The sequence below is a fragment of the Burkholderia sp. BCC1644 genome, assembly GCF_902833225.1.
Lineage (GTDB): Bacteria > Pseudomonadota > Gammaproteobacteria > Burkholderiales > Burkholderiaceae > Burkholderia.
Map to the genome: position 1 here is coordinate 1 of NZ_CADFEI010000001.1, position 55,356 is coordinate 55,356.

Sequence of the window (55,356 nt, forward strand, 5' to 3'; positions counted from 1 at the left end):
CTCGGCGCATCGCGCGCGGCAGTCGACGCCGGCTACGTGCCGAACGACTACCAGGTCGGCCAGACCGGCAAGATCGTCGCACCGCAGCTGTACATCGCGGTCGGCATCTCGGGTGCGATCCAGCACTTGGCCGGCATGAAGGATTCGAAGGTGATCGTCGCGATCAACAAGGATCCGGAAGCACCGATCTTCAGCGTGGCCGACTACGGCCTCGTCGGCGATCTGTTCTCGACGATCCCCGAACTCTGCGCCGAGCTGGGCTGACGACGAACGACGGCCGCCCATGCCATTGCGCCGCTTATCCACCCGACCGCATCCGAGTGCGAACGATGACCCTGACGTCGAGCGACGTGCTGCTGTTCCTGACGGGCCTGCTGACGCTGTTCTGTCCGCCCGTCGCGATCCCGATGTACGCGGCGGTCACCGGGCATTTCCCGGACGCGACGCAGCGACAGATCGCATTCAGGCTCTTCGCATGGATCGCGACGCTGATGATCGGTGCCGTGTGGAGCGGGCAGTTCCTGCTGCGCATGCTCGGCCTGACGCTCGGCGCACTGACGTTGACCGGCGGTCTCGTGCTGTGCCTGTGGTCGATCCCGATGATGCGCGGGACGGCGAACGACGAGCGCAGCGGCGGCGATACGCGGCTCGAGTACGCGCAATGGCGCAACTACATCGCGGTGCCGCTGATCTTCCCGCTGTCGATCGGCAGCGCGGTGATGTCGCTCGTGATCACGACCGCGACGCGCTTCCATACGCCGGCCGACCTGCTGGCATTGAGCGCCGCCTGCGTGCTGCATGCCGGCGTGATCGGGCTCACGTATGCGTGCTCGGCGTCGTGGTGCCGCCGGCTCGGCGAGATCGGCAGGACGCTGGTCGAGCGGCTGTCCGGCATCGTGCTGACCGCGATCGCGTTCCAGATGCTCGCGCAGGGCGTGCGCGAACTGCTGCCGGGGCTCGCGCATTGACGGCAGCGGCCGGCGGTCGATCTTCAAACCTGTCCTGAAGGATGTAAACCATATGAAAACAGTAGGCATGTACCTCGTCGACCTGCTTGCCGCCTACGGCGTCGACACGGTGTTCGGCATTCCCGGCGTGCATACGATCGAGCTGTACCGCGGCCTGGCCGGCAGCGCGCTGCGTCATGTGAGCGCGCGCCACGAGCAGGGCCTCGGTTTCATGGCGGACGGCTATGCGCGCGCGACCGGCAAGCCCGGCGTGTGTTTCGTGATCACCGGGCCCGGCATGACGAACATCGCGACGTCGATGGCGCAGGCGTATGCGGATTCGATTCCGATGCTGGTGATCTCGAGCGTCAATGCCTCCGGCGACCTCGGTTCGGGCAACGGCCATCTGCACGAATTGCCGGACCAGCATGCGTTCGCCGAGAACGTCGCCGCGTTCAGCTACACGGTGCCGCGCGCCGACGCGCTGCCGCAGGCGATCGCGCGGGCATTCGCGGTGTTTTCGGGCGGACGCCCGCGTCCCGTGCACATCCAGATTCCGCTCGACGTGCTCGCGGCGCCTGCCGATGCATTGCCGCCCGTGCCGGCCGCACCGCCGCGCATCGCGCCGGGGCCCGCGTCGGCCCAGGGCATCGACGCATTCCGTGCAAAGGCGGCCGCCGCGCGCGCGCCGCTGATCCTCGCGGGCGGCGGTGCGCTCGACGCGGCCGACGACGTGCGCTGGCTCGCGGAAACGCTCGACGCACCGGTCGTGATGACGATCAACGGGCGCGGCGTGCTGCCGCCCGCGCATTCGCTCGGCATCGCGTGGTCGGCGTCGAGCGACGCGGTGCGCGCGCTGATGCGCGACAGCGACCTGATCATCGCGCTCGGCACCGAGCTGGGGCCGACCGACTACGATCTGTACGCGACCCGCAGCTTCGCGATGCCCGCGCCGCTCGTGCGGATCGACATCGATCCGCAGCAGCTGTGCCGCAACGCGGTGCCCGCGTTGCCGCTGCTTGGCGACGTCGGCGAAACCGTGCGCGCATTCCGGCGCATCTGGCCCGCCGACGCGCATCCGCGCAGGGACGGCGTCGGCAGCGAACGCGCGGCGACGTGCCGCGCGGCGGCACGACAGGAGCTGAACGACGAGATGCGGCGCGACCTCGCGCTGCTCGACAGCGTGCGCGACGCGTTGCCCGACGCGGCGATCGTCGGCGATTCGACGCGCATCGTCTACGCGGGCAACGTCGGTTTCGCGGCGCCGCGCCCGCGTAGCTGGTTCAACGCATCGGTGGGATTCGGCTCGCTCGGCTATGGGCTGCCGGCCGCCGTCGGTGCGAGCCTCGGCGACGCGTCGCGGCCGGTCGTCTGCGTGGCCGGTGACGGTGGGCTCCAGTACACGCTCGCGGAGCTCGGCACCGCGGTGCAGCATCGCGCGCGCGTGATCGTCGTGCTGCTGAACAACGGCGGGTACGGGGAGATCAAGCGCGCGATGGTCGACGTCGGCGTCGAGCCGGTCGGCGTGGATCTGCACACGCCGGATTTCGTCGCGATCGCGCGTGCGTACGGATGGGGGGCGCAGCGGGTCGAAGAGGGCACCTCGCTGGCCGGTGCGCTGAGCGAAGCGGCCGCCCACGACGCGCCGTACCTGATCGAAGTCCGCACGGCCTGAAAACGCGAACGGCCTCGTGTTGTACGAGGCCGTCGTTGCTGCCGCCGGTGACCCGGCGGCGCGTGCGCGCGTGATGCGTTACGCCCGCTTGCGGGCCGTCTTCGTCGGCGGGAGGAACGTATCGACGACGCGCAGGCAGCTCGTCAGCGCGTCTTCCGCGGTGAACGACGTCGGGTCGCGCGCCAGCTCCAGCCAGAAGCCGTCGATCACGGCCGTCAGCGTCAGCGCGGCGAGATCGCTGTCGACGGTGCCGCCGCGCACTTCCGCGATCTGGTCGAACAGCTTCTTCAACGCCTGGCGGTAGCCGCTGTACAGCTCCTTGTGCGCCTTGCGGATCACCGGGTCGCTGTGCGCGACGCTCCAGAAGCCGAGCCACACCTTCACGTTCTTCGGCGCGAACACCGGCGCGGCGAAACAGACCTTGATGATCGCATCGAGCTTTTCCTCGGGGCCCGTCGCGTTCGCGGCCGCCGCGCGCGACACGTCGAGCAGGTCGGTCGCGAGCCGCTTGTAGGTCTGCGCCATCAGTTCGTCTTTCGACTGGAAATGATGATTGATCAGCCCGCGCGAAACCTTCGCTTCCGCGCAGATGCGGTCGATCGTGGTCTCGGAATAGCTGTAGCGCGCGATGCAGCGCATCGTCGCGTCGATGATCGATTGCTGACGCACCGCGGGTGTTTCTCGGATGCCGCGGCTGCGTGTCTGAACCGGTGCCGTGCCAGGAGTCTTTTTCACGTGGTGACCTTACGGAATCGTTATGGTGCCGATTATAGGGGAGTGCCGGACGATTGTTCAATTGCGGTGATGGAAGCGTCGCGAAACCCGCGAAAACCCTTGCTCCGGATTATTTTGAAACTGTTGAACCATTGTTCAACAGAGCCTATACTCGACTCCGCATGAGGTTGGTCGGCCATTCAACAAGACGCTGCGATCCCGTGTGGGACAAGCGTGAGAATTCGACACAGGAGACAACATGTTGGCGCGGGTGGAGAGCGTGAAAGCGGACGTCGAGGAGCGTGTGCAGGTGGAGGATCTGCACAAGCGGTTCGGCGACCTGGAGGTGTTGAAGGGCGTGTCGCTGAGCGCGCGCGAAGGCGAGGTGATCTCGCTGATCGGCGCGAGCGGATCGGGCAAGAGCACGCTGCTACGCTGCATCAACCTGCTCGAGACGCCGACCCGGGGGCGCATCGTCGTCGACGGCGAGGAGATCGGGCTGAAAGTCGACCGCAAGGGGCGCACCGTGCCGACCGATGCGCGTCAGGTCGAGCGGGTCCGCACACGGCTCGGCATGGTGTTCCAGAGCTTCAACCTGTGGGCGCACCGCACGGTGCTCGAGAATGTGATCGAGATGCCCGTGCATGTACTGCGCGAACCGCGCGCCGAAGCGATCGCGCGCGCCGAGCAACTGCTCGAACGCGTCGGCCTGGCCGACAAGCGCAACGTCTATCCGGCCTTCCTGTCCGGTGGCCAGCAGCAGCGCGTCGCGATCGCGCGCGCGCTGGCGATGCGGCCGAAAGTCATGCTGTTCGACGAACCGACTTCCGCGCTCGACCCCGAGCGCGTCGGCGAAGTGCTGAAGGTGATCCGCGATCTCGCGTGCGAAGGCCGCACGATGATTCTCGTCACGCACGAGATGGCGTTCGCGCGCGACGTGTCGAGCAAGGTGCTGTTCCTGCACCAGGGGCGCGTCGAGGAGAGCGGCACGCCGGCGGAAATCTTCGACGCGCCGCAGAGCGAACGCTGCCGTCAATTCGTCAACGCGCACCGGCAGCATCACTGAATCACGGGAGCCGCCCGCGAGCGCGCGGGCCGGCTCGCCTGATCCCTATCTTTCCTGCAAGGAGTCCGACCATGAAACGTGTCGTACGCAGTCTGCTGTGTCTGTTCAGTCTCGTCGTCGCGGTGCTCGCGCCGCTTGGTTCCGCGCATGCGTCGTCGGGCGTGCTGCGCTTCGGTGTCGCCGCCGAACCGTATCCGCCGTTCCTGATGAAGAGTCCGACCGGGCAGTGGAGCGGCTTCGAGGCCGACCTGATCCGCGCACTGTGCGACCAGATGAAGGCGAAATGCGAGATCAAGGAAGTCGCGTGGGACGGCATCATCCCGGCGCTGCTCAGCGACAAGATCGACGTGATCTTCAACTCGATGTCGATCACGCCTGAACGCCAGAAGGTGATCGCCTTCTCGCGGCCGTACTACGAGACGCCGGGCACCTTCGTCGGCGCGAAGAACGCGAAGCTTGCGCTGACGCCCGACGGGCTGAAGGGCAAGGTGATCGGCGTGCAGGGTTCCACCGCGAACGCCGAGTTCATCAAGACGGCGTATGGCAAGAGCGCGACGGTGCGCCTGTACAACACGCAGGACGACTGTAACGCGGATCTCGTCGCGGGCCGGATCGACACGATGTATCTCGACCAGCTCGGCATCCTCGATTTCCTGAAGTCGAAGGACGGTTCGACGTTCGAGCTGAAGGGCCCCGGCAGCGTGAAGATGGATCCGGCAATCTTCGGCTACGGCGTCGGCGCGGGAATGCGCAAGGCCGATGCGCCGCTGAAGCAGCAGATGGACCAGGCGCTCGAACAGCTGCATGCGTCGGGCAAGTACGCGCAGATCGCGAAGAAGTATTTCCCGATCGACCTCTGGCCGCACTGATCACGCCGCTACCGGCACACGGACACACTGGCGCACGCACGGACGAGGAGGCGGCATGGACGGTTGGGGATGGGTGAGCTACCTGGGCATGGACCCGGACGGCTGGGGCGTCGCACTGCTGCAAGGCGCGACCGTGACGCTCGAGATTTCGCTCGGCGCGTTCGTCGTCGGCATCGTGCTCGGGTTGCTGGGCGCGGCCGCGAAGCTGTCCGGCGTGCGCGTGCTCGAGCGGATCGCACAGGGTTACACGACGCTGTGCCGCGCGGTGCCCGAACTGCTGCTGATCCTGCTGCTCTATTACGCCGGCACCGACGCGATCAACCTGCTGATGACGGCGATCGGCGTCGGGCCGGTCGCGGTCAACGGTTTCGCGGCGGCGGTGATCGTGCTCGGCATCGTGCAGGGCGCGTACGCGGCGGAGATCATCCGCGGCGCGATCCTCGCGATCCCGTACGGGCAGATCGAGGCCGGCCGCGCGTTCGGCGCGCCGCCGGGGCTCGTGTTCCGGCGCGTGACGCTGCCGGCGATGGCGCCCTACGCGCTGGCGGGCTTCGCGAACCTGTGGCTGATCCTCGTGAAGGACAGCGCGCTGATCAGCGTGGTCGGCTACAGCGAGCTGCTCTACACCGCGAAGCAGGCGGCCGGCTCGACGCGCGAGTACATGCACTACTACCTGATGGTGGCGGCCGTGTATTTCGCGATCACGTCGCTGTCCGGTGTGCTGTTCCGCGAAATCGAGCGCCGCTTCGGCCGCTGGATGCCGGCATCGTGAGCCGCGCCGCAATTTCCCATCGAACCGGATCAACGTCATGGATCTGAGCGTACTGTCTTCCTACGGGTCGCTGCTGTTGCTCGGCGTGCTGACCACCGTCAAGCTGCTCGTCATCTCGGCCGTATTCGGCTTCGGGCTGGCGATTGCCGTCGCGTTCGCGCGACTGTCGCCGAATCCGGTCATCGCGCGCGTGAGCAAGGGTTTCACCGAGGTGATACGCGGCACGCCGCTGCTCGTGCAGATCTACCTGATTTACTACGGCGTCGGTTCGCTGTTCTCGGGGTGGCCCGCGCTGCGCGACAGCGTGTTCTGGCCGTTCCTGCGCGACGGCTTCTGGTATGTCGCGTTCGCGCTCGTGATCAGCGTCGGTGCGTATGTCGGCGAGGTGCTGCGTGCAGGCCTGCGCGGCGTGCCGAAGGGCGAGATCGAGGCCGCGCGCGCGATGGGGATGCGTCCGTCGATGATCGCGCGCCGCGTATGGCTGCCGCGCGCGATCCAGATCCTGCTGCCGACGCTGGCCGGCGAGACCGTGATGCTGCTGAAATCGACGGCGCTCGCATCGACGGTCGCGGTGATGGACGTGCTCGGCGCCGCGAACTACATCCGCGCGCAGACGCTGCGGACCTACGAGCCGCTGCTGGCGATCGCGGTGATCTATGTCGCGCTCGCGTTCGTGATCGAGCGCGCGTTCGGCCGCCTCGAGCGGCGTGTGCCCGTGCGCATGCCGCGCTGATTGAACCCGTTGACGGCGCGGCAGCCGGACACAAGCCGCGCGATGGAGGACGCATGAACTATTCGAAGCTGGTCGATCGCCTGCAGGGCAAGCGCACGAGCGCATGGGACATTCACTACGCGGCGCAGCAGGCGGTCGCCGCCGGCGAGCCGGCGATCATCCTGAGCGTCGGCGATCCCGATTTCGCGACGCCCGACGTGATCGTCGAGCGTGCGGTCGCCGCGCTGCGCGGCGGCGATACACACTACAGCGAAGTGCGCGGCCGCGCCGAACTGCGCGCGGCGATCGCGCGCGAGCACACGAAAGCGTCGGGGCAGGCAGTCGGCGCCGAGCATGTGATCGTGACGGCCGGCGCGCAGAACGCGCTGTTCGCGATGGCGATGTGCCTGTGCGAGGCCGGCGACGAAGTGCTTGTGCCGGAGCCGATGTACCTCACCTACGAGGCGAGCGTACGTGCGTCGGGCGCGACGCTCGTACCGGTGCCCGTCGATGCATCGCGTGGCTTTCATCTCGACTTCGACGCGCTCGAAGCGGCCGTGACGCCGCGCACGAAAGCGATCTTCTTCGCGACGCCATGCAACCCGACCGGCGTCGTGATGCCGCGCGCCGACCTCGAACGGATCGCACGGCTCGCGTGCGAGCGCGATCTGTGGGTCGTGTCCGACGAGGTGTATGCGGCGCTGACGTTCGAGCGCGACATGGTCAGCATCGCGTCGCTGCCGGGGATGGCCGAGCGCACGGTGACGATCGGCAGTCTGTCGAAATCGCATGCGATGCCGGGCTGGCGGGTCGGCTGGGCGATCGGCCCGACCGAGCTGATCGAGCATGCGGAGCGGCTCGCGCTGTGCATGCTGTACGGGCTGCCGGGTTTCATCCAGCAGGCGGCCGTCACCGCGCTCGACAACCGCGCCGCGATCGTCGCGGACATGCGCGAACTCTACCGGCGCCGCCGCGATCTTGCCTACGCGCGCCTGCGCGACGTGCCGGGGTTGCGCTGCCTGCTGCCGGAGGCCGGGATGTTCATGATGGTCGATGTGCGCGGCACCGGGCTGGACGCGCATGCGTTCACGTGGGGGCTGTTCCGCGCGAAACAGGTCGCGCTGCTCGACGCGAGTGCGTTCGGCGACACCGCGTCGGGCTTCGTGCGCTTCGGCTTCGTCGTCGACGACGCGCGGCTGGGCGACGCGTGCGAGCGCATTGCCGCGTTCGTCGCAAGCCTCGACGCCGGTTCGCGTGCGTCGTCGTGAATCGTCTTGAATGACACGCCGGTCCTGAAGGAGAAAAGGCGATGATCGAAACGCTGACCTGGCAGGTGCCGGGCGACAATGGGCAGCCGCTTGCGATCCGCGCGTGGCGGCTGTCGGCCGGCGACGGGCCGCGCGTGCACCTGCAGGCCGGCGTGCATGCGGACGAGATCGCGGGCATGCTCGTGCTGCACCGGCTGCTGCCGCAACTGTCCGCGGCGCACGATCGCGGCGCGCTGCGCGGCACGGTGACGGTCGTGCCGCAGGCCAACCCGCTCGGGCTCGCACAGTTCCGGCAGGGGCGGCTGCTGGGCCGCTTCCACGAAACGACGCACCGCAATTTCAACCGGCATTTCCACGAATCGGCGGCCACGCGCCGGCCCGCGACGACGTTCGCCGCGTGGCAGCGCACGCTGCTGGCCGCCGCGTGCGACGCCGATATCGTGCTCGACTTCCATACCGATTCCGAGGCGCTGCCGTACGTGTACCTGCATCGCGACCTGTGGCCGGCCGGACGCGACCTCGTCGCGGCGCTCGGCGCCGATGTCGCGATCCTGTGGGACGAGGACGAAGACGGCGCATTCGAAGGCGCCGTGGCCGCACACTGGATGCGCGACGGCGGGCTGCGCGACCGGCTCGTCGCGACCGTCGAGCTGCGCGGGCAGTCCGACGTGTCGGATGCATTCGCCGAGCGCGACGCCGACGGCGTGCTCGCGTTCCTGCGCGGCCGCGGCGTGATCGCGGAATCGCCCGGCGTGCCCGACTGGCATGGCGAGGCCGTACCGATCGCGCACATGGAAACGATCATCGCGCCGGCATCGGGCGTGCTCGTCTACGAACGCGAACTCGGTGCAACGGTCGAGGCCGGCGAGCGCGTCGCACGAATCGTCGCGCATCCTGGCGTGCCTGGCAGCGAGCATGTGCTGGTGGCGCCGCAGGCCGGGCGCATCGTCACGCGCAACCGGGAGCGGCTGGTCGCGCAGGGCGACGTCACGTTGAAGCTGACGGGTTCGCGGCCGTCGGCCGGCTGGTCGGGCGGCGCGCTCGATCCATGAACGGTGCGCGGGCCGGCCACGCATGCCGCCACGCCACGGCCCGCTAGGGAAAACCATAGTGCCCGGAAGGCTGCCCGCGAAAGATCGAGTAAGCGCGCAGTCAGCTTCGCTGTTCAGAATCGCCTGACTCATACAAGAGCAAACCAGGAGACAGGCGATGCATGATGGGTTGGTCAAAAAAATCGAAGCGCATCCGAAGTACGCGCTGCTCAAGCGGCGGCGCAACACGCTCGGCATCTGCCTGACCGTGCTGATGCTGATCGTGTACTACGGCTACATCGCATTGATCGCATTCGACAAGTCGTTTCTCGCGAAGCCCGTGAGCACCGGCGTGACGAGTGTCGGCGTGCCGATCGGCATGGCGGTGATCGTGTTCACCGTCGTCATCACCGGCATCTACGTGCGCCGCGCGAACAACGAATACGATCAACTGACGCAGGACATCCTGCAGGACGTCGCCCAATGAAGAAGACACTTTCGACGATGCTGGTCGCGCTGCTGGCCGCGAGCGCGTGCGGCGTGGCCGTCGCGGGCGGCGGCGATGTCGGGCAGACCGCCAAGCAGGCGACCAACACCACGGCCATCGTCCTGTTCGCGCTGTTCGTGGCAGGGACGTTGTGGATCACCAAGTGGGCGGCATCCCGCACGCGTTCCGCCGCGGATTTCTACACGGCCGGCGGCGGTATTACCGGGTTTCAGAACGGGCTGGCGATCTCGGGCGACTACATGTCGGCGGCATCCTTCCTCGGCATTTCCGCCGCGGTGATGACCTCGGGGTACGACGGCCTGATCTACTCGATCGGCTTCCTGGTCGGCTGGCCGATCATCACGTTCCTGATGGCCGAGCGGCTGCGCAACCTGGGCAAGTTCACCTTCGCCGACGTCGCGGGCTACCGCTTCGAGCAGGGGCCGATCCGCAGTTTCGCCGCGGTCGGCACGCTGGTGGTGGTGGCGTTCTACCTGATCGCGCAGATGGTCGGCGCGGGGCAGCTCATCAAGCTGCTGTTCGGTCTCGACTACTGGGTGGCCGTCGTCATCGTCGGTGCGCTGATGATGGTCTACGTGCTGTTCGGCGGCATGACGGCCACCACCTGGGTGCAAATCATCAAGGCGTGCATGTTGCTTGCGGGCGTGACGTTCATGGCGATCATGGTGCTCGCGCAGTACGGCTTCAGCCCGGAGGCGCTGTTCTCCCATGCCGTGGAGGTCAAGACCGCGATTGCCGCGAACGCGGGCAAGTCGTCGGACGACGCCACGCGTATCGGGCTGTCGGTCATGTCGCCGGGCGGGTTCATCAAGGATCCGATCTCGGCCATCTCGTTCGGCATGGCGCTGATGTTCGGCACCGCCGGCCTGCCGCACATCCTGATGCGCTTCTTCACGGTGCCGGATGCAAAGGAAGCGCGTAAATCCGTGTTCTGGGCCACCACCTGGATCGGCTATTTCTATGTGCTGATCTTCATCATCGGTTTCGGCGCGATCACGCTCGTGCTGACCAATCCGGAACTGTCCGACGTGGCCAAGGGCGTGATCAAGGGCGGTGCGGGCACGGCCAACATGGCCGCGGTGCTGGTGGCCAAGACGGTGGGCGGCGACGTGTTCTACGGCTTCATCTCGGCCGTGGCCTTCGCGACGATTCTGGCGGTGGTGGCCGGGCTCACGCTGTCCGGCGCGTCCGCGGTGTCGCACGATCTTTATGCCACCGTCTTCAAGAACGGCAAGGCCGACAGTGCCGACGAACTGAAGGTGTCGCGCATCACGACGCTGGTGCTCGGCGTGATCGCCGTGCTGCTGGGCATCGCGTTCGAGAAGCAGAACGTCGCGTTCATGGTGTCGCTGGCCTTTGCCGTCGCGGCGTCGGCCAATTTCCCGGTGCTGTTCCTGTCGATGATGTGGAAGGGCTGCACCACGCGCGGCGCGGTCATCGGCGGGTTCCTGGGGCTGGTCTCGTCGGTGGGGCTGACCATCGTGTCGCCGTCGGTGTGGGAGGCGACGCTCGGTTATCCGAAGGGTTCGGCATGGTTCCCGTACACGTCGCCCGCGCTGTTCTCGATGACCATCGGCTTCGTGGGCGTGTGGCTGTTCTCGGTGCTCGACTCGAGCGCGCGTGCGAACGCGGAGAAGGGTGCGTTCGCCGCGCAGCAGGTGCGTTCTGAAACGGGGCTGGGGGCGACCCGCGCCAGCAGCCACTGATCGGCCGCCGGCCACGCCCGCCCCGGGGCCGACGATGCAGCGCATCGCATCGTCGGCCGCGAGGCGGGCGGTATCGTTTCATCCGTCCGTCGAATGACTCGCCAGCAATAAAAAATCGCGAATTCGACTGGATTCGCTGATAATGCGCAAACGTTTTACAAAAGCCCGATTGCAGTTGAATCGCGGATCAAATAAATAAAATAAAAATATCCGAATACCGGATTTTCCGGCCGCGCAGCAGCGCCGCACGAAGCCTTGAGGCAGAAGGTTAACGGCAGATCCCGGCAATACTTTAGGGTTCTTTCGCCACAATTATTCATTGCATTTTTATCAATGAACGATTGATTTCCGGTCATCGGAGCGTCATACACCATCCCCGATAATTCGGCGCTCACATTCTTTCAATAGACCAAAGGGCGATCGAAGCCGGATCGCTGCGGGGAGCTGTACTCATGACCATCCGTCATCGCATTACGCTGCTAGTCGTCCTGACGTTCTTCGCGCTGTCCGCGATCGGCATCTATGCCGTGTACCAGACCCGCAAGAGCGCGTCCGAGGTGCGTCAGGTCACCCAGGGCATCGTGCCGAGCGCGCTCGCGTCGGCCGATCTCGTTGCCGATGTAAAGAACATCCAGATCGCGACGATGACGCTCGTCTACGCGCCCGACGCGAACACCGCCGCGCAGGCGCGCGACGAACTGAAGGCAAAGCAGGCCGCGCTGCGCGCCGCACTCGACGTGCAGGCGAAATCGGCGGTCGGCCGCGCGCAGGAAGGCCTCGTCACGCAGGCGAAGGACAGCGTCGCGAACTATTTCGCGGCGATCGACGACACCGTGAAGATGAAGGCGGACGGCAAGGCCGAGATGGCGCAGGCCTACCTGTTCGCGAACGTCGCGCAATATCGCGACGAACTCGAAAGCATCGTGGACACGCTGCGCGTCGAGAAGAACCGCCAGAAGGACGATGCGATCAGTGCGCTGAACGGGATGCTCGCGACGACGGCGACCGCGATCGCGGGTGTCGCCGGCACGGTGATCGTGCTGCTGACCGCGCTCGGCTTCGTGCTGTATCGCCAGATCACGCGCCCGCTGATCGGGATGCAGACGGCGATGAGCGAGATCGCGACGAGCCAGGATTTCACGCGCCGCGTGCCGGTGGGCAGGATGGACGAAATCGGCCATTCGATCGTCGCGTTCAACGGGATGATCGAGAAGATCCAGGAGAACGCCGCGCAACTGAAGCAGAAGACGGCCGACATCCAGGCGATGCTGCAGAACATGCAGCAGGGGATCCTGACCGTCGTCGAAGGCGGCGTCGTGCATGCCGAGTATTCGGCGTACCTCGAAACCATCTTCGAGACGAACGACATCGCCGGCCGCGACCTGATGGCGCTCGTGTTCGACGATTCGGCGATCGGCGCCGACGCGCGGTCGCAGGTCGACGCGGCGGTGCACGCGTGCCTCGGCGAAGACAGCATGAACTTCGAATTCAACGAGCACCTGCTCGTCAATGAAGTCGCGAAGCGGATGCCGGACGGCCGCGAGAAGTGGCTCGACCTGAGCTGGTCGGCGATCACCGACGAGACCGACACGGTCGTGCGCCTGATGCTGTGCGTGCGCGACGTGACCGAGATCCGCGAGCTGACCGCGCAGGCCGGCGAGCAGCAGCGCCGCCTCGAGATGATCGGCGAGATCCTGTCGATCAGCCAGGACAAGTTCCACGACTTCGTGCACAGCGCGAAGGGCTTCCTCAGCGAGAACGAGCGGATGATCCGCCAGCACGAGCGCGCCGATCATTCGATCGTCGCGGCGCTGTTCCGCAACATGCACACGATCAAGGGCAATGCGCGCACGTACAGCCTCCAGCACCTGACGAACATCGTCCACGAAGCCGAGCAGGCGTACGACTCGCTGCGCCGCGCGGACGGCGGCCCCGAGTGGAACCGCGACGCGCTGATGGACGATCTGGCGCGCGTGCGCGACGCCGTCGAACACTACGCGACGATCAACGCGGTCACGCTCGGCCGCAACGGTGATCCGGCGCAGGGCGGCGACGATTTCCTGATGGTCGAACGCGCGCATATCAGCGAAAGCCTGCGCGTGCTCGACGGCGCCGATCCGGCGAACGGTTCCGACTGGCACGCGGCACGCGATGCCGTGCGCCGCATGCTGAGCCAGCTCGGTACGCAGGGCATCGGCGATGCGCTCGGCGGCGTGATCGAGTCGCTGCCGTCGCTCGCGGCCGAACTCGGCAAGCCGGCGCCCGTCGTGCATATCGACAGCCACGGCCATCGCGTGCGCAGCGAGATCGCCGCGACGCTGAAGAACGTGTTCATGCACCTGCTGCGCAATTCGATCGACCACGGCATCGAATCGTCCGACGAGCGGCGTGCGGCCGGCAAGGCGGCGTCCGGCACGATCGACATCGCGGTCGGCGTGGGCGGCGGCGAGCTGTGGTTCGTGCTCGGCGACGACGGCCGTGGCCTCGCGCTCGACCGGATTCGCGGCATTGCGCGCGAGCGCGGCTGGATCGACGCCGGCAACGAAGCGGCGCTGTCCGACGAGGATGTCGCCGAGCTGATCTTCCGGCCGGGATTCTCGACCGCGCAAACGGTGACGGAAGTGTCGGGGCGCGGCGTCGGCATGGACGCGGTGCGCAACTTCCTGAAGCGCGACGGCGGTGACATCGCGCTGCGCTTCACCGACGATCGCGCCGGCGCACCGTATCGTGCGTTCGAGACGATCGTGTCGCTGCCGGCGCGCTTCGCGGCGGACGGCGCCGCGCACGAGCAGCGTGCGCCCATCGCGGATATCGGCGCAGCGGAGTGACGAAGTGATCGTGCAGGCGTGGATGATTCAGGTAGCCGCTGCATTGGCGGGCGGTGTGGTCGTCGCGGTGGTGGCGGCGGTCGTGTTTCGCGTGACGCGCGGGCGGCTCGTCGCGGCAATGGCGCACGACGTGGACACGTTGCGCGGTGCGCTCGACGCCGCCGACGCACGCGCGGAAGAAGCGGCGTCCGCGCACGCGGAGGCGGCCGACGCATGGGCGCAACGCGAGGCGCAGCTCGAGGATGCGCTGGCGAGCGAGGCGACCGCGGCGGGCACGCAGCGTGACGCACTGCAGGCGCTGTCGGCGGATCGCGTCGCGCTCGCGCAGCACGCGCAGAAGATCGCCGACGAAGCCGCGCGCCTGCGCGGGCTTGCCGGCACGTTCGAGCGCTGGCACGAGCAGATGATCTCGCTGACCACGCAGAACCAGGACATGCGCACGAAGAACCAGGAGCTGTCGGCGATCGTCGCGCACGTGTCGATCGTGTCGCTGAACGCGTCGATCGAGGCCGCGCGCGCGGGGTCGGCCGGACGCGGCTTCTCGATCGTCGCGAGCGAGGTGCGCGGGTTGGCCGCGCGCTCGCAGCAATTGTCGAACAGCTATCGCGACAGCCTGAACCGCAACGATCTCGTGACGGCCGCGACGTTCCAGGACATCCAGGCCGGCGGCAAGATGATCACGGCCGCGCTCGCGACCGTCGAGACGCTGGCCGGGCAACTGCACGCGCGCATCGAAGGAGAGGCGGCGTGATCAGCGCGCAGGCCAGGGCCGGCTTCGAGCGGATCTTCTTCGATGCGGCGCGCACGCGGCTCGCGTCCGGCGGCGCGTGCGACATCCGGCCGTCCGCCGGCCACGAACACGACGGGCATGATCGCGCGCAGGCGAGGTCGCGGTCGCAGCCGAAGGTGCCCGAGCATGTCGCGGTGCTGACGATCTCGGCACTGCATTTCCGCCTGCTGCTCGCGCTGCGCTTCAGCGACGACGACGCGACGCGTCGCCATTTCGCCGGCGCGAGCGCGGGTACGAGCAGCCAGCGGCCGCTGCCCGAAGCATTCATGGAAGTCGCGAACCTGTGTTGCGGCGCGATCAACCAGGCGCTGACCGCGCCGTTCCCCGATCTCGGGATGTCGACGCCGTACCTGCTGAGCGGCGCGAGCATCGACTACCTGCCCGCGCTCGCACCCGACCACGTGGCCGCGTACGACCTGACGCTCGACGGCGACGTGCGGGTCGGCGCGACGCTGTGCGTGTGCGCGAACGCGCCGGTCGATTTCCATCTGCCGGAAACTGCTGCCGTGGATACCGGCGGCGAGCTCGAACTGTTCTGACCGACCCTGACCGACCATTAGGAATCCGCGAGATGACCGAAGACCAACCCGTCAGCAAGGTGCTCGTCCTCGACGACAGCCGTGCACACGCCGATGCGATCAAGCGCTTCTGCGACGAGCACAACCTGGTCGGCCTGACCGTGCGGCGCAGCCGGCTGCTGAAGGTGCTGCGCTCGAACATCGACCTCGGCGCGATCCTGCTGGCCGAGGATTACGGCGGTTCGCCGGCCGAGAGCGCGATCATCGCAACCCAGATCGATGCGCTGCGCCCCGAGCTGCCGATCATCCTGCGCCGCGAATCGCTCGCGTCGCGCGACGGGCTGCCCGATGCACTCGCGCGCGTGGCATGCGCGGCCTACGTCGCGGACGACATGACGCCGCTCAAGCGCGCGATCGACGAATACCTGTTCGGCCGCGATTACCCGAACGCGCTCGTGCGCGGCATCTCGGAGATCACCGAGGCGCGCCTCGACAGCCTGTTCCCGGGCCTGACGATCGAGCACGAAACGCCGTGCATCGTCCGCGACCAGATCATCTTCGGCGAAGTGTTCAGCCTGATCGCGCTCGAAAGCGCGTGGTGCCGCGGCTACATGCTGCTGCAGACGAGCGAGCAGCCGCTGCTCGACATGATCGGCGGCACGCGCGACGACGGCCGCGCGCCGGATTTCCGCGACGTGAACAGCGTGCTCGGCGAACTGACGAACCTCGTGTGGGGCGCGTTCAAGAACCGCTATCTCGGCGACGCCGAGGCACTGGCGCGCCATCCGGTGCAGGTGCCGCTCGTCGTCAATCACAAGCAGAAGTTCATCTCGTTCGGCGGCGACTGTCCGCAGCTCTGCTTCAAGTACCGGATGACCGATCCGGCATCGGGCCGCTCCGTCTGTCTCGACCAGCGCTTCGTGTTCAGCCTCAGCTGGTCGCCGGAGGATTTCCGCGAATCGGTGCAGGACGTCGGGCCGATGGTCGAATCGGGTGAACTCGAACTGTTTTGAATGTTGAAGTCGCAACAAGGAAAGGGGAATACAGCATGGCAAAGATTCTGGTGGTCGACGATTCGGGCACGGTGCGCGACGAGGTCGCGGGTTTCCTGCGCAATCACGGGCTCGACGTCGCGACGGCCGTCGACGGCAAGGACGGGCTCGCGAAGCTCAAGGCGACGCCCGGCGTGCGCCTCGTGATCAGCGACGTGAACATGCCGAACATGGACGGCCTGACGATGGTCGAGAAGATCCGCGGCGAACTGGCGAACACGTCGGTCAACGTCGTGATGCTGACGACCGAAAGCAGCCCGGCGATGAAGGAGCGCGGCAAGGCGGCCGGCGTGAAGGGCTGGATCGTGAAGCCGTTCAAGGGCGACGCGGTGCTCGACGCGCTGAAGAAGCTCGCAGGCTGACGCGCATCGGGCCGCCGCGGGCCCGCCAGCTTCGCCGTCAAGGCTGCGGTTCGGGTTGCGCGGCCGCCGCGTTGCCCGCCGCAACCGGCGCGGGCGTCTGCCACTGCACGACGATCATCCCCGCGAAGATCAGCGCGACGCCCGCGATGCGGCCGGGTGTCGCGAGCCGCTGCGCGAGCCCCATCAACCCGTAGTGGTCGATCAGCAGCGACGCGAGCACCTGCCCGGCGACGACGCAGACGATGAAGGTCGTCGCGCCGAGCCGCGGCGTCAGGATCAGTGCGAGCGTGATGTAGATCACGCCCGCGAGGCCGCCGAGCCACATCCACAGCGGGCGCTGCAGCGCGTCGCCGATCAGCGGCGCGTTCGCACGCGTCGCCAGCAGCACCGGCAGCACCGCGAGCAGGCTGACCGTCAGCGACGCGACGCTGGCCCATAGCGGGTGGCCGAGCGCGCGCCCGAGCGCGGCATTGCTGCCGCCTTGCAGCGGCACGAGCGCGCCGGCGACGAACGCCGCGACGGCGAGCGGAAGGGTGGCGAAGGAAAGCGGAGTCGTCATCTTGGTCGGTCTTGAAAGGGTGTCGAAAAGATTGTCATCCATTAAGATGGCGAATGGAAATTCGTCTTTCGGATGCTTCATATTCGTGCCATGAATAATCTCGCCCGCATTGACCTGAACCTGCTCGTCACGCTGCATGTGTTGCTGAGCGAACATCACATCTCGCGCGCGGCGCTCCGGCTGCACCGGAGCCAACCGGCCGTGAGCCATGCGCTCGCGCGGCTGCGCGAGATCTTCGGCGATCCGCTGCTCGTGCGGCGCGCGGGCCGGCTCGAGCTGACCGCGCGCGCGAACGAACTGGTCGAGCCGCTGAACGACGTCCTCGGGCGGCTCGGCGCGCTGATCGAGCCGCCGGCTTTCGATCCATCGGCGGCCACACGGGTCTTTCGGATCGCGATGTCCGACTACGGTGCGCGGATCGTGCTGCCCGCGCTCGTGAAGACGCTGCGCGCCGACGCGCCGGGCATCGAGTTGATCGTGTCGCAGGCCACGCGCGAGGCGATGCGGATGCAACTGATGGACGGCGAGGTCGATCTCGCGCTCGGCGTGCTGCCTGCATTGCAGCGCGACCTGCATGCCCAGCCGCTGTTCGTCGAGTCGTTCGCGTGCGTGGCCGACGCGAGCCGCCTGCCGCGCCGCGGCGAACTCGCGCTCGACGCGTGGCTCGCGCGGCCGCACGCACTCGTCGCGATGCGCGACGGGATGGACAACGAGGTCGATCGCGCGCTCGCGCGGCTGCGGCACGAGCGGCACATCGCGGTGATCCTGCCGTTCTGGGGTGTCGCGAACGACCTGATCGCGGGCACCGATCTCGTGCTGACCGTCGCGCGCCGCAATCTCGATCGCGTGCGCGACGACGCGCGGCTGCGCGTGTTCGACCCGCCGTTCCCGATCGATTCGTTCGAGTTCGCGCAACACTGGCATGAACGCCGGCACGGCGACGCCGCACACATCTGGCTGCGCCAGACGATCGCGCGCGTCGCAAGCGGCGGGTAGTGGCGGGTAGCGGCGGGTAGCGGCGTCGCATGGCCGGCGGCGCTCGCAATTTACAGCGCACGATGATGTCCGTATCCTGCCGGATGCCGAGGGCGGCGTGCCTGCGCGTCATACGCAGCACGCCCGGCATCCACAACAATCAGGAACGGGATACCTTCCAATGAAAATCAAGATCGATCGGGCGACGCTCGTGCGCGGCGCATGCGTGACGCTGGCGGCTGCGCTGATGGGCGGATGTGCAGACACCGGACAGCAGAATGCACCGCAGGCTGCCGCCGGCAGCGGTTCGTCCTATACGTGCAACCCTACGCAGGTCGACGGGCAGGCAACGGCCGGAAAGGGCGTCAACGGGTGCTATTTCGTGCTGCACGATCCCGCGACGAAACAGGCGCTGCCGAACACGCACTATGCGTTTGCGCTTTACACGAGCGCGGCCCAGGACAGCCGGGAGCTCGAAGTCGAAGGCACGACCGACGCACAGGGGCGCACGGTCTACATGCGTTCCGCCGCGCCGATCGATGCGGCGCGCATGATACTCGTGCGCATGATCGGCGATGGCCCGACCGGGCGTATCCCGGTGCTGGTCCGGCCGACCGACGGCAAGCGCATTCCGTTCGCGCAATACAAGATCACGGGCTGCAACGGCCCGTACGAAGGCATGACCGACGAAACGGGGCGCGGCGTGATGTACCGCTGCAAGGCGCAATCGAAGATCGACGTGTCGTTCTATCAGTCGCGTCCGTGAGGCGAGCGAGATGGCGTCCGAATCCGGCCGCACCGCGGCGCAGCGCATGGAGACGCTGTTCGCGAAAGGCGTCCTCTTTACCTTGGTCGGCGCGGGCTTGCTGACCGGTGTCGCGCTGTATGCGCAGTCGACGCGCGAATTTCTGCGGACGTCGGTCGTCGTGCCGGGCCGCGTCGTCAAGCTGAACGCAGGCCCGCATCACCCGGAGATCGCGTTCACGACGCTCGCGGGCGAGCACGTCGAGTATCCGCAGGGCGGTGAGGTCAGCGAGCAGGACGGCGCGACGGTCGAGGTCCGCTACGCGCCCGACGCGCCCGCGATGACCGCTCGGCTGAATACGTTCGGCGCGATCTGGGGCGACGTGCTGACCTTCGGTGTGATGGGTGCGGTGTTTTTCGGCGCGGGCGCCGGGCACCTGTGGTCGGGCGTGCGCATGTGGCGCAGCGCGCGCCAGCCGGCCGCGCGCTGACGCGGCGGCCCGCTATAGGGCGGCGGGCCCGGCGGTCGCGAATTCGTCGACCACGGCTTCGATCACGGCCTGCACGCGCGCGGTCTTGTAGAGATCGGCGTGGGCGACGAGCCACACGTCGAAATGATTGCAGCGCCGCGCCATCAGACGCACCAGTTCCGGTTCGGCATCGGCGCGAAAGCACGGCAGCTCCGCAATGCCGAGCCCCGCCAGCGCGGCTTCCACCAGCATCATCGTCGACGATGTCTGGAACATCACGCGGCCGCGCGAAGTCGGTTCGCCGCACAGCGCGTCCCACATCGTCGGCACCACCGGCTGCTGGTACATCACCAGATCGTGTCCGTCGAACGCGCTACCCGCGACCGGTTCGCCGCGCTCGGCCAGGTAGCGGCGCGATGCGTAGATGCCCGTTTCGAGATGCCCGAGCCGCCTGACGATCAGGTCCGGCGATTCCGGCCGCAACGTGCGGATCGCGAGGTCGGCTTCGCGGCGCGTGAGGTTGGCGATTTCCGCCGACGTCACGCACACGACGTCGATGCCCGCATGCCTGCGCCGCAGGCGGGCGATCGCCGGCACCACGAAGCGCTTGCCGAGCGAGTCGGTCGTGGCGATGCGCACGGACCCGGCCAATTGCTCGTCGAGCCCCATCACGCGGCGCTCGATCGTGAGCGACGCCCGTTCCATCGTTTCGGCCGGCTCGAGCAGCGCTTCGCCGGCGGTCGTCAGCACATAGAGGGCCGGCGTGCGCAGAAACAGGCGGGCCGAGAGCTCGTCCTCGAGCGCGGCGATCCGGCGTCCCACCGTCGCCTGATCGACATTCAGCTGCGCCGCGGCGCCGCGCAGCGTGCCGGTGCGCGCCAGGGCGAGGAAGAAGCGGGCGTTGTCCCAGTTCATGCGGATCGATTGTGTCATCGGGCAAGCGGCGGCGGACGGGCAGGGGGATGCAGATCTGCATCAGGCAAATGCGAAATTATCACTTTTCTGCATCGCGCACCGTTCCTAGACTCCCGGCATCTGCCTGGAGGTGTCATGTCCGATTGCAATCCCGTTCCCGTTTCCGTTCCCCTGACGGCCGCGAGCCGCCCGACGGCGCGTGAGCAGCGCTTCACGCTGGCGCTGGTCGCGATCGGCATGTTCATGGCGGTCCTCGATTCGACGATCGTCAACGTGGCGCTGCCCGCGATGCGCACGAGCCTCGGCGCGACGGTCGCCGAACTCGCGTGGATCGTCGACGCCTATACGCTCAGCTTCGCCGCGCTGATCCTCGCGGGCGGCGCGCTGTCCGACCGGTTCGGCGCGAAGCATGTGTATCTCGCGGGGCTGGCGCTGTTCGTCGCCGCATCGGCGGCGTGCGGCGTCGCGTCGTCCGTGGCGATCCTCGTGGCCGCGCGCTTCGTGCAGGGCATGGGCGCCGCGCTCTTTTTGCCCGCGTCGCTCGCGGTCGTGCGCAGCACCTTCGACGTGCCGGCCGAGCGGGCACGGGCGATCGCGGTCTGGGCCGGCATCGCGTCGGTTGCGGTCGCGGTGGGGCCGGTGCTGGGCGGCATCCTCGTCGACGATTTCGGCTGGCGCAGCGCGTTCCTGATCAATGTGCCGACCGGCGCGGTCGCTTTTGCCGGGGCGGCCGTGCTCGTCGCGGCGTCGACCGCGCGGCATGCGCACCCGTTCGACTGGGCCGGCCAGGGTGTCGGTGCGGCGGCGCTCGGCGCGCTGTGTTTTGCGGTGATCGAATTGCCGACGCGCGGGCCGGGGGCGGCGGAAGTCCGCTGCGCGCTGCTGGCCGCCGCGTGCGCGGCAGCCGTGCTGGTCGTGGTCGAGCGGCGTGCGCGTCATCCGATGGTGCCGCTGGCGTGGTTTCGCAATCGCGTCTTCGTCGCGATGAACCTGATGGGCAGCCTCGTCTACGTCGGCTACTTCGGGTTGCTGTTCGTGCTGAGCCTGTACCTGCACGGGCGCTTCGGCATGAGTGCGCGGCAGACCGGGATGACGCTGTTGCCGTTCGCGCTGAGCCTGTCGCTCGGCAACCTGCTGTCGGGAAAGCTGCATGACCGGGTGCGCCCGGTCACGCTGATGGCAAACGGTCTCGGGATGGCGGCGCTGGCCATTCCGGCGATCGCCGTCGCGCTCACGCTGCGTGCGCCGTGGCCGGTGGTCTGGGCGGCCATGGCCGCGTTCGGCACCGGCACCGCGTTGTCGGTGGCGCCGATGATCGCGACCGTGCTCGAACAGGTGCCCGCGGATGCGGCCGGCGTGGCATCCGGTTTCCTCAATGCGGCGAGACAGGCCGGAAGCCTGTTCGGCGTGGCCATCGCCGGCGCCGCGACGATACTGTTGCCGGATCTGACCGACGCGCTGTGGGCGGTCGCGGCGCTCGGATGCGTCGCCTATGCGAGCGCCGCTTTTGCCGCACGGACGGCATGACGCAACGCGCGTGACTGGACGCGACACGGAATGTGGAGGACCATTTCTTCGACCGGCCGCGAACGCGCGTCTGTGCCGGCCGCGCGTTTGTGCCGAAACGAATCCTGCCGCATTCGACGAGCGAAACACCATGGAACCCGATCAAGAGACTGCCGAGCCGATCCTGCTGCGTGAAGATCACGACGGCGTCGTCACGCTGCGGTTGAATCGCCCGCAGCAATTCAATGCGTTGTCCGAGGCGATGCTCGCGAGCCTGCACGATGCGTTCGATACGCTGGCGGCCGATCCGCACGTGCGCTGCGTGGTGCTGGCCGCCGAGGGCAAGGCATTCTGCGCGGGCCACGACCTGCGGCAGATGCGCGGCAAGCCCGACCTCGGCTACTACCGCACGCTGTTCGCGCAGTGCAGCCGCGTGATGCTCGCGATGCGCGCATTGCCGGTGCCGGTGATCGCGCGCGTGCAAGGCATCGCGACGGCGGCCGGCTGCCAGCTCGTTGCCGCATCCGACCTCGCGATCGCCGCCGATACCGCACGCTTCGCGGTATCGGGCATCAACGTCGGGCTGTTCTGCTCGACGCCGGCCGTTGCGCTGAGCCGCAACGTCACCGTGAAGCGCGCGTTCGACATGCTCGTGACCGGGCGCTTCGTCGATGCGGCGACGGCTGCCGCGTGGGGGCTCGTCAACGAGGCCGTGCCCGAGGACGCGCTCGACGCGGCCATCGCGCGCAAGGTGGCGGAGATCGTCGCGAAGAGCCCGGCCGCGGTGCGGTACGGCAAGCAGATGTTCTATCGCCAGCGCGAGTTGCCGCTCGATGAAGCCTATGCGTATGCGGGCGACGTGATGGCGCGCAACATGATGGAAGAGGATGCCGGCGAGGGGATCGACGCGTTCCTCGAAAAGCGGAAGCCGACATGGCGTTCGTAACGCGTTCCCGGTGAATTACGCACCGGCACGCCCGAATGCCGGAACGCCGGAATGCCGGAATGCCGGAATGCCGGAATGCCGGAATGCCGGAATGCCGGAATGCCGGAATGCCGAAACGCCGAAACGCCGAAACGCCGAAACGCCGGCACGCAAACGGGCCGCCCGAGGCGGCCCGCAGTCAACGCGGCAGGTGCATCGACGCCGATCAGCGCCCGTAGCTCCCCGTGCGCAGCGCCGGCTGCACGGTCGACGCACCGGGCGGCACGATCACGACCGGCACGCGGGGCGCGAGCGCGCACATCAGCTCGTAGCCGATCGTGCCGCTGGCTTCCGCGACATCGTCCACCTTCACCTGGTCACCCCACAGCTCGACGCTCGACCCGATGCCCGCGTTCGGGCACGGCGTCAGGTCGACGGTCAGCATGTCCATCGACACGCGGCCGACGATGCGCGTCATCACGCCGTCCACCGCGATCGGCGTGCCGGTCGGCGCGTGGCGCGGATAGCCGTCCGCGTAACCGCACGCGACGACGCCGATCCGCATCGGCTGGTCGGCCGTGAAGCGGCGGCCGTAGCCGACGGTTTCTTCCGGCGACAGCGTCTGCACGCCGATGAGCTTGCTCGTCAGCGTCATCGCGGCCATCAGCGGCGTGTCGGCAATATGCCGTGACGCGCCCGTCGGCGATGCGCCGTACAGGATCGTGCCGGGCCGCACCCAGTCGCGGTGCGCGCGCGGATGCCACAGCACGGCCGCCGAATTCGACACCGAGCGCTCGCCCGGAATGCCGGCCGTGGTCGCGTCGAACTGGTCGAGCTGCCAGTCGACTTCGCCTTCGTCGGCGTTCGCGAAATGCATCATCAGCGTGATCTTGCCGATCGACGGTGCGCTCGCCGCTCGCTCCCACGCCGCACGGAAAACGCCGGGGCGATAGCCGAGCCGGTTCATCCCGGAGTTCATCTTGAGCTGGATGTCGATCGGCTGTTGCGGCTTCGCGGCGATCAGCAGGTCGAGCTGCTCGTCGCAGTGCACGGTCACCGTCAGCCGGTGGCGATCGGCCAGTTCGACGTCGGCCGGCTCGAAGATGCCCTCGAGCAACAGCACGGGCTTGTCCCAGCCGAGTTCGCGCACGCGCACGGCTTCGTCGAGATCGAGCAGCCCGATGCCGTCGGCGGCCGCGAGGCCCGGGTAGATGCGCTCGATGCCGTGGCCGTACGCGTTGGCCTTGATCACGGCCCACACGCGCGATTGCGCGGCGGTGCGGCGGATGAAGTCGAGGTTGTGGCGGATGGCGTCAGGGCGGATGTGGGCGACGATGGGACGGGGCATGGGATGGCTCGGGTCGGATGTCGTTCGGCGCGCGGCGGCGCGGATTGAAACGGCGGTCTGGCGCGATAGTGCGTCAGGGTAGTGTTGAGCGCTATCTTATTGGTGTTCGACCAGTTTTAATTAACGTATTTGTCGACGATTTGGTGGAAATTTTGGCGGTCACGCTGATCGGTCGCGGCCGCCCGCACCCGGTGCGGCCGAGTCTCCCGTCTAGAAAACCGGTGCGCGAACAGCGTGCTGCAATGCTAAGCTCTCGGCGATCTTGTCATTGATCAATGTAATCATAACGGAGGAGACTTTGATGACGACGTCCCAGCTGTGCCTGTTCATCGTGGCGGTGTTGCCGTTCCCGATGACGTTCCTGGCCAAGGCCCGCAAGGGCTACGACAATCGCGCGCCGCGCGATTACCTGGCGAAGCTCGAAGGCTGGCGCGCCCGGGCCCAGGCTGTGCATCAGAATTCATGGGAAGCGCTTGCGCTGTTCACGGCCGCGCTGGTGGTGGCATGGCACAACGGCGCGAACGTGCATCGCGTCGATCAGCTTGCGATGGCGTTCGTCGCGATCCGCATCGTCTATGCGCTGATGTACCTGCTGAACTGGGCGTCGTTGCGTTCGCTGGTGTGGTTTGGCGGGATGGCGTGCGTCGTCGCGCTGTTCTTCGCTACGCCGTAAGCAGCCGGCAAGCGATGCGAGGCCGGCTTCACGTGCCGGCCCGTCAGGCGCCGCCCGCGCCCCGTGCGTGACTGTCGTTGGATGCGGGCGCAACCATCTTCGCGACGAACGGCGGCGCTTCCGCTTCGCTGCGCAGGAACGCGATCAACGGGTCGAGCAGCCGGTGCCGCGTCGACGGATGGCGGCGCAGCACGAAACACCACGACGCATCGCGTGCGAGGCCCGGCACCAGCGGCACCAGGCGCCCGCTGCGCAGTTCGGGTTCGATCAGCGGCACGCGGCCGAGCGCGATGCCCGCACCGCCGACCGCCGCGCCGATCACCTGGCTGAAGCTGCTGTATCGGACGATCTTCGTTTCGAAATCGCCCGGCAAACCGAATTCCGACGTCCAGTTGCGCCAGTCGATCTCGGGGCTGTCCTCGTGCATTTCCTGCAGCAGCCGCGAGCGGCACACATGCCCCGATGCGTACGGAAACAGTTCGGGGCTGCAGACCGGAAACACGGTTTCCCGCAGCAGCACGTCGTCGTCGGCTCGCAGCCGGTGCGCGGGCACGTGCACGATCGCCAGATCGACGCCGCTTCGCGCGAAATCCGGTTCTTCGTCGAGGACGACGGCATGCAGCGGTGTTTCGGGATGAAGCGACGAGAATTCCGCGAGACGGCGCGCGAGCCACATCGACGAAAACGGCGCGTTGGCAGACACGGTCAGCCGTTGCGCGGTGCCGCGAATCTCGGCACACGCGTCGGTGAGACGCGACAGCGCATCGCTGACGGCCGGCAGCAGGCGCGCGCCGGCCGGCGTGAGGCCGATGCCGCCGAGCCCCGTGCTGCGTTCGAGCAGCCGCGCACCCAGCGATTCCTCGAGCGAGCGGATCTGGTGACTGACCGCGCTGGTCGACACGTTCAGCTCGACCGCTGCGCGCGCGAACCCGCCGAGGCGGACGGCCGCTTCGAAAGCACGCAGTGCGCTGAGGGGAGGAAGGTGCGACATGGCGGGTATTGTAGTTGACTCAACACCCGTTGAAAAATCATCTTTTGCCGCGCGTGGACGGCGCGGGTAGCCTCGATCCGGTCAAGAAAAAAGCAACGAATTACTGACTGGAGGGCAACATGTATTTCGACCGACGACTATGGGCAATGATGGCGGGACTGCGCTGGCGCGTAGCCGCGGCCGTCGCGCTCGGGCTGCTCGCGATGGGTGTCGGCATCCTGCGTTTCGTATTTCTCGGGCGCGTGCTGGCGCTGGTTTTTTCCGGGGCGCCGGTACGCAGCATCGGCGAGGCCGTCGTTGCAACGGCGGCCTGCGTGCTGTTGCGCGCGTGGCTCGACCATCGCCGCACGGTGCTCGCGCAGCATACGGCCGGACGCGTACAGGCCACGCTGCGCGCGCGGCTGTTCGACCGGATCGCCGCGCTCGGCCCCGCGTGGTTCAGCGGCGAACGCACGGGCGGCGTGATGCTGGCCGTCGTCGACGGCGTCGAGCAGCTGCAAACCTTCTTCGGCGTCTACCTGCCGCAGCTCGTGATCGCCGCGTGCGCGCCGGTCATGATCTTCGCGGTGCTCGCATGGTGGGACGTGCCGACGGCCGCGATCCTGCTGGTCGCGGCGCTCGTGACGCTCGCGTTGCCGCAGCTCGTGCATCGTGCCGACAAGCGTGCGGCGCTCGCGCGCTCGGCCGCGTTCAAGGCGTTCGGCGAGGAGTTTCTCGACGCGGTGCAGGGCCTGCCGACGCTGAAGGCGTTCGGGCAGAGCACGGCATTCGGCGCGAAGCTGGCCGCGAAGGCGCGTGCGCTGTCCGACAGCACGTTCTGGGTGCTCGCGCTCGGCCTGCTGACGCGGTTCTTCACCGATCTCGGCACGGGCCTGGGCGCGGCCGCAGCGATCGCGGTGGGCGCATGGCGCGTGCGGCACGGCGACATGAGTCTCGAGGCATTGCTGATCGTGCTGATGGCCGGCAGCGAAATCTTCCGGCCGCTGCGCGACCTGCGTTCCGTGTTGCACCAGGGGATGATCGGCCAGTCGGCCGCGAACGCGATCCATGCGCTGCTCGACGCGGGCAGCCAGGCACCGGCCGCCGACGCGCCGCGCGTGACGGGCTTGCGGCCGGAGATCGCGTTCGACGACGTCAGCTTCGCGTATCCGGGGCGCCGCGCGGATGCGCATGCGGCGCTGAGCTTCACGGTGCGCGAAGGCGAGACGGTCGCCATCGTCGGGCCGAGCGGCGCGGGCAAGTCCACGATCGTGCGCCTGTTGCTGCGCCAGCACGATGCACAGGGCGGTGCAGTGCGGATCGGCGGCCACGACGTGCGCACGCTCGACGCCGGCCAGGTGCGCGAAATGATCGCGGTGGTCGCGCAGGACGCGACACTGTTCGATGGCAGCGTGGCCGACAACCTGCGGCTCGGCCGTCCCGATGCAAGCGATGCCGACATGATCGCGGCCGCGCGCGCCGCCAACGCGCACGATTTCATTTCGGCGCTGCCCGACGGCTACGCGACGCGCATCGGCGAACGCGGGCTCATGCTGTCCGGCGGCCAGCGCCAGCGCATCGCGATTGCCCGCGCGCTGCTGCGCGATGCGCCGATCCTGCTGCTCGACGAGGCGCTGTCGTCGGTCGACGCGGAAAATGAAGCACTGATCCAGCAGGCGCTCGACCGGCTCACGCGCGGCCGGACGACGCTCGTGCTCGCGCACCGGTTGTCCAGCGTGATCGGCGCAGACCGCATTCTCGTGCTCGACCAGGGGCAGGTGGTCGACGAAGGCACGCACGCGGCGCTGATCGCGCGCGACGGCCCGTATCGCCGGCTGATGGGGCCGCAACTGGAGGCGGTCGCCGAATCCATCGGCGCGGCGGCGACGGCAGGCGCCACGGCGCGTGCGTCGTCGGGTCCGCAGGTGCGGCCGCTGAACGACGACGCGGCGACGATCGGCTGGCCGGAAACATTGCAGACGCTGCTGCGCTTCGTGCAGCCGTGGAAGGGCAAGGTGGCGCTGACCGTGCTGTTCGGGATCGGCCGCGTGCTCGCGTTCATCGGCGTCGGCGTGATCGGCGCACGGGTGGTCGGTGCGGTGTCGTCCGGCCACGTGAGCACCACGCTCGTCGTCGCGCTGCTCGTGATCGCGCCGGTGGCGGCCGTGCTGCACTGGCTCGAATCGTGGCTCGCGCACGACATGGCGTACCGGCTGCTCGCGGAAATGCGCATCGCGCTGTTCGCGACGCTCGAACGCCTCGCGCCGGCCGGACTGCTGCGCCGCCGTTCCGGCGATCTCGTGTCGCTCGCGACGCAGGACGTCGAGACCGTCGAATATTTCTATGCGCACACACTCGCGCCCGCGTTCGTCGCGGTGTTGGTGCCGGCCGGCGTGCTGGTGCTGCTCGCGTCGATTGCGTGGCCGCTCGCGCTCGTGCTGCTGCCGTTCCTGCTGTGGGCCGGGCTGGCGCCCGTGCTCGCGCGGCGCGACGTCGACCGGCTCGGCACCGGCGCGCGCGAAGCGCTCGGCCAGCTCGGCGCGCACCTGACCGAAACGATCCAGGGGCTCGCGGAACTGACCGCGTTCCAGGCGATCGTGCGCCGCCGGGAAGCGTTCCTGGCCGAGGTCGATGCGTATCGCCGGCAGCGCGCGAAGCTGCTCGACGACCTGTCGACGCAAAGCGCCGCGCTGGAAGTCGCGAGCGGCCTCGGCGGGCTGGCCGTCGCGGCGCTTGGTGCGCTGCTGTGCGCGCGCGGCTGGTTTCCGCACGAGTCGTTGCCGCTACTGGTGCTGGTCGCCGTGGCCGCGTTCATGCCGGTGGCCGAAATCGGCCAGGTTGCGCGCCAGCTGGCGGACACGATCGCGTCGACGCGCCGCTTGCGCGCGCTGGAGAAGGAGCCCGTGACCGTGACGGACGGCACGCACGCGATGCCCGGCAATCCGGCCGTGCGTTTCGAGGCGGCGTCGTTCACCTATCCGGGCCGCGGCGTACCCGCGATCGATCGCGTGAGCTTCGAGGTGCCGCCGGGCAGCACGGTCGCGCTGGTCGGCGCGTCGGGCGCCGGCAAGTCGACGGTCGCGAGCCTGCTGCTGCGCTTCTGGGATCCGCAGCAGGGCCGCGTGACGCTCGGCGGCGTCGACCTGCGCGACCTGCGGCTCGACGACCTGCGGCAGCACATCGCGCTGGTTGCGCAGGATACCTACCTGTTCAACGACACACTGGAGACGAACATCCGGCTCGCCGCGAACGACGCGTCCGGCGCGGACGTGCAGCGCGCGATCGACCATGCGGCGCTCGGCGATTTCGTTGCGCGGCTGCCGGACGGGCTCGCGACGCGCGTCGGCGAGCGCGGCGTGCAGCTGTCGGGCGGCCAGCGCCAGCGCGTCGCGATCGCGCGTGCATTCCTGAAGGATGCGCCCGTGCTGATCCTCGACGAGGCGACGTCCCATCTGGACACGATCAGCGAGCAGCAGATCCGCGCGGCGCTGGAAGACCTGATGACGCAGCGCACGTCGATCATCATCGCGCACCGGTTGTCGACCGTGCGCAATGCCGACCTGATCCTCGTGATGGAGCAGGGCAGCGTGATCGAAGCGGGAAGCCACGTGGACCTGCTGGCGCGGCAGGGCGCGTACGCGCGGCTCGTGTCGCATCAGGCGAGCGGGGTGGCCGCGTGATCGACGCGGCATCGGCGCGTCGCCGTCCGGCAATGTCCCGGGAATCCCGCAACCCACGTTGAGCTGCGCCGGCGGTTGCCGGTTTCGCGCGCACGGCCACCCGGCACGGCGCCGCCATCTTCTCCCCACGCGCGGCCATTCGCGGCAGCGCGATCCGGCGGGACGTCCTGTCCCGCCTTCTTCCCGTTTCCTCCGATCAATCCTCCCCGCGCGGCCCGGGTTTGTCTCGATGCATTTATCCGTTGCGGATTTTTTTGTTGTCGTAGTATCGCGTTTGACAACACATGTTGCACTAAGGTCTAATTCGACATCGCATGTTGCGGTGCGGCCTGATGTCGTCGTTACCGCCGGCCGGCTGGCCGGTTACATCGCTCAATCATGCGGAGAGAAACCATGAGTCGCCGTTCCTTCCTGAAAGCCGTCGCGGTCGCCGCCGCGCTCGGCGCAAGCATCGCCCACGCGGATACCAAGACGCTCGTCGTCGGGACCGATACGTCGTTCATGCCGTTCGAGTTCAAGCAGGGCGACAAGTACGTCGGCTTCGATCTCGACCTGTGGGCCGAGATCGCGAAGGACCAGGGCTGGAAGTACACGATCCAGCCGATGGATTTCGCGGGCCTGATCCCGGCGCTGCAGACGCAGAACATCGACGTCGCGCTGTCGGGGATGACGATCAAGGAAGAGCGCAAGAAGGCGATCGACTTCTCCGCGCCGTACTACGACAGCGGCCTGGCCGCGATGGTGCAGACCGGCAACACGTCGATCAAGTCGATCGACGACCTGAACGGCAAGGTGATCGCCGCGAAGACGGGCACCGCGACGATCGACTGGATCAAGGCGCATCTGAAACCGAAGGAGATCCGCCAGTTCCCGAACATCGACCAGGCCTACCTCGCGCTCGAAGCCGGCCGCGTCGACGCGGCGATGCACGACACGCCGAACGTGCTGTTCTTCGTGAACAACGAAGGCAAGGGCAAGGTGAAGGTCGCGGGCCAGCCGGTCAGCGGCGACAAGTACGGGATGGGTTTCCCGAAGGGCAGCCCGCTCGTGCCGAAGGTCAATGCGTCGCTCGTGAAGATCAAGGCCGACGGCCGTTACGCGCAGATCTACAAGAAGTGGTTCGGCGCCGAGCCGCCGAAGATGTAAGCGCGACGGCGCGCCATGGCGCGGCCGGGTGGCCGCGCCGGTCTTGAATCGAACGGGGAGCGACAAGTGAATTTCGATTGGTCGGCGATCTGGGCGGCGTTGCCGGACCTGATGGATGGGGTCCGGTTGACGGTGTTCATCGCATTTTTCGGGCTGGTGGGCGGCTTCGTCGTCGGGATGATCGCGGGGATGTTCCGCGCATACGGACCGAAGGCGATGAACGTGCTCGCACAGGTCTATATTGAGTTGATTCGCGGCACGCCGATCGTCGTGCAGGTGATGTTCCTGTACTTCGCGCTGCCGCTGCTCGCGCACATCCGCATCGACGGCCTGACGGCCGCGATCATCGCGATCACGGTGAATTCCGGCGCGTATCTCGCGGAAGTGGTGCGCGGCGCGCTGCTGTCGATCCCGAAGGGGCTGACGGAAGCTGGGCTCGCGATGGGCTTGTCGATGCCGCGCGTGCTGCTCAAGGTGGTCGGGCCGCTCGCGTTCCGGCGGCTGATTCCGCCGCTCGGCAACCAGTGCATCGTGAGCCTGAAGGACACGTCGCTGTTCATCGTGATCGGCGTCGGCGAACTGACGCGCAAGGGGCAGGAAATCATCGCGGGCAATTTCCAGGCGGTCGAGATCTGGAGCGCCGTGGCCGTCATCTACCTGTTGCTGACCGGCGCCATGACGTTGACGCTGCGGCTCGTCGAGAAGAGGATGAGAATCCTATGAGCATGATCGAATTCCAGAACGTGTCGAAGAGCTTCGGCCACGTGCCGGTGCTGAAGCACATCGACCTGAAGATCGACGCGGGCGAGGTGGTCGTCGTGATCGGCCCGTCCGGCTCGGGCAAGTCGACGATGCTGCGCTGTATCAACGCGCTCGAGAAAATCACCGGCGGCGAACTGCTCGTCGACGGCCAGAGCGTGCGCGGCAACGCGACGACGATCCGCAACATCCGGCTCGAAGCCGGGATGGTGTTCCAGCAGTTCAACCTGTTTCCGCAAATGACGGCGCTCGAGAACGTGATGTTCGGGCCGATCCAGGTGCGCGGCGCGTCGCGCGCCGACGCACGCGACCAGGCGATGGCGCTGCTCGACAAGGTCGGCCTCGAATCGCGCGCGAATCATTATCCGTCGGAGCTGTCGGGCGGCCAGCAGCAGCGCGTCGCGATCGCGCGTGCGCTCGCGATCCGGCCGCGGCTGATGCTGTTCGACGAGCCGACGTCGGCGCTCGATCCGGAATTGCGCCACGAAGTGCTGAAAGTGATGCAGGATCTCGCGACCGAAGGGATGACGATGATCGTCGTCACGCACGAAATCGGCTTTGCGAAGCGGGTCGGCACGCGGCTGCTGTTCATGGATCAGGGCGGCATTGCCGAGGACGGCCATCCGGTCGACCTGATCGACCGGCCGCCGACGCCGCGCCTGAAGGAATTCCTGAAACACGTGTCCTGAACGAAACCGAAATAGCCGACATGCCGCTTTCCCTTTCCCCCGTCATCGCCGGTGCGCCGTTCGACATCGGCGTGCGCCTCGGCGAGCTTGCCCGCCCCGTATTCGACACGTACATGCAGCAGAGCAGCGCATGGCAGGCCGTGCGCCGCTGGCGCGGCCATCCATTCGTCGATGCGCTGCGGCAGGCTGCGCTGGCCGCGTACCCCGACCTCGTCGCGGAGCTGGACGGGATCGCGGCCGGCGTCGGCTGGCCGGCCGAGGACATCTTCCTGTGGAACTGCCGCGGCGAGCTGATCCACAACGCGCCGGACGGCTGCACGACGCTCGCCGCGCGCGGCGCCAACGGCACGCGCTGGATCGCGCACAACGAGGACGGCGATCCGTTCCTGCGCGAGCGTTGCCTGCTCGTCGACGTGCAGCCGGCGGGCAAGCCGGGGTTCATCAGTTTCTATTACCCCGGTTCACTGCCGGGTCATACGTTTGCCGCGAACCGCGCGGGCATAGCGCAAGCGATCAACAATCTGCGGATCCGCACGCCTCAGCCGGGCGTGCCGCGCATGATCCTCGCGCGTGCGGTGCTCGACGCGACGTCGCTCGACGCGGCCGTCGACGTGTTGCGCGCGCATGCGCGCGCGAGCGGTTTTCATCACACGCTCGGGGCGACCGGCGATGAACGCTTGCTGAGCATCGAAGCGAGCGTCGCGCGCTGTTCGGTGATCGACGTCGCGCGGCTCGCGGGTCACGCGAACCATCTCGTGCATCCCGGTTGCGACGCACAAGCGCAGATCGTCACGCAATCGTCGGCCGACCGCCAGCGCCGCGTCGACGCACTGACGCCCGGCATCGACGCGATCGACGAAGCCGCGCTGCTCGACGTGCTCGGCGATCGCGCGCCGGAAGGGCTGCCGATCTACCGCGACGATCCGGCCGATCCCGACGACGAGAACACGCTGGCCACCGCCGTGTTCGCGATCGGTGCGGCATCGATCGACTTCACCATTCACCAACACGGCACGCAGCGTTTCGCGACGCGCATCGTGCCGTCCGGACGCGCGCACGACGCGTCCTGATCCATGAGGCAACGCATGACGACCGTTTTCCATCGCGCTCCGCGCGCCACCTTGCCCGTTGCCGTCGCCGGCGACGGCATCGAGATCATCGATTCGACCGGCAAACGCTATATCGACGCCTGCGGCGGCGCGGCCGTGTCGTGTCTCGGCCACAGCAACCAGCGCGTGATCGACGCGATCAAGCGGCAGGTGCAGCAACTGGCATACGCGCATACGTCGTTCTTCACGACCGACGTGGCCGAGGAACTCGCCGACCGGCTCGTCGATGCCGCGCCGGCCGGTCTCGAACACGTGTACTTCGTGTCGGGTGGCTCCGAAGCGATCGAGGCCGCGCTGAAGCTCGCACGCCAGTACTTCGTCGAGAAGGGCGAGCCGCAGCGCCGGCATTTCATCGCACGGCGGCAGAGCTATCACGGCAACACGCTCGGCGCACTCGCGATCGGCGGCAACGCCTGGCGGCGCGAGCCGTTCCTGCCCCTGCTGATCGAAGCGCACCACGTAAGCCCGTGTTATGCGTACCGCGACCAGCAGTCGGGCGAAACCGACGAAGCGTATGCACAGCGTCTCGCGGACGAGCTCGAACGGAAGATCGTCGAACTCGGCGCGGAAAACGTTGCGGCGTTCGTCGCGGAAACGGTGGTCGGCGCAACGGCCGGCGCGGTGCCGCCGGTGCGCACGTATCTGAAGAAGATTCGCGCGGTGTGCGACAAGTACGGCGTGCTGCTGATTCTCGACGAGATCATGTCGGGGATGGGGCGTACGGGATATCTGTACGCCTGCGAAGAAGACGGCGTCGCGCCCGACCTGCTGACGATCGCGAAAGGGCTCGGCGCCGGCTACCAGCCGATCGGCGCGACGCTGGTGAGCGACCGCATCTACCGGACGATCGTCGACGGCTCGGGTTTCTTCCAGCACGGTCACACGTACCTCGGCCACGCGACCGCCTGTGCGGCCGCGCTCGAAGTACAGCGCGTGATCGCCGAAGAGAAGCTGCTCGACAACGTGAAGGCGCGTGGCGAGCAACTGCGTGCATCGTTGCGCGAGCACTACGGCGCGCATCCGCATGTCGGTGACGTGCGCGGCCGCGGGCTGTTCGTCGGTATCGAACTCGTGCGCGATCGCGACACCAAGGCGACGTTCGATCCCGCGCTGAAGCTGCATGCGGCGGTCAAGCGCGAAGCGATGCAGCGCGGGTTGATGGTGTATCCGATGGGCGGCACGATCGATGGCGTCCACGGCGATCACATCCTGGTGGCGCCGCCGTTCATCACCACCGCGCAGCAGATCGATACGATCGTCGAGCGACTGTCCGGCGCGATCGGCGCGGCGCTCGCGTCGGCCGGCGCGTGACGGCCTCCGAACCTCACCGGAACATCGACATGACAAACAGATTGCCTCCGTTCGATCCCGCATCGGCCACCGATGAGCAGAAGGCCGTGCTGGCCGACATCCTCAGCGGCCCGCGCGGCAACCTGAACGGGCCGTTCCTCGGCTGGATCGCGAGCCCCGAGCTGGCCCAGCACGCGCAGAAGCTCGGCGCGTTCTGCCGCTATCGCACGGGCCTGCCGCTGCGGCTGTCGGAGCTCGCGATTCTCGTGACGGCCGCACGCTGGCGCTCGCAGGCGGAGTGGCACATCCATCATCCGATCGCACTCGATGCGGGCGTACCGGCGGCGACGGCCGACGCCATTCGGCTCGGCGTCGCGCCCGCCTTCGAATCGGACGACGATGCGCTGATTCATGCATTCGCGAGCGAGCTGTACGACACGCGGCGGGTGAGCGACGCGACGTTCGCACGGGCGCAGGCGCGTTTCGGTCACGAAACCGTTGTGAATCTGGTGGCATTGCTCGGCTATTACGCGCTCGTTGCGATGACGCTGAATACATTCGGCATGCGCGCGGACGGGCAGACGGAATTGCCGTTTCCGGAATAAGGGCGGCGCTTCGATCGTGCCGGAGCAGGGCAGCAATACGTCTGACGAACGTCGCGCCGACCGGCTCCGGGCACAATGCAACCAAATGTATTCATGCGGGATCGACGGCCAATGGCCGCGTATGATGGCTTGTTCACGTCGACATGATCGGTGAGCAAGCATGACGAGTACCCGCAAGACCTTGATGATCGCCGGTGGGCTCCTGGTAGCCGCGGCCGGCACTGCCTACGTGATGCTTCTGCGCGCGGACCACCGTGCGATCGAAGACTCGGGCATCGGCGATTCGGCCGCGCCGGCGGCCGTCGCACCCGCGAACAACGATCACGCGGTGCAGGGCGCCATTGCGCCGTCGGCACCCGCCGCCGCGCCGCCGCAGCAACAGGCCGCTGTTCCGCCGCCTCCATCCGCACCCGCGCGCGTCAGCGCCGCGCCTCCTTCTGCCCCCGCCGTACCGGTCGTCAGCGATAAAGCCGAGCCGGTGACGAAGCCGAGTGCGCCGCCGCCGAAGGTGAATGTCGTGACGGTCGATGCGCAGGATTCGACCCCGCCAGCGCCGCCACCGGCCGCCAAACCGGCCCAGCCGAGCGCACCCGCGCAGGTTACGCAACGCGCGCCGCGCAAGCGCGATGGCCTCGAACGCCATGAGGCCACGACGAAATCCGAAACGCCGGAGACGGCAGCGCTCGTCAGGGAATCGGCGAAGCTCGACCCGTCCTTGCCGCCGCCGCCGATGTCGTCGACGTCATCGATGTCGGCAAGCGCCGGTTCGTACCGGCAGGGCGGTTCTTCGTCGGGTGCGAACCCGGTTGCCGCTGCGATGACCGAGCAACTGGTCAGGCAGTCGAGCAGTTTCAAGGCGTCGCCCTCGGCAAATGGCGATTCGACTGCGACCAAGTAAGCCGCGCGACCCAAACGCGATTTTTGCGAAGACGATCGAGCATCCGGCATTGGGCTGACGTGCTCGTTGCCCGGTGGTCGCAGGCGGTTCGACCTGTTCCGCGGAGGTATCCATCCTTGCGATTTCCGATTCCTTACCTTAAAGTAAGGAAATCTGAATTGGAGGCGCTATGGCATCGGCAACCGTGACATCGAAGGGGCAGGTCACCATACCCGTGGACGTGAGAACCCGCCTGGGTCTTGCGACCGGGGATCGAATCGAGTTCATTCTCAACGAAAAGACCGGGCGGTACGAAGTCGTTCCCGCTACGGATTCGATTACCTCGCTCAAAGGCATCATTCGCAAGCCGGCAAAACCCGTGTCGATCGAGGACATGAATGCCGCGATCGCGGAGCGGGGAGCGTCTGCGCGATGATCGGGCTCGACACGAATGTGCTGGTGAGATATCTCGTGCAGGATGACCCGGTGCAATCGAAGAAAGCGACCCGGCTGGTCGAATCGCTGACTGCCGAGCACCCCGGCTATGTCACGCAGGTTGCGTTGGTTGAAGTTGTTTGGGTGCTTGCGCGGGCCTACGATTCAGATCGCGACGAGATCGCGCAGGTAATCGAGGGGTTATTGCGAACGAAGGAACTGGTCGTCGAAGCTGCGGAGACGGTCTGGAAGGCATTGCGTGTGTATTCCGGTTCGTCCGCCGATTTCTCCGATTGTCTGATCGAACGGACGTGCCATGAGGCGCAATGCCAATACACGATGACGTTTGACGCGAAAGCCGCGAAGGTTGCAGGAATGCGACTCGTCAGTTGAGGGCAATTCGCTATTCGTCTGCGCCTCCAGGCGTCGACACAAAAAAAGGACCCCGCACGCCGACCAAGGCATGCGGGGCCAAGAGAGACAAACTGTTGTGCCGATGTGCGGCGCGCGTTATGCGGCGACCGCTTCCTCGGCTTGCGGCTGCGTAGCGGCCACCGGCGCCACGTCCTGACGGATCAGGTGGTCGAACGCGCCGAGCGATGCCTTCGCGCCTTCACCCACCGCGATCACGATCTGCTTGAACGGCACCGTCGTCACGTCGCCGGCCGCGAACACGCCCGGCACCGACGTCGCGCCGCGCGCATCGACGACGATCTCGCCGTGCTTCGACAGTTCGACCGTGCCTTTCAGCCATTCGGTATTCGGCACGAGGCCGATCTGCACGAACACGCCTTCGAGATCGATGCGCTGCGTGTCGCCCGAGCGCAGGTCCTTGTAGACGAGCCCGTTCAGCTTGCTGCCGTCGCCGGTCAGCTCGATCGTTTGCGCCTGCGTGACGATCGTGACGTTCGGCAGGCTGCGCAGCTTGCGCTGCAGGACTTCATCCGCGCGCAGTTGCGCGCCGTATTCGATCAGCGTGACGGCCTTCACGATGCCGGCCAGGTCGATCGCGGCCTCGACGCCCGAGTTGCCGCCGCCGACCACCGCGACACGCTTGCCCTTGAACAGCGGGCCGTCGCAGTGCGGGCAGTACGCGACACCGCGGTTGCGGTATTCGCGCTCGCCCGGCACGTTGATTTCGCGCCAGCGCGCGCCGGTCGCGAGGACGATCGTCTTCGCCTTCAGCACCGCGCCGTTCGCGAGGCGGATCTGGTGCACGTCGCCGGGAATCAGCGCGTCAGCGCGCTGCACGTCCATGATGTCGACGTCGTACTGCTTCACGTGCTGCTCGAGTGCCGTTGCGAACTTCGGCCCTTCGGTTTCCTGCACCGACACGAAGTTCTCGATCGCCATCGTGTCGAGTACCTGGCCGCCGAAACGCTCGGCGACGACGCCCGTCGCGATGCCCTTGCGGGCCGAGTAGATGGCGGCTGCCGCGCCTGCCGGGCCGCCGCCGACGATCAGCGTGTCGAACACCGGCTTGTTTTCGAGCGACTTCGCGGCGCGTTCGCCGGCACCCGTGTCGAGCTTCGCGAGGATTTCCTTCACGCTGCTGCGGCCCTGGCCGAACGAGGCGCCGTTCAGGAACATCGTCGGCACGGCCATGATCTGGCGCGCCTCGACTTCATCCTGGAACAGCGCGCCGTCGATCGCGACGTGGCGGATGCGCGGGTTGATCAGCGACATCACGTTCAGCGCCTGCACGACTTCCGGGCAGTTCTGGCACGACAGCGAGAAAAACGTTTCGAACGCGTAGTCGCCGTCGAGCGCGCGGATCTGTTCGATCACGTCGTCGTCGAGCTTGATCGGGTGGCCGCCCGTCTGCAGCAGTGCGAGCACGAGCGACGTGAATTCATGGCCCATCGGGATGCCGGCGAAGCGGATGCCGGCCGGCTTGCCGGGCTCGCCGATCGAGAACGACGGCTTGCGCTCGGCGTCGTCGCGGCGTTCGGTCACGGTCACGCGATCCGTCAGCGACGCAATCTCGTTCAGCAGCGCCAGCAGTTCCTGCGATTTCGCGCTGTCGTCGAGCGAGGCGACGAGTTCGATCGGGCGCGTGATTTTTTCGAGGTACGCTTTGAGTTGGTTCTTGAGATTGGCGTCGAGCATGGCGTTTCGGATTCCGTATTGATTATGCTGGTCGGGCACGTCGTGCCGAAGGAGGGCGCGGGCCGCGCGCTGCGGCGGCCCGTCTTCGCGTGTCTCGCGCGCCTCGTGCGAGGCGCGCGGAGCGATCGTCAGATCTTGCCGATCAGGTCGAGCGACGGGGTCAGCGTTTCCGCACCCGGCGTCCACTTGGCCGGGCACACTTCACCCGGGTGCGCCGCGATGTATTGCGCAGCCTGCACCTTGCGCAGCAGTTCGCCTGCGTCGCGGCCGATGCCGTTGTCGTGGATTTCGCACAGCTTGATCTCGCCTTCCGGGTTGATCACGAACGTGCCGCGCAGGGCCATCCCTTCTTCCTCGATCAGCACGTCGAAGTTGCGCGACAGCGTGAGCGTCGGGTCGCCGATCATCGGATACTTGATCTTGCCGATCGTGTCCGACGTGTCGTGCCATGCCTTGTGCGTGAAGTGCGTGTCGGTCGACACGCCGTAGATTTCGACACCCAGCTTCTGGAATTCCGCGTAACGGTCGGCGAGGTCGCCCAGCTCGGTCGGGCAAACGAACGTGAAGTCGGCCGGGTAGAACACGACGACGGACCACTTGCCCTTGAAGTTCTCTTCCGAGACGGGCACGAAATCGCCGTTGTGGTAAGCGGTTGCCTTGAACGGCTTGATTTGGGTGTTGATGATCGGCATCTGGAGAATTCCTTGTCTTCAGTGGTGAGTGGAGTGTTGCCAGTATCCGGGTTCACCCTGAGTTTGTGAAATTGCTTGTTTCAATCCGGGGCATCGGGATTTTCTATCTGCTTCCGGCCCTTGATTGTGCGGGGGCGCCGGGCGGCGGGCATCCAATCGAAGCAAGCGTGAAGGGAGAGGGTGTGCAGCTGCGTGGATCGATACCTTCACAATCCCGATGCAAAGCAGGGTGACGAGCGATTCGGCTGCGCCGTGCTCGGCGAACGGGTCGATTTTCCGTCGACGTACACGCGATACTTCTTGCAGAAGCGCTTGAGCGCAAATGCGTCACGCTGACGCATCTGCATGACCACCGCGCGTATCGGTTCAGATCTGATACGGCATTCGAACGCCGGGTTCGGTGGCGGGGAAGTCCTTCGTGTTGCGCGACACAAGCAGCAGCCCGTTCACTTGCGCCGATGCCCAGACGATCGCGTCGGGCAGGCGGATGCGACGCTCCTGGCGAATGGTCACGGCGCGATTCGCAATCGTGCTGTCGAGCGCGATGACATCGAATGACGAGAGCCAGGCGCGAGTCGTGGCTTCGTGATGTGCGGACGTGCCGACAAGAACCTCCATCCACGAGATCATGCTGATCGCACGATAGTGGTAGCGGGCCAGTTCGACGCGGGCCGATTCCACGCCGCCCAGATAGTCGATCAGGATATTGGTGTCGAACAGGGCTTTTACCATTCCGAGCGCATTTCCTCCTGATACGCCAGGCCGTCGACCGTGCGATCTTTCCAGAGACCGAATGCGTCGTCGGCGAGCGGACGTTTGTGCAGGGCAATGTAGGCATCAATCGCGTCGCGAATGATCGCGGCGCGGGGACGATGTTCAGTCTCGACGATAGCGGCCAACTCGTCGAGTTGGCCATCCGACAGATCCACCAGAATCCGGCTCATGACAGCCTCCGATATATGATATGCATATCATATATACTCGATCCGGCGCTTGCAAGACTCGGGCGGGTGCGGTGGGTGCTGCGTTCGCGTAAACCGCTGTCCGGCAACGCGAGAAGGAGCGTCGCTCAAATCCCCGCCATCTTCCTCAACCACGCCGCCAGCCGCCGTGCGCCGTCCGGCATGTCCGCGTCCTCGCGCGTGCACAGGTAGTAGTCGCGCCCGTCGTCGAGTACGTGATCGAACAGCTTCACGAGCTCGCCGTTCGCCAGCTCGCGCTCGACCAGCGGCGCGCGCAGCAGCGCCGCGCCGAGATCCGCGCGCGCCGCGCTCAGCGTGAGTTGCCCATCCTCGAACATCGGCCCTACCGCGTGCGACACATGCCGCACGCCGGCGCCCTGCAGCCAGTTGACCCACGTGCTGCGATCCTCGTCGTGCACGAGCGGTGCGCGCGCGAGATCGGCGGGCGTGCGGAACGGCCCATGGCGCTTCAGGAACGACGGGCTGCACATCGGCACCATCGCGCCCGGCAGCAGCCGCTCGCAGCGGTAGTCGGGCCAGTCTCCGGTGCCGAAGCGGATCGACAGGTCCGACGCGTCGCTCCGGTAATTGCGGTGATGCGCGTACAGCACCGTGACGTCGACGTCCGTGTTGTCGGCGAGGAACGCGTGCAGCCGTGGAATGAACCAGCCGATGCCGAGCAGCGGGATCAGGCTGACGGTGATCTGCCGCAGCGACGAGCGGTCGCGCACGAAGCGCGTCGCGCTGCGCAGCACCGAGAACGCGGCGCTGATCGAGCGGTAGTAATCGCGGCCTTCGTCGGTGAGCGCGAGCAGCCGGCCCTCGCGCACCGTCAGCGGCGTCTGGATGAACGCTTCGAGCAGTTGCAGCTGATGGCTGACGGCCGACGGCGTGATGTCGAGCTCGCCTGCCGCCGCGGTGACCGACCCGAGACGCGCAAACGCTTCGAATGCACGCACCGCACGCAGCGGTGGATCGTGCGGCAATTGTTCGATATTTTTCATGTATCGAATTTTATCGAAAAGTCAGGGTAAGCGACAACATGAAAATATCCTTTGTTTACGGGGATATACGTTAATGTGTCGGGAACGGCATAAGCATCCAACAATTGGGTATTTGGGGTTTGGGTGTTGAATATTTAATATTTTTCATGTTTTGATCCGATTCACCGATCCCCGCACATGAAAATCGCATTTCTCCCTGCCAGCCTCGCATTCTCGGCCGCCGCCCTGGTCGCCTCCGTTCCCGCGTTCGCACAATCCGCGCCGCAGACGATCCTGATCGGTCTTGCCGCGCCGCTCACCGGCCCGTCCGCGCGGATCGGCAAGGATCTGCAGAACGGCGCACAACTCGCGATCGACGACGCGAACGCGAAGCATCCCACCATCGGCGGCAAGCCGGTCGTCTACAAGCTCGTCGCCGCCGACGACCAGTCCGATCCGCGCACGGCCGTCGCGGTTGCGCAGCAGCTCGTCGACCAGCACGTGATCGGCGTCGTCGGCCACTGGAACACGGGCTGCAGCGTGCCGGCAGCGCGCGTGTACCGCGATGCGGGCATCCCGCAGATCGCGCCGGCATCCACCGGCCATCAATACACGCAGCAGGGCTACGCGACGGCGTTCCGCATCATGGGTCACGACGACGCGGGCGGCAATTTCACCGGCGCGTATGCGGTGAAGACGCTGAAGGCGAAGCGCATCGCGGTGATCGACGATCGCACGTCGTTCGGCGCAGGGCTCGCCGACCAGTTCATCAAGGGCGTGCAGGCGAACGGCGGCGCGATCGTCGATCGCCAGTACGTGAACGACAAGACGACCGACTTCAGCGGCGTGCTGACGGCGATCAAGGGCAAGCGCGCTGATCTCGTGTTCTTCGGCGGCCTCGATGCGCAGGCCGCGCCGATCTCCCGCCGGATGCGCCAGCTCGGCGTGAACGCGCCGCTGCTCGGCGCGGGCGGTTTCGTGAGCCAGACCTTCCTGTCGCTCGCGGGCAAGGACGGCGACGGCGTGACCGCGCTCGAACCGGGCCTGCCGCTTGACCGGATGCCGGGCGGCAAGGCGTTCGACACGCAATACCAGGCGCGCTTCCATGCACCGATCGAACTGCATGCGCCGTTCGCGTACGACGCGGCCGCCACGCTGATCGCGGCCGCGCAGAAGGCCGGCACGACGCAGCCGGCGAAGCTCGTCGCGGCGGTGCGCGCGATCGACCGGCCGGGCGTGACGGGGCGCGTCGCGTTCGACGCCGAAGGCAACCTGAAGGACCCGGCCTTCACGATCTACCAGGTGCGCGGCGGCAAGTGGACCGTCGTCGACGTGCTCGGCGGCGCGCGCACCGCAGCCAAGTAAGCAACCAGACAACCAAGACGATCCCCATGACAGAAGCGAACCCGACATCCGCCGCCGCACCCGAGGACACGCGCCTCGGGATCCTCGCGCGGCGCCGCATCGAAGCGGAAATCATCAAGCCGATCTACGAGATCATGAAGCGCGAGTTCGGCACCGAGCGTGCGCAGGCCGTGATCGCGGAAGCCGTGCGCGGCGCGGCCGTCGACGCGGGCCGCACGTTCGCCGCGCAGGAGCCCGACGGCGCGAGCGTGAAGTCGTTCATCGCGCTGCAGGTGCTGTGGGAGAAGGACGATGCGCTCGACGTCGAGGTGCGGCGCGCGGACGACGCGCACTACGACTACGACGTGCATCGCTGCAGTTACGCGGAGATGTATCACGCGATGGGGCTCGGCGAGATCGGGCACCTGCTGAGCTGCGCACGCGACAGCTACTTCATCCAGGGTTATGCGCCGGACGTCGCGCTCACGCGCACGAGCACGATCATGCAGGGCGGCACACGCTGCGATTTCCGCTACGCGCTGCAGCGCGCACCGGAGAACGGCGATGCGTGACGATGCCGTGAACGTGCCGCGCGTCGACGGCGACCGCCTGTGGGCGTCGCTCGAGCGGATGGCGCAGATCGGCGCGACGCCGAAGGGTGGTGTCTGCCGCCTTGCGCTGACCGATCTCGATCGCGAGTCGCGCGACCTGTTCGTGCAGTGGGCGCGCGACGCCGGCTGTACGGTGCGCGTGGACCAGATGGGCAACGTGTTCGCACGCCGCGCGGGCCGCAATCCCGACGCCGCGCCGGTGATGACGGGCTCGCACGCCGATTCGCAGCCGACCGGCGGCCGCTACGACGGCATCTACGGCGTGCTTGGCGGGCTCGAGGTCGTGCGCGCGCTGAACGACGCGGGCATCGAGACCGAGCGTCCGGTCGATGTCGTGATCTGGACCAACGAGGAAGGCTCGCGCTTCGCGCCGGCGATGGTGTCGGCCGGCGTGTTCTCGGGCGTCTATACGCTCGAATACGGGCTGTCGCGTACCGACAGCGCGGGCAGGACGATCGGAGCGGAACTGGAGCGGATTGGCTACGCGGGCGCCGAACCCGTCGGCGGCTATCCGGTGCACGCGGCGTATGAACTGCATATCGAGCAGGGCCCGATTCTCGAACGCGCCGGCAAGACGATCGGCGTCGTGACGGCCGGGCAGGGGCAGCGCTGGTACGAAGTGACGCTCACCGGCGTCGACGCGCACGCGGGCACGACACCGATGGAGGTCCGCCGCGATGCGCTGGTCGGCGCCGCGCGGATGATCTCGTTCATCGAAGTGCTTGGCCGACGTTACGCGCCGGACGCGCGCGCGACGGTCGGGATGATCGAGGCGCGGCCGAACTCGCGCAACACGGTGCCGGGCGGCTGTTTCTTCACGGTCGAATTCCGTCACCCCGACGATGCGGTGCTCGACGAGCTGGACGCGGTGCTGCGCGCGGAACTCGCGCGCGTGGCGGACGAGTCCGGCCTCGGTGCGCAGATCGAGCAGATCTTCACGTATGCGCCGATTCCGTTCGCGCCACGCTGTATCGACACAGTGCGCGACGCGGCCGCGGCGCTCGGGTTGTCGCACATGGATATCGTGTCCGGGGCCGGCCACGACGCGTGTTATGTCGCGCGTGTCGCGCCGACCGGGATGATCTTCGTGCCGTGCGTCGACGGGCTGAGCCACAACGAGGCCGAAGCGATTACGCCCGAATGGGCGGCGGCGGGCGCCGACGTGTTGTTACACGCGGTGCTGCGGAGCGCTCAGGAGGCCTGAGCGCGATGCGCCCGGCCCGGCGGCAAGGTGCTCGCCGGGCCGGGTTTGCTTTCCTCTGCCGCAGCGCGTGCGATGCGCGTCAGGCCGGCGGTGAATGCCGATCGATGTATCGGCGCATCACGTAGAACGCCGTATCGGTGCGCCCGGGCATCGTCATCGGCGCGCCATCGGCCACAAACCCGAGTTTTTCATAGAACCGGTACGCTGCTTCACGCGCCGTACACCACACGAGCGCAGCCCCGCGCGCTTCCGCGTGCCGCACGCAGACCTGCACCAGCACGCGCCCGAATCCCATGCCGCGCACGGCAGGGTGGACGGCCATTCCGCGAAGCCGCCACGCCGGCCGGGCAGGGTCGTCGTCGCGCGGCTCCTCGCAGAGCGATGCGATCGCCACGAGGCTCGACCGGCCGTCGCGCACGCCGACGTGCAGCGTCGTCGGCGCATGGTCGCCGGCCAGTTCGCACGCATTCAGATCGCCGTTCAGCAGGATCGTCGCCCTGAGCGGGTGCGTCTGCACGGCGTCGATCGGCGCGACGGTGAACAGCGTGTCGTGTGGCGTCATCAACGTTCCCTGGATGGTCCGGCTGCCCGTTACTTGCCGGCCTTGCGCTTTGCCATGTACGCGAGATACGCGACGATCTGGTCGAGTTCGCGGTCGCTCAACTGGTCGGGCGGAAACGCCGGCATGCTGCGGCCCGGCCAGTCGCGCACCGACGCCGGGTTGCGGATATAGCGGCGCAGCGCGGCCGGCTGGAAGTAGTCGACCGGATTCATCGGCGTGTTCAGGTCGGGGCCGGCATGGCTGCTGCCCGCACCGTCGAGCCGGTGGCAGGCGAGGCATTGCGTGACGAACAGCCGCTGGCCCGCGCGGGCCGGATCGTCGGCGGGCAACGCCGCATCGACGGCGAGCGAAGGCCAGCGCGCGAGCGGCGACGATTCGATCGTGACGCGCACGATCTGGTACGGCCACTGCTCGCCGCGCACCGACGACGCGTCCGGACCGAGCCAGACGAGGTAAAACGGCCCGGCGCTGACCTGCTTGCCGGGCAGCTTCGGCCACGGATGGGCCGGGTCCTCGATCGCGAGCCACGGGACGGCGCGGGCCGGTGCGTGGCGGCGCACGAGCCCCATCGGCAGTTGCGCGGCGAAGCCGTCGGCCGCGCGCGTTTCGAGCACGCCGTCGGCCGGCAGCGAGGCGTCGCCGAGCAGGGCGGTGAACGGTACCGCGCGGAACGTCATCGGCCGGCCGTATGCGATGTCGCGCGGCACGTGGATGTCCGTCGCATCGGGGCGCGCGAGCAGCGTCTGCCGGGTGAGGGCGCGGGCCGTGCCGTCGGTGTCGAGTTCGAGTGTGGACTGCGCCGACGCGCGTTGCCCGAGCAGGCACACCGTCAGCAGCACGAGCGAAAACCACTGGCGCTTCAGCATTCGTTCTCCGGGAAAGGGCGTTCCGGCGGCGGCAGGAGGCGGGCACCGCGGCCGATGGAAGGAATCGGGCGACAGTCTATCCGGTACGCGCGGCGCTGGCGAATCCGGCGAGGGCGGTGCGATCGGAGCAGGCGCACGGTAGTATCGTGCATCGACACATGCCCGGTGCGGCCAGCCACATCCGGTGCCGGGCCGCGCACGCCACGATACCGTCGCCAACGGTCGACGCTACCGGACAACACGCATGGACACTGCCGCAGACCGGGCGCTCGCCCATATCCGACGATCCTGGCCGCCGCCTGAGCGGCAAGGCGTCGCCTTCCCCGTTACGCTCAATTTTCATCCCGACACGCTGACTGCGGGTATCGGCACGCTCGAGCGGATCGTCGGCGACGGCCTGTATCGGTCCCAGTTCGAAACGGCGACGAGCAATGGCGGCATGACCGCGTACCCCGGTGGCGACCGCTGGCGGTGGGAAAGCAGGATGTTCGGACAGGCGTACGACGATGCCGATCCCGCACTGCGGCCGAAGTACGGTGCGCTGAATCACCGGCTCGATCCCGTTGGCGGATCGAGACGCTTTGGATCATGTCATTTGCGCCTGCGTAACGATGTGCATCGGCGCACGACCTTCTGCTATCCGGATAGCTATTACCAGCCCGCGCATTTCGCGATTCAGGACTGCACGGCACTGATCTCGCTCGCGGCTGAAAACCGCGACGGGCTCGATGCGCTGCTCGACAACTACATCGAGGCGCAGGTTCACGGTGTGGTGAGTCTCGGCGACGATGTCGACGCGATCGTGCTCGATCCGAGCTATCGCGATACGCCGGTCGAGGCGGCGGCGGGGCGCTCGGGCTGCCGGGTCGAGTGGCACGCCGGATTCCGGCTGTCGCTGGATCGGCTGGTCGAGTGCGAGCAATTCCGTGGGCCGGCGGCGGCCGATGCCATTGCGCGGATTGCCGTCGACCGCGTCGTGACGCCGGCCGTGCTCGGCCGTGCGCGCGACGACGTGCTCGATTATCAGACGGCCAAGTGGGTGTGGCATTGCGTGGCACGGTTCGGCCAGGGGAACGGGACCGTCGGCTGAACGGGTTCAACCGGGCGGGCCATGCGACGTCGCACGCGCCGCGCCGCGGCGTCAATGACTCGAACAGGGCACCTCACGCTTCGGCATCGGCGTGTCGCGCTCCGGTTCAAAATCGGCTTCGCGCGTGCCCGACGGCGTCAGCGACACGAAATGCATCGCCGTGCCGAGGGCCGGGAATCCGGCGATACCGGTCGAGCCCCATGGAATCGGCGAACGCTGCGCGCCGCTCACGGAAATGTCCGATGCCCCGAGCGCAAGCGTCAGCAGCCGCCCGTCGCGGGTCGGGACGTACGCGTGCGTACCGGACACCCCGATGCCCGATTCGCGTACCGACGCGGGCAGGCAGTCGAGCGTCGCCGTGCGGCGGCCGTCCGGGGCGATCAGCATCGCGACGCCGCGATCGTCCGAGGTCGTCGTGACGACGATGAAACGGTCGATCTCCGGCACATAGGCCGACGCGTACACGTAGTACCGGATCCTGTCGTTCAGCGTCCCGAGCAAGTCCAGCTTCGCCGTGACGGGATCGAACGTTGCGTATTCGAGCGTCGCGTCGGTGCTGCCTTCGATGAATTTCTGCCAGACGAGCAGTGCGGTGCGCGGCGAGCCCGCGATCACGGGCCACCACTCGCGGCGGTGCGGCGCGACCGCGACGTGGTTCAGCACGCGTCCGGTCGCGTCGTAGGTTTTCAGGTAGACACCGTTGCCGGTGCCGAGATTGTCGACGCCGCCGCCGTCGACCCAGTCGGCCGAATAGAACACGACGAAGTGTTCGCCGACCGTCGCGACGTGCCCGGAGTGGCCGCCCGACTCGACGTCGTTCGGGTAGGGCTTGACCGGCTTCAGGTCGCGGCGGTAGACGCCGTAGCGCTGGCTGACTTCCTGCGGCGCGTTCCAGCCGTCCTCGAAGGTGACGAAGATGTCGCCGCGCGCGTTCTGTGCAATCGATACCGGTTCCTGCGCTTCGGGACGGCTGATGAACGTACGAACGTGCAGCAGGCGTGGCTTGCCGGGCAGCCATTCGCCGACGTACACGTCATGCGGCCAGTTGCCGTTGCGCAGCGCGCCGCGCGGCACGATGCCCGAGCTGCTGAAGAACACCCAGCGTTTGCCGTTGCCGGCGTCGGCCACGCCGATGCCGTGCATGAAGCGTCGCGGGTCGCCGGTGTCCTGCGGCGATGCCGAAGCCGGCACGGCGACCGTATGCACGGCCGGCACGACGGCGAGCGCGTACGGCGGCACGGCGCCGACGCAGCACGCGCCGCAGAGCACGGCCGAGGCTGCGACGCGCCATGCGGCAGCCTGCGCCGGGCACGTTCGCCGCTTCATTCGACGGTCACCGATTTCGCGAGGTTGCGCGGCTTGTCGACGTCGGCGCCGCGCGCGCAGCCGACGTGATACGCGAGCAGTTGCAGCGGGATCACGTTGACGATCGGCGACAGCAGGTCGCCCGACTCGCGCACCCGGATCAGGTGCGTGTCGCGGTCGGCGTCGATTTCAAGCTGGCTGCCGGCGAGCACGTAGAGCCGGCCGCCACGCGCGCGCACCTCGGCCATGTTGGACTTCAGCTTCTGGAACAGACGGTCGTCCGGCGCGATCGTGACGACCGGCATCGCGCTTGTGACGAGTGCGAGCGGGCCGTGTTTCAGTTCGCCGGCAGCATAGCCTTCCGCATGGATGTACGACACTTCCTTGAGCTTCAGCGCGCCTTCCATCGCGATCGGGAAGTGGATGCCGCGCCCGAGAAACAGCGCGTTCTCGGTACGCGCGAATTTCGTGGCCCAGCCCATGATCTGCGTTTCCAGTGCAAGCGCGTGACTGATGCGGCCGGACAGCGCGCGCAATTGTTTCAGGTGCATCGCGACCTGCGCCGCATCGAGCCGGCCGCGCAGTTGCGCGAGCGTCAGCGTCAGCACGAACAGCGCGACGAGCTGCGTCGTGAACGCCTTGGTCGACGCGACGCCGAGCTCGATGCCGGCCCGCGTGAGGAACCGCAGCGGCGCGTTGCGCGCGATCGTGCTGGTCGCGACGTTGCAGATCGCCATCGACAGTTCCTGGCCCATTGCGCGCGCCTGCTCGATTGCGCCGATCGTGTCGGCCGTTTCGCCCGACTGCGAGATGCCGACGACGAGCGTGCGCGGATCGGCCACCGTGTCGCGGTAGCGGAATTCGCTGGCGATCTCGACCTGCGCGGGAATGCCGGCGATGCCCTCCAGCCAGTATTTCGCGGTCAGGCCCGCGTAGTAGCTGGTGCCGCAGCCGAGCAGCAGTACGCTCCTGACTCTCGACAGCAGCGCGCGCGTGCCGTCGGTCGCATCGAACAGCGCCGGCGAGATCGTGTCGATGCCGTCGAGCGTGCTGTCGATCGCCTTCGGCTGCTCGAAGATCTCCTTCTGCATGAAGTGCTGGTACGGGCCGAGCGCGGCGTCGCCTTCGCGCGCCTTCACTTCGCACAGCGGGCGCTGCGCCTCGTGTCCGCCCGAGTCGACCACGGCGATGCGCTCCGGCGTGATCAGCGCGACGTCGCCGTCTTCCAGGTAGACGAAGCGGTCGGTGAGGTCACCGAGCGCCGCGCAGTCCGACGCAAGGTAGTTCTGCTCGGCGCCGATCCCGATCACGAGCGGCGAGCCGGCGCGCGCGGCGACGAGCCGCTGCGGCTCGCGCGCGCTCAGCACCGCGATCGCATACGCGCCGTGCAGCCGCTTGACGGCGCGCACGACCGCGTCGAACAGGTCGTCGCGATAGACGCTGTGGATCAGGTGCGCGATCACCTCGGTGTCGGTCTGGCCACGAAACGTGTAGCCGCGCTCGCGCAGCTCCACGCGCAGCGCGTCGTGGTTCTCGATGATCCCGTTGTGTACGACCGCGATCGTATCGCCGGACATGATCGGATGCGCGTTCATTTCCGACGGCGCGCCGTGCGTCGCCCAGCGTGTATGCGCGATGCAGGTCTGCGCTTCCAGGCCGAGCGTCAGCACGCGCGCCTGCAGGTCCGTCACGCGCCGCAACGTGCGTTCGCTGCGCAGGCGGCCGTCGTCCTGCACGGCGATGCCGCACGAATCGTAGCCGCGATACTCGAGCCGGCTCAACGCATTGACCAGTTGCGGCACCTGATTGTCCAGGCCGCTTGCTCCGACGATTCCGCACATGATTCACCTCGTCCAGAAGAAGTTGCCGGCCTGCCGGCGATGCCTGGCGGCGCGGCGTCGGGAGCGGCGCCGCGCGGCACGGATGGCGGCCGTGCACGGCGGCGCGGCTCCGCTGGCTTACTCGCGGGGCTGCGGCCCCGCGTGGGCTACCCATTCGATGCCGGAAATCGAACCGTTCGCGTCGTGCGACGCGACGAGAATGCGCGTCGTGCGCTGCGCGCCGCGCCGGCGGGCGCCGGCCAGCGCGGTGGTCGGCACCGAGCGGACCTTCGCGCTGGCAGAGCGCCGCAGCATCTTCGAGACGCGCAGCCGGTAGGCGAGCGGATGCACGACGCGCCCCGCGATCAGCCACGTGACGATCGTGCCGGCGATGGTCACGATCGAGGTCGCGTAGAACACCATCTGCTCGATCGGCATCTCGGCCTGGTTGAACGGCAGCAGGTAGCGGTACGTATAGATGCAGATCGATGCCCACACGGCGCCGACCAGCGCGGGCCGCACGAGGCGGAACCAGACGACCAGCACGGAGCCGACGATGCGGCCGTGTTCGGCGATCATTTCGCGCGGGGTGCGCAGGGAAAGGTCAATAATCGGCGCGTTCTTCATGTTGAATGCCTCGGTCGGGGCTGACCCATACGGCCCGCTTGCCGCGGCCCCGCAGCACGACGGCCGGCAGGGCGACGACGGTGGTGATCATGCTGATCAGCCAGAAAGCAACGGGGTACCAGATGGTGTCCAGGAAATACATCAGGAGTTTTTCGTCATACTGACGATCGATCATGCTGCCGATGATCAGCTGCAGGATGCAGGTCGCAACCAGCAGCATCCCGTGCCAGTGCGGCACGACCGATACGTGCCAGCTCGGCGGCAGCGGATGGACGACGTCCACCAGCGCGAGCAGCAGGATGAACGACATCGAATAGGCCCACGCGATGCCGATCAGGTATTCGACGAACAGCGGCCACATCATCATCTGTGTCGGCCGCGCGAGCGTGCCCGCATATTTCATCAGTACCTGGATGCCGCCTTTCGACCAGCGCAGCCGCTGCCGGTAGAGCCCCTTCAGCGTCTCGGGCATCAGGATCCAGCTCAGCGCATGCGGCTCGTACACGACGCGCCAGTCGCGGCACTGCAGCTTCCAGCTGATGTCGATGTCCTCGGTGAGCATGTCCGAGCTCCAGTAGCCGACGTCGGCGAGCGCGGTCTTGCGGAACATCGTGACGACGCCCGACACGGTGAAGATGCGGCCGTACACCTGCTGCGTGCGCTTGATCAGCCCGACGATCGACGAGAATTCGCCGACCTGCATGCGGCCGAGCAGCGACGTGCGCGTGCGGATGCGCGGGTTGCCGGTTACAGCGCCGACACCCGGATCGGTCAGGAAGTGCTCGAGCATCCAGCCGATCGCGTCGTGCGCGAGCAGCGAATCGCCGTCGATGCACAGCAGGTATTCCGCGTTCGACACGGCTGCGGCCGTCGTCAGTCCGACCGCCTTGCCTTCGTTGCGCGCGTGATGGATCACGAGCAGCCGCGGGATCTCGACGGCGAGCGCGTTGAGGATCTCGCCGGTGCGATCCTGGCTGCCGTCGTTGACCGCGATGATGTCGTAGTTCGGATACTGCATCGCGTTCAGGTGGCCGATCACGCTGCGCGCGTTCGCGGCCTCGTTGAAGCAGGGCACGACGATCGAGATCTTCGGGATGCCGCTCGACGCGATCGTCCGTGTCGACAGCTCGCGGCCTTCTTCGAGCAGGAAGTAGTGCACGACGCCGCCGATCATCCACAGATACGACATGAAGAACGGGTAGTAGAAGACGAAATCCTGCAGGCGCGTGATGATGCCGTGGGTGGTCATGGCGTCTTCGCTCCCTTCGATTGTTTCATTTGCATCAGCGCGTCGATCGAGGTGGGGTCGAGGCGCGACTTCAGCGACATCACGTCACGCATCGCGTCGAGCTCCGGCTGGCCGTTCAGGAAGTTGTCCGGGTAGTAGCCGAAATTCACGGCGCCTTCGCTGCGTAGCCGCCGCATCTGGGCGAGCAGCGTGCTGGCCGGCACGTCCTTGTGCGCGCGCCAGTCGTACGACTGCAGTTCGAACACGGTGCGCTGCAGCCCGCGCTGCTTCGCGCGCACGGCCCGCACGAGCTGGTCCAGCCAGCCTTCGGGGTCCTTCGCCTGCTCCATGTACGGCATCGCCATCAGTGCGACGTAGTCGTAGGCGGCGAGGAAATCGTCGTAGTTCTGCGCATACCACGCTTCCGATTCGGGCTTGAGCACCGGCAACGCGAAGATGTTGCGCACGGTCAGCACATCGCCGACGTTCTGGTGGGCCAGCACGATCTGTTCGAGCTGGCGGGTCAGGTCGATCAGGTAGCGCGACTTCTGGCGCGTCCAGCGCTTCATCAGGTCGGGGTTCTCGCGGATCTTGCCGATGTCGGCCGGCAGCCCCCATTGCGAATAGATGCGCAGCGCATGCCGGCCCGCATCCTCGTAGTCGTCGAGCACGGCGTCGTCGCTGAACAGGATGCCGCTGAACGAAGCGTGCTTGCTGAGGTCCTCGTAGATCTGCTGGATCATCAGCCGCGCATCCGGATCGAACGGGCTCAGCCGGAACAGGCGTGTGCCGTTCTCGCGGGCCGGCGCGCCGCCGTATGCGCTGACGGCCTCGAGCCCGCGCTGCTTGTCGGCCGGCGGCCGGAACGCGAGCACCGGCATCCATGCGTACACCTGCACGTTGGAGCGCGTATTGAGCTGCCACGCGGCGCGCGAGAACAGGTCGGCGCGCATCGGCAGGTGCCGGTTCGGGAAATACACCGATTCGGCCACGCCGGTGCCTTTCGGGTCCGCAAAGGCCTGCAGGTAGACCGATTTCGGCTGCATCCGGTAGATGCGCTCGATCAGCTTGCCGAGATTCGCTTCCTGTCGCGCGGGATCGGGATCGTAGACCTGGTCGAGATCGACCTGCACAGTACGCTCCGGCACGTCGACGTCGCCGCGGTTGGACGCCGGCTCGCGCATCGAGCGCTCGAACCCGCCGATATCGACGTCGTACATCATCAGGATCCGTCTCAGCCGGTCCAGCGGCACTTCCGGCGTATTCGGGCCGGCGTCGAGGCTGAACTGGATGTCCATGCCGAGCGACGTCGATATCTGGCGCACAGGCTGGTTTTCCGCGCCGTATGGCCACACCATCGAGCGTGCGACGATGCCGGTGTGTTCGCGGATCTGCCGCACGCATGTCTGCAGGTCGTCGTGCACGCGCGCCTCGAATTCTGCGTCGGTTTCATAGCGTTTCTGGTCCTGCAGGTAGAGGTGCGACGTGGTCGCCGGCAACTCGTTGCCTTGCGGATTCGCGACCGCGCCATGATGAAGGTTGTGGGTGTGGCAGCCGAGCTCGACGAGATGAGACTGGCCGACCTGCTTCACCTCGTCCCACGACATGAAGTAGTCGCGCGGCACCTGGATCTTGTCGCTGATGCGGATCGGCGCATCCAGCGGCGCATCGATCCACGCGGTGACGATGCCCATCACGGCCGGATACTTGAAGCGCTCGAGCAGCGGCAGCACTTTCGTGTAGTGGCTGCGGTAGCCGTCGTCGAACGTGAGCAGCACCGCGCGCGGCGGCAGCGGCTTGCCGCCGTGCCGCGACTCCTCGATCTGCTTGACCGTGATGGTGTGGTAGTTGTTGGTCTGCAGCCACGAGAAGATCGCGGTCAGCGTACCGGTATCGACCGCGAACGGATCGATCATTGCCGACGGCGACGCAAACGACGCCATCAGGTTGTCGCGCACGTCGTGCATGCAGATCACGCGGAACGTCTTGCCGTCGGCCGGATCGGACGGCGGCAGCAGGTCGATCATCTTGGCGTTCGTCACACCCGGAAACAACGAGCAGGCGGCGAACGTGCCGAGGCATCCGCACATGAAGGTCCGTCTGGTTTGCATGGCGCGATCTCCTTGCTAGAACGGCAGGTTGACCGACAGGAAGCCGGTTTCGGAGCGCTCGCGCTGGCCGTCGTACGCATGGCTGCTGACTTCGACGCCGTAGGTCAGCGTGATGTCGTGCTTGAACGTCCACGCGTGTTCGAGGCGCGCGCTCCACAGCGGGCTGGTGCCGAAGCCGCGCTCGTTGTACACGCCGCCGGACGCCGACAGGCGCTGCTGCAGCGACATGTCGCCCTTCTTCCATAACGTCAGCTGGTGCATGACGGTCGCCGCGGCCGCATAGTCGCGACCCGGGCTGAAGTAGGGCGCGTCCTGGCGTGTGTTGCTGTCGGTGCCGAGATCCAGCGATACGTTGACGAGCTGGTTGGCCGACGTGTACACGCGCTGCGTGGCGCTCGCCGCGATCTCCTGGTGCAGGTTCGAATCGCTGTAGCGGCTCACGCCGTAGCTCAGCTTGACCTCGCGGCGATCGTTCTGGCGATACACGATCGCGACGTTCGCGGAACGTCCCCAGACGTGAGCGGCATAGGCCTTCCACGGCAGCGAGTTGTCGTTGGTGTCGAGCCCGGCGCTGACCGTCCAGTAGTCGTTCAGCGCATAAGCGATCGACCCGCGCCCGCCGGTTCGGCCATCCGTGCCGAACGAGCGCGTGACTTCACCCTGCACGGTGAGCGGGCCGTGCCGGTAGTCGCCGCCGACGCCCGTGCGCGTGCGGCTGACGTTGCCGCCGTCGGTTTGCGCATAGCCGAAGAACGTATGCGAGAAGACTCGCCAGTTGTCGCCGAACGGTTGCGAATACACATAACTGTCGGATGAGAAGCTGTTGTCCGCCAGCGCGCTGTTGCCGTGCTCGAAGCTCAGGTCGGTCGTGAACACGGGGCTGCGGTACGCGTTGTAGTCGCGCTTGAAGCCGCGCACGGCGCCGCTGTCCGGGAACGTGTTGTCGAGGGTCTGGTCGACGGTCTTCGCGGACGCGTAGTCGTCCGCCGTGAGCGACGCGCGGCCGAGGCCCGCGAGCATTTCGACGCTGTCCGGATGATCGGTCAGCGACGCGCGATACATCGCGATGGCCTGGCGCGGATGCGACTGGCCCGATACCGCGTCGGCGTGCGCGGCGCGGATCTCCGCGTTGAACGGCACCTGTTTCTCGAGCTGTTCGAGCGCGGCGATCCCTTCGTCGACACGACCCGTGAAGATCAGGTATTGCGCGCGCAGCCGGTAGTAGCGCAGGTAGTCGCTTTCTTCCGGACCGACGCTGGTCACCTGTTTGGCGGGCGGGAGCGACTTGCCCATCTCGTCGAGCGCCTGTTTCGCGTCCGCCGCGCGCCCCTGGTCGACGTACGACCAGA

55 protein-coding genes (1 of these 55 only partly in view) are annotated in these 55,356 nt (G+C 67.2%); 36 read left to right on the forward strand and 19 right to left on the reverse strand.

What is annotated here, in order from left to right; translation table 11 throughout:
* The 3 genes from HWX87_RS00005 to HWX87_RS00015 all read left to right on the forward strand — a co-directional run.
* The coding region (locus HWX87_RS00005; protein WP_208456513.1) for an FAD-binding protein at positions 1–264 on the forward strand (264 nt) is incomplete at its 5' end.
* Positions 265–329: 65 nt separating this feature from the next.
* The gene (locus tag HWX87_RS00010; protein ID WP_176045062.1) at positions 330–968 is read left to right on the forward strand and encodes a MarC family protein; all 639 of its coding nucleotides are present in this window, start codon (positions 330–332) and stop codon (positions 966–968) included.
* A gap of 52 nt (positions 969–1,020) precedes the next feature.
* Entirely contained in the window at positions 1,021–2,622 is a 1,602-nt protein-coding gene (locus HWX87_RS00015) for a 5-guanidino-2-oxopentanoate decarboxylase (RefSeq protein WP_176045063.1), read from the forward strand.
* 78 nt (positions 2,623–2,700) lie between these two features.
* Here HWX87_RS00015 and HWX87_RS00020 read toward each other — a convergent pair whose 3' ends face one another.
* Positions 2,701–3,291 carry a TetR family transcriptional regulator C-terminal domain-containing protein gene (locus tag HWX87_RS00020; RefSeq protein ID WP_244137576.1) on the reverse strand — a complete coding sequence of 197 codons (591 nt, stop codon included), beginning with the start codon at positions 3,289–3,291 and terminating at the stop codon, positions 2,701–2,703.
* 304 nt (positions 3,292–3,595) lie between these two features.
* On the opposite strand from HWX87_RS00020, the gene HWX87_RS00025 reads away from it, so the two are divergent.
* The 8 genes from HWX87_RS00025 (at position 3,596) to HWX87_RS00060 (ending at position 11,268) form a co-directional block, all read left to right on the forward strand.
* On the forward strand, positions 3,596–4,402 hold the full coding sequence (locus tag HWX87_RS00025) for an ATP-binding cassette domain-containing protein (RefSeq protein WP_176045064.1): 807 nt from the start codon (positions 3,596–3,598) through the stop codon (positions 4,400–4,402).
* Positions 4,403–4,473: 71 nt separating this feature from the next.
* Positions 4,474–5,271, forward strand: coding sequence for a transporter substrate-binding domain-containing protein (locus HWX87_RS00030; protein WP_176045065.1), 798 nt, complete (start codon positions 4,474–4,476; stop codon positions 5,269–5,271).
* A 55-nt stretch (positions 5,272–5,326) separates the two neighbouring features.
* Positions 5,327–6,043 (forward strand): ABC transporter permease subunit, encoded by a 717-nt coding sequence (locus tag HWX87_RS00035; RefSeq protein ID WP_176045066.1) that lies wholly within the window; start codon positions 5,327–5,329, stop codon positions 6,041–6,043.
* 37 nt (positions 6,044–6,080) lie between these two features.
* Entirely contained in the window at positions 6,081–6,776 is a 696-nt protein-coding gene (locus HWX87_RS00040; RefSeq protein WP_176045067.1) for an ABC transporter permease subunit, read from the forward strand.
* Between the two features lie 53 nt (positions 6,777–6,829).
* Positions 6,830–8,023 (forward strand): aminotransferase class I/II-fold pyridoxal phosphate-dependent enzyme, encoded by a 1,194-nt coding sequence (locus HWX87_RS00045; protein WP_176045068.1) that lies wholly within the window; start codon positions 6,830–6,832, stop codon positions 8,021–8,023.
* Positions 8,024–8,064: 41 nt separating this feature from the next.
* On the forward strand, positions 8,065–9,075 hold the full coding sequence (locus HWX87_RS00050; protein WP_176045069.1) for a succinylglutamate desuccinylase/aspartoacylase family protein: 1,011 nt from the start codon (positions 8,065–8,067) through the stop codon (positions 9,073–9,075).
* Between the two features lie 157 nt (positions 9,076–9,232).
* Complete coding sequence (locus HWX87_RS00055) at positions 9,233–9,541, forward strand: DUF485 domain-containing protein (protein ID WP_166953354.1); 309 nt, start codon at positions 9,233–9,235, stop codon at positions 9,539–9,541.
* Positions 9,538–11,268: a cation acetate symporter gene (locus tag HWX87_RS00060; protein WP_176045070.1), complete on the forward strand. Its 1,731-nt coding sequence runs from the start codon at positions 9,538–9,540 to the stop codon at positions 11,266–11,268. Before HWX87_RS00055 ends, HWX87_RS00060 begins: the two co-directional genes overlap by 4 nt.
* A 155-nt stretch (positions 11,269–11,423) precedes the next feature.
* On the opposite strand, the gene HWX87_RS00065 is transcribed toward HWX87_RS00060, so the two are convergent.
* Positions 11,424–11,663 carry a hypothetical protein gene (locus tag HWX87_RS00065; protein ID WP_176045071.1) on the reverse strand — a complete coding sequence of 80 codons (240 nt, stop codon included), beginning with the start codon at positions 11,661–11,663 and terminating at the stop codon, positions 11,424–11,426.
* A gap of 57 nt (positions 11,664–11,720) precedes the next feature.
* Between HWX87_RS00065 and HWX87_RS00070 the strand changes: the two genes are divergently transcribed.
* From HWX87_RS00070 to HWX87_RS00090, 5 genes are read left to right on the forward strand one after another with little or no spacing between them, the layout of a single operon-like run.
* Complete coding sequence (locus HWX87_RS00070; protein ID WP_176045072.1) at positions 11,721–14,096, forward strand: MCP four helix bundle domain-containing protein; 2,376 nt, start codon at positions 11,721–11,723, stop codon at positions 14,094–14,096.
* 22 nt (positions 14,097–14,118) lie between these two features.
* Positions 14,119–14,847 carry a methyl-accepting chemotaxis protein gene (locus HWX87_RS00075; protein ID WP_176045073.1) on the forward strand — a complete coding sequence of 243 codons (729 nt, stop codon included), beginning with the start codon at positions 14,119–14,121 and terminating at the stop codon, positions 14,845–14,847.
* Positions 14,844–15,425: a hypothetical protein gene (locus HWX87_RS00080; RefSeq protein WP_176045074.1), complete on the forward strand. Its 582-nt coding sequence runs from the start codon at positions 14,844–14,846 to the stop codon at positions 15,423–15,425. The genes HWX87_RS00075 and HWX87_RS00080 overlap by 4 nt, the downstream gene beginning before the upstream one ends.
* Before the next feature lie 32 nt (positions 15,426–15,457).
* On the forward strand, positions 15,458–16,417 hold the full coding sequence (locus tag HWX87_RS00085) for a chemotaxis protein CheX (RefSeq protein ID WP_176045075.1): 960 nt from the start codon (positions 15,458–15,460) through the stop codon (positions 16,415–16,417).
* Positions 16,418–16,452: 35 nt separating this feature from the next.
* A complete protein-coding gene (locus HWX87_RS00090; RefSeq protein WP_006765703.1) occupies positions 16,453–16,818 on the forward strand; it encodes a response regulator in 366 nt (121 codons plus the stop codon).
* 37 nt (positions 16,819–16,855) lie between these two features.
* On the opposite strand, the gene HWX87_RS00095 is transcribed toward HWX87_RS00090, so the two are convergent.
* Complete coding sequence (locus tag HWX87_RS00095; RefSeq protein WP_176045076.1) at positions 16,856–17,377, reverse strand: DMT family transporter; 522 nt, start codon at positions 17,375–17,377, stop codon at positions 16,856–16,858.
* Positions 17,378–17,467: 90 nt separating this feature from the next.
* Between HWX87_RS00095 and HWX87_RS00100 the strand changes: the two genes are divergently transcribed.
* From HWX87_RS00100 to HWX87_RS00110, 3 genes are all read left to right on the forward strand, one after another.
* Positions 17,468–18,373 carry a LysR family transcriptional regulator gene (locus tag HWX87_RS00100; RefSeq protein ID WP_176045077.1) on the forward strand — a complete coding sequence of 302 codons (906 nt, stop codon included), beginning with the start codon at positions 17,468–17,470 and terminating at the stop codon, positions 18,371–18,373.
* 160 nt (positions 18,374–18,533) lie between these two features.
* Positions 18,534–19,118, forward strand: a complete 585-nt coding sequence (locus tag HWX87_RS00105) for a hypothetical protein (protein ID WP_176045078.1) — start codon at positions 18,534–18,536, stop codon at positions 19,116–19,118.
* 10 nt (positions 19,119–19,128) lie between these two features.
* Positions 19,129–19,587 carry a DUF3592 domain-containing protein gene (locus HWX87_RS00110; RefSeq protein ID WP_176045079.1) on the forward strand — a complete coding sequence of 153 codons (459 nt, stop codon included), beginning with the start codon at positions 19,129–19,131 and terminating at the stop codon, positions 19,585–19,587.
* Between the two features lie 12 nt (positions 19,588–19,599).
* Here the strand turns inward: HWX87_RS00110 and HWX87_RS00115 are convergent, their stop codons facing one another.
* Complete coding sequence (locus HWX87_RS00115; RefSeq protein ID WP_176045698.1) at positions 19,600–20,481, reverse strand: LysR family transcriptional regulator; 882 nt, start codon at positions 20,479–20,481, stop codon at positions 19,600–19,602.
* 135 nt (positions 20,482–20,616) lie between these two features.
* Here HWX87_RS00115 and HWX87_RS00120 point away from each other — a divergent pair, with 135 nt between their 5' ends.
* On the forward strand, positions 20,617–22,008 hold the full coding sequence (locus HWX87_RS00120) for an MFS transporter (RefSeq protein WP_176045080.1): 1,392 nt from the start codon (positions 20,617–20,619) through the stop codon (positions 22,006–22,008).
* A gap of 130 nt (positions 22,009–22,138) precedes the next feature.
* Positions 22,139–22,933, forward strand: a complete 795-nt coding sequence (locus HWX87_RS00125) for an enoyl-CoA hydratase (protein ID WP_176045081.1) — start codon at positions 22,139–22,141, stop codon at positions 22,931–22,933.
* A 205-nt stretch (positions 22,934–23,138) separates the two neighbouring features.
* Here HWX87_RS00125 and alr read toward each other — a convergent pair whose 3' ends face one another.
* Positions 23,139–24,260 (reverse strand): alanine racemase, encoded by a 1,122-nt coding sequence (alr, locus tag HWX87_RS00130; protein ID WP_176045082.1) that lies wholly within the window; start codon positions 24,258–24,260, stop codon positions 23,139–23,141.
* A gap of 301 nt (positions 24,261–24,561) precedes the next feature.
* On the opposite strand from alr, the gene HWX87_RS00135 reads away from it, so the two are divergent.
* Positions 24,562–24,933 (forward strand): MAPEG family protein, encoded by a 372-nt coding sequence (locus HWX87_RS00135; RefSeq protein ID WP_176045083.1) that lies wholly within the window; start codon positions 24,562–24,564, stop codon positions 24,931–24,933.
* A gap of 43 nt (positions 24,934–24,976) precedes the next feature.
* On the opposite strand, the gene HWX87_RS00140 is transcribed toward HWX87_RS00135, so the two are convergent.
* The gene (locus HWX87_RS00140) at positions 24,977–25,924 is read right to left on the reverse strand and encodes a LysR family transcriptional regulator (RefSeq protein WP_176045084.1); all 948 of its coding nucleotides are present in this window, start codon (positions 25,922–25,924) and stop codon (positions 24,977–24,979) included.
* A gap of 119 nt (positions 25,925–26,043) precedes the next feature.
* Between HWX87_RS00140 and HWX87_RS00145 the strand changes: the two genes are divergently transcribed.
* The 10 genes from HWX87_RS00145 to HWX87_RS00190 all read left to right on the forward strand — a co-directional run bounded on the left by HWX87_RS00145 (position 26,044) and on the right by HWX87_RS00190 (position 36,886).
* Complete coding sequence (locus tag HWX87_RS00145; protein ID WP_176045085.1) at positions 26,044–29,583, forward strand: ABC transporter ATP-binding protein; 3,540 nt, start codon at positions 26,044–26,046, stop codon at positions 29,581–29,583.
* Positions 29,584–29,976: 393 nt separating this feature from the next.
* Positions 29,977–30,729 carry a glutamine ABC transporter substrate-binding protein GlnH gene (glnH, locus tag HWX87_RS00150; protein ID WP_176045086.1) on the forward strand — a complete coding sequence of 251 codons (753 nt, stop codon included), beginning with the start codon at positions 29,977–29,979 and terminating at the stop codon, positions 30,727–30,729.
* 15 nt (positions 30,730–30,744) lie between these two features.
* Positions 30,745–31,452, forward strand: coding sequence for a glutamine ABC transporter permease GlnP (glnP, locus tag HWX87_RS00155; RefSeq protein WP_176045087.1), 708 nt, complete (start codon positions 30,745–30,747; stop codon positions 31,450–31,452).
* Positions 31,449–32,177, forward strand: coding sequence for a glutamine ABC transporter ATP-binding protein GlnQ (glnQ, locus tag HWX87_RS00160; RefSeq protein WP_059237091.1), 729 nt, complete (start codon positions 31,449–31,451; stop codon positions 32,175–32,177). The genes glnP and glnQ overlap by 4 nt, the downstream gene beginning before the upstream one ends.
* A 20-nt stretch (positions 32,178–32,197) precedes the next feature.
* Complete coding sequence (locus HWX87_RS00165; protein ID WP_176045088.1) at positions 32,198–33,247, forward strand: C45 family peptidase; 1,050 nt, start codon at positions 32,198–32,200, stop codon at positions 33,245–33,247.
* A gap of 15 nt (positions 33,248–33,262) precedes the next feature.
* Positions 33,263–34,597 (forward strand): aspartate aminotransferase family protein, encoded by a 1,335-nt coding sequence (locus HWX87_RS00170; RefSeq protein WP_176045089.1) that lies wholly within the window; start codon positions 33,263–33,265, stop codon positions 34,595–34,597.
* Positions 34,598–34,626: 29 nt separating this feature from the next.
* The gene (locus tag HWX87_RS00175; RefSeq protein ID WP_176045090.1) at positions 34,627–35,181 is read left to right on the forward strand and encodes a carboxymuconolactone decarboxylase family protein; all 555 of its coding nucleotides are present in this window, start codon (positions 34,627–34,629) and stop codon (positions 35,179–35,181) included.
* A gap of 160 nt (positions 35,182–35,341) precedes the next feature.
* Positions 35,342–36,079, forward strand: coding sequence for an extensin (locus HWX87_RS37920; protein WP_244137577.1), 738 nt, complete (start codon positions 35,342–35,344; stop codon positions 36,077–36,079).
* 169 nt (positions 36,080–36,248) lie between these two features.
* The gene (locus tag HWX87_RS00185) at positions 36,249–36,494 is read left to right on the forward strand and encodes an AbrB/MazE/SpoVT family DNA-binding domain-containing protein (protein ID WP_176045092.1); all 246 of its coding nucleotides are present in this window, start codon (positions 36,249–36,251) and stop codon (positions 36,492–36,494) included.
* On the forward strand, positions 36,491–36,886 hold the full coding sequence (locus HWX87_RS00190; protein WP_176045093.1) for a type II toxin-antitoxin system VapC family toxin: 396 nt from the start codon (positions 36,491–36,493) through the stop codon (positions 36,884–36,886). The genes HWX87_RS00185 and HWX87_RS00190 overlap by 4 nt, the downstream gene beginning before the upstream one ends.
* Before the next feature lie 117 nt (positions 36,887–37,003).
* On the opposite strand, the gene ahpF is transcribed toward HWX87_RS00190, so the two are convergent.
* The 5 genes from ahpF to HWX87_RS00215 all read right to left on the reverse strand — a co-directional run bounded on the left by ahpF (position 37,004) and on the right by HWX87_RS00215 (position 41,260).
* Positions 37,004–38,602 (reverse strand): alkyl hydroperoxide reductase subunit F, encoded by a 1,599-nt coding sequence (gene ahpF / locus HWX87_RS00195; protein ID WP_176045094.1) that lies wholly within the window; start codon positions 38,600–38,602, stop codon positions 37,004–37,006.
* Positions 38,603–38,730: 128 nt separating this feature from the next.
* Positions 38,731–39,294, reverse strand: a complete 564-nt coding sequence (gene ahpC / locus HWX87_RS00200; RefSeq protein WP_006488685.1) for an alkyl hydroperoxide reductase subunit C — start codon at positions 39,292–39,294, stop codon at positions 38,731–38,733.
* Positions 39,295–39,660: 366 nt separating this feature from the next.
* Positions 39,661–40,026, reverse strand: a complete 366-nt coding sequence (locus tag HWX87_RS00205) for a type II toxin-antitoxin system VapC family toxin (protein WP_176045095.1) — start codon at positions 40,024–40,026, stop codon at positions 39,661–39,663.
* Positions 40,020–40,238 carry a ribbon-helix-helix protein, CopG family gene (locus tag HWX87_RS00210; protein WP_048251327.1) on the reverse strand — a complete coding sequence of 73 codons (219 nt, stop codon included), beginning with the start codon at positions 40,236–40,238 and terminating at the stop codon, positions 40,020–40,022. The genes HWX87_RS00205 and HWX87_RS00210 overlap by 7 nt, the downstream gene beginning before the upstream one ends.
* A 125-nt stretch (positions 40,239–40,363) precedes the next feature.
* Positions 40,364–41,260, reverse strand: a complete 897-nt coding sequence (locus HWX87_RS00215; RefSeq protein WP_176045096.1) for a LysR substrate-binding domain-containing protein — start codon at positions 41,258–41,260, stop codon at positions 40,364–40,366.
* A gap of 177 nt (positions 41,261–41,437) precedes the next feature.
* On the opposite strand from HWX87_RS00215, the gene HWX87_RS00220 reads away from it, so the two are divergent.
* From HWX87_RS00220 to HWX87_RS00230, 3 genes are read left to right on the forward strand one after another with little or no spacing between them, the layout of a single operon-like run.
* The gene (locus HWX87_RS00220; protein WP_176045097.1) at positions 41,438–42,604 is read left to right on the forward strand and encodes a branched-chain amino acid ABC transporter substrate-binding protein; all 1,167 of its coding nucleotides are present in this window, start codon (positions 41,438–41,440) and stop codon (positions 42,602–42,604) included.
* Between the two features lie 26 nt (positions 42,605–42,630).
* Positions 42,631–43,155 (forward strand): L-2-amino-thiazoline-4-carboxylic acid hydrolase, encoded by a 525-nt coding sequence (locus HWX87_RS00225; RefSeq protein WP_176045098.1) that lies wholly within the window; start codon positions 42,631–42,633, stop codon positions 43,153–43,155.
* Complete coding sequence (locus tag HWX87_RS00230) at positions 43,148–44,398, forward strand: Zn-dependent hydrolase (protein ID WP_176045099.1); 1,251 nt, start codon at positions 43,148–43,150, stop codon at positions 44,396–44,398. Before HWX87_RS00225 ends, HWX87_RS00230 begins: the two co-directional genes overlap by 8 nt.
* A gap of 79 nt (positions 44,399–44,477) precedes the next feature.
* Here HWX87_RS00230 and HWX87_RS00235 read toward each other — a convergent pair whose 3' ends face one another.
* Complete coding sequence (locus HWX87_RS00235) at positions 44,478–44,960, reverse strand: GNAT family N-acetyltransferase (RefSeq protein ID WP_176045100.1); 483 nt, start codon at positions 44,958–44,960, stop codon at positions 44,478–44,480.
* Positions 44,961–44,989: 29 nt separating this feature from the next.
* Positions 44,990–45,826, reverse strand: coding sequence for a cytochrome c (locus HWX87_RS00240; RefSeq protein ID WP_176045101.1), 837 nt, complete (start codon positions 45,824–45,826; stop codon positions 44,990–44,992).
* Between the two features lie 244 nt (positions 45,827–46,070).
* Here HWX87_RS00240 and HWX87_RS00245 point away from each other — a divergent pair, with 244 nt between their 5' ends.
* Positions 46,071–46,916 carry a DUF3626 domain-containing protein gene (locus tag HWX87_RS00245; RefSeq protein ID WP_176045102.1) on the forward strand — a complete coding sequence of 282 codons (846 nt, stop codon included), beginning with the start codon at positions 46,071–46,073 and terminating at the stop codon, positions 46,914–46,916.
* 51 nt (positions 46,917–46,967) lie between these two features.
* Here the strand turns inward: HWX87_RS00245 and HWX87_RS00250 are convergent, their stop codons facing one another.
* The 6 genes from HWX87_RS00250 to pgaA all read right to left on the reverse strand — a co-directional run.
* On the reverse strand, positions 46,968–48,242 hold the full coding sequence (locus HWX87_RS00250; RefSeq protein WP_176045103.1) for a hypothetical protein: 1,275 nt from the start codon (positions 48,240–48,242) through the stop codon (positions 46,968–46,970).
* Entirely contained in the window at positions 48,239–50,062 is a 1,824-nt protein-coding gene (gene glmS / locus HWX87_RS00255) for a glutamine--fructose-6-phosphate transaminase (isomerizing) (protein WP_176045104.1), read from the reverse strand. Before glmS ends, HWX87_RS00250 begins: the two co-directional genes overlap by 4 nt.
* A gap of 117 nt (positions 50,063–50,179) precedes the next feature.
* Positions 50,180–50,668: a Biofilm PGA synthesis auxiliary protein PgaD gene (locus tag HWX87_RS00260; protein WP_176045105.1), complete on the reverse strand. Its 489-nt coding sequence runs from the start codon at positions 50,666–50,668 to the stop codon at positions 50,180–50,182.
* Entirely contained in the window at positions 50,646–51,917 is a 1,272-nt protein-coding gene (gene pgaC, locus HWX87_RS00265) for a poly-beta-1,6-N-acetyl-D-glucosamine synthase (RefSeq protein ID WP_176045106.1), read from the reverse strand. Before pgaC ends, HWX87_RS00260 begins: the two co-directional genes overlap by 23 nt.
* Positions 51,914–54,007, reverse strand: coding sequence for a poly-beta-1,6-N-acetyl-D-glucosamine N-deacetylase PgaB (pgaB, locus tag HWX87_RS00270; protein ID WP_176045107.1), 2,094 nt, complete (start codon positions 54,005–54,007; stop codon positions 51,914–51,916). The genes pgaC and pgaB overlap by 4 nt, the downstream gene beginning before the upstream one ends.
* A gap of 15 nt (positions 54,008–54,022) precedes the next feature.
* Positions 54,023–55,356: the end of a poly-beta-1,6 N-acetyl-D-glucosamine export porin PgaA gene (pgaA, locus tag HWX87_RS00275; RefSeq protein ID WP_176045108.1), read on the reverse strand. The gene runs 1,426 nt beyond the window's last position; 1,334 of the gene's 2,760 nt are visible here — the last part of the coding sequence; the start codon falls outside the window, past its right edge; its stop codon occupies positions 54,023–54,025.

Excerpts from the sequence above, each read along its gene's own strand:
- HWX87_RS00010 (WP_176045062.1), top strand. The coding sequence starts at position 330 with ATGACCCTGACGTCGAGCGACGTGCTGCTGTTCCTGACGGGCCTGCTG.
- HWX87_RS00015 (WP_176045063.1), top strand. The coding sequence starts at position 1,021 with ATGAAAACAGTAGGCATGTACCTCGTCGACCTGCTTGCCGCCTACGGC.
- HWX87_RS00025 (WP_176045064.1), top strand. The coding sequence starts at position 3,596 with ATGTTGGCGCGGGTGGAGAGCGTGAAAGCGGACGTCGAGGAGCGTGTG.
- HWX87_RS00030 (WP_176045065.1), top strand. The coding sequence starts at position 4,474 with ATGAAACGTGTCGTACGCAGTCTGCTGTGTCTGTTCAGTCTCGTCGTC.
- HWX87_RS00035 (WP_176045066.1), top strand. The coding sequence starts at position 5,327 with ATGGACGGTTGGGGATGGGTGAGCTACCTGGGCATGGACCCGGACGGC.
- HWX87_RS00040 (WP_176045067.1), top strand. The coding sequence starts at position 6,081 with ATGGATCTGAGCGTACTGTCTTCCTACGGGTCGCTGCTGTTGCTCGGC.
- HWX87_RS00045 (WP_176045068.1), top strand. The coding sequence starts at position 6,830 with ATGAACTATTCGAAGCTGGTCGATCGCCTGCAGGGCAAGCGCACGAGC.
- HWX87_RS00050 (WP_176045069.1), top strand. The coding sequence starts at position 8,065 with ATGATCGAAACGCTGACCTGGCAGGTGCCGGGCGACAATGGGCAGCCG.
- HWX87_RS00055 (WP_166953354.1), top strand. The coding sequence starts at position 9,233 with ATGCATGATGGGTTGGTCAAAAAAATCGAAGCGCATCCGAAGTACGCG.
- HWX87_RS00060 (WP_176045070.1), top strand. The coding sequence starts at position 9,538 with ATGAAGAAGACACTTTCGACGATGCTGGTCGCGCTGCTGGCCGCGAGC.
- HWX87_RS00070 (WP_176045072.1), top strand. The coding sequence starts at position 11,721 with ATGACCATCCGTCATCGCATTACGCTGCTAGTCGTCCTGACGTTCTTC.
- HWX87_RS00075 (WP_176045073.1), top strand. The coding sequence starts at position 14,119 with ATGATTCAGGTAGCCGCTGCATTGGCGGGCGGTGTGGTCGTCGCGGTG.
- HWX87_RS00085 (WP_176045075.1), top strand. The coding sequence starts at position 15,458 with ATGACCGAAGACCAACCCGTCAGCAAGGTGCTCGTCCTCGACGACAGC.
- HWX87_RS00090 (WP_006765703.1), top strand. The coding sequence starts at position 16,453 with ATGGCAAAGATTCTGGTGGTCGACGATTCGGGCACGGTGCGCGACGAG.
- HWX87_RS00095 (WP_176045076.1), bottom strand. The coding sequence starts at position 17,377 with ATGACGACTCCGCTTTCCTTCGCCACCCTTCCGCTCGCCGTCGCGGCG.
- HWX87_RS00100 (WP_176045077.1), top strand. The coding sequence starts at position 17,468 with ATGAATAATCTCGCCCGCATTGACCTGAACCTGCTCGTCACGCTGCAT.
- HWX87_RS00105 (WP_176045078.1), top strand. The coding sequence starts at position 18,534 with ATGAAAATCAAGATCGATCGGGCGACGCTCGTGCGCGGCGCATGCGTG.
- HWX87_RS00110 (WP_176045079.1), top strand. The coding sequence starts at position 19,129 with ATGGCGTCCGAATCCGGCCGCACCGCGGCGCAGCGCATGGAGACGCTG.
- HWX87_RS00115 (WP_176045698.1), bottom strand. The coding sequence starts at position 20,481 with ATGAACTGGGACAACGCCCGCTTCTTCCTCGCCCTGGCGCGCACCGGC.
- HWX87_RS00120 (WP_176045080.1), top strand. The coding sequence starts at position 20,617 with ATGTCCGATTGCAATCCCGTTCCCGTTTCCGTTCCCCTGACGGCCGCG.
- HWX87_RS00125 (WP_176045081.1), top strand. The coding sequence starts at position 22,139 with ATGGAACCCGATCAAGAGACTGCCGAGCCGATCCTGCTGCGTGAAGAT.
- alr (WP_176045082.1), bottom strand. The coding sequence starts at position 24,260 with ATGCCCCGTCCCATCGTCGCCCACATCCGCCCTGACGCCATCCGCCAC.
- HWX87_RS00135 (WP_176045083.1), top strand. The coding sequence starts at position 24,562 with ATGACGACGTCCCAGCTGTGCCTGTTCATCGTGGCGGTGTTGCCGTTC.
- HWX87_RS00140 (WP_176045084.1), bottom strand. The coding sequence starts at position 25,924 with ATGTCGCACCTTCCTCCCCTCAGCGCACTGCGTGCTTTCGAAGCGGCC.
- HWX87_RS00145 (WP_176045085.1), top strand. The coding sequence starts at position 26,044 with ATGTATTTCGACCGACGACTATGGGCAATGATGGCGGGACTGCGCTGG.
- glnH (WP_176045086.1), top strand. The coding sequence starts at position 29,977 with ATGAGTCGCCGTTCCTTCCTGAAAGCCGTCGCGGTCGCCGCCGCGCTC.
- glnP (WP_176045087.1), top strand. The coding sequence starts at position 30,745 with ATGGCGCGGCCGGGTGGCCGCGCCGGTCTTGAATCGAACGGGGAGCGA.
- glnQ (WP_059237091.1), top strand. The coding sequence starts at position 31,449 with ATGAGCATGATCGAATTCCAGAACGTGTCGAAGAGCTTCGGCCACGTG.
- HWX87_RS00165 (WP_176045088.1), top strand. The coding sequence starts at position 32,198 with ATGCCGCTTTCCCTTTCCCCCGTCATCGCCGGTGCGCCGTTCGACATC.
- HWX87_RS00170 (WP_176045089.1), top strand. The coding sequence starts at position 33,263 with ATGACGACCGTTTTCCATCGCGCTCCGCGCGCCACCTTGCCCGTTGCC.
- HWX87_RS00175 (WP_176045090.1), top strand. The coding sequence starts at position 34,627 with ATGACAAACAGATTGCCTCCGTTCGATCCCGCATCGGCCACCGATGAG.
- HWX87_RS37920 (WP_244137577.1), top strand. The coding sequence starts at position 35,342 with ATGACGAGTACCCGCAAGACCTTGATGATCGCCGGTGGGCTCCTGGTA.
- HWX87_RS00185 (WP_176045092.1), top strand. The coding sequence starts at position 36,249 with ATGGCATCGGCAACCGTGACATCGAAGGGGCAGGTCACCATACCCGTG.
- HWX87_RS00190 (WP_176045093.1), top strand. The coding sequence starts at position 36,491 with ATGATCGGGCTCGACACGAATGTGCTGGTGAGATATCTCGTGCAGGAT.
- ahpF (WP_176045094.1), bottom strand. The coding sequence starts at position 38,602 with ATGCTCGACGCCAATCTCAAGAACCAACTCAAAGCGTACCTCGAAAAA.
- ahpC (WP_006488685.1), bottom strand. The coding sequence starts at position 39,294 with ATGCCGATCATCAACACCCAAATCAAGCCGTTCAAGGCAACCGCTTAC.
- HWX87_RS00205 (WP_176045095.1), bottom strand. The coding sequence starts at position 40,026 with ATGGTAAAAGCCCTGTTCGACACCAATATCCTGATCGACTATCTGGGC.
- HWX87_RS00210 (WP_048251327.1), bottom strand. The coding sequence starts at position 40,238 with ATGAGCCGGATTCTGGTGGATCTGTCGGATGGCCAACTCGACGAGTTG.
- HWX87_RS00215 (WP_176045096.1), bottom strand. The coding sequence starts at position 41,260 with ATGAAAAATATCGAACAATTGCCGCACGATCCACCGCTGCGTGCGGTG.
- HWX87_RS00220 (WP_176045097.1), top strand. The coding sequence starts at position 41,438 with ATGAAAATCGCATTTCTCCCTGCCAGCCTCGCATTCTCGGCCGCCGCC.
- HWX87_RS00225 (WP_176045098.1), top strand. The coding sequence starts at position 42,631 with ATGACAGAAGCGAACCCGACATCCGCCGCCGCACCCGAGGACACGCGC.
- HWX87_RS00230 (WP_176045099.1), top strand. The coding sequence starts at position 43,148 with ATGCGTGACGATGCCGTGAACGTGCCGCGCGTCGACGGCGACCGCCTG.
- HWX87_RS00235 (WP_176045100.1), bottom strand. The coding sequence starts at position 44,960 with ATGACGCCACACGACACGCTGTTCACCGTCGCGCCGATCGACGCCGTG.
- HWX87_RS00240 (WP_176045101.1), bottom strand. The coding sequence starts at position 45,826 with ATGCTGAAGCGCCAGTGGTTTTCGCTCGTGCTGCTGACGGTGTGCCTG.
- HWX87_RS00245 (WP_176045102.1), top strand. The coding sequence starts at position 46,071 with ATGGACACTGCCGCAGACCGGGCGCTCGCCCATATCCGACGATCCTGG.
- HWX87_RS00250 (WP_176045103.1), bottom strand. The coding sequence starts at position 48,242 with ATGAAGCGGCGAACGTGCCCGGCGCAGGCTGCCGCATGGCGCGTCGCA.
- glmS (WP_176045104.1), bottom strand. The coding sequence starts at position 50,062 with ATGTGCGGAATCGTCGGAGCAAGCGGCCTGGACAATCAGGTGCCGCAA.
- HWX87_RS00260 (WP_176045105.1), bottom strand. The coding sequence starts at position 50,668 with ATGAAGAACGCGCCGATTATTGACCTTTCCCTGCGCACCCCGCGCGAA.
- pgaC (WP_176045106.1), bottom strand. The coding sequence starts at position 51,917 with ATGACCACCCACGGCATCATCACGCGCCTGCAGGATTTCGTCTTCTAC.
- pgaB (WP_176045107.1), bottom strand. The coding sequence starts at position 54,007 with ATGCAAACCAGACGGACCTTCATGTGCGGATGCCTCGGCACGTTCGCC.